Source organism: Olleya sediminilitoris (assembly GCF_016785945.1).
In the GTDB taxonomy this organism is placed as follows: Bacteria; Bacteroidota; Bacteroidia; order Flavobacteriales; family Flavobacteriaceae; genus Olleya; species Olleya sediminilitoris.
The window spans coordinates 288,358-346,028 of record NZ_JAEMEF010000002.1; the positions used below are offsets into that span (position 1 = coordinate 288,358).

Annotated in this window: 46 protein-coding genes and 1 riboswitch (1 of these 47 running past the window's edge); of the genes, 30 read left to right on the forward strand and 16 right to left on the reverse strand. The window is 31.9% G+C overall.

Annotation, left to right across the window (positions count from 1 at the left end):
• From JAO71_RS03630 to JAO71_RS03640, 3 genes are all read right to left on the reverse strand, one after another.
• A protein-coding gene (locus JAO71_RS03630; protein WP_054851098.1) for a T9SS type B sorting domain-containing protein crosses the window boundary here: on the reverse strand, positions 1 to 1,107 show its 5' portion. Its footprint begins 357 nt before the window's first position; the window shows 1,107 of its 1,464 coding nt (coding positions 1-1,107); the start codon lies at positions 1,105 to 1,107; its stop codon lies off the left edge, out of view.
• Between the two features lie 68 nt (positions 1,108 to 1,175).
• On the reverse strand, positions 1,176 to 2,471 hold the full coding sequence (locus tag JAO71_RS03635; protein ID WP_202998930.1) for a hypothetical protein: 1,296 nt from the start codon (positions 2,469 to 2,471) through the stop codon (positions 1,176 to 1,178).
• Between the two features lie 165 nt (positions 2,472 to 2,636).
• Positions 2,637 to 3,083 (reverse strand): hypothetical protein, encoded by a 447-nt coding sequence (locus tag JAO71_RS03640; RefSeq protein WP_028289981.1) that lies wholly within the window; start codon positions 3,081 to 3,083, stop codon positions 2,637 to 2,639.
• A gap of 687 nt (positions 3,084 to 3,770) precedes the next feature.
• Between JAO71_RS03640 and JAO71_RS03645 the strand changes: the two genes are divergently transcribed.
• Positions 3,771 to 4,817, forward strand: a complete 1,047-nt coding sequence (locus tag JAO71_RS03645) for an ArsO family NAD(P)H-dependent flavin-containing monooxygenase (protein ID WP_054851096.1) — start codon at positions 3,771 to 3,773, stop codon at positions 4,815 to 4,817.
• Between the two features lie 131 nt (positions 4,818 to 4,948).
• Here the strand turns inward: JAO71_RS03645 and JAO71_RS03650 are convergent, their stop codons facing one another.
• Entirely contained in the window at positions 4,949 to 5,812 is an 864-nt protein-coding gene (locus JAO71_RS03650; protein ID WP_054851095.1) for an outer membrane beta-barrel protein, read from the reverse strand.
• Positions 5,813 to 6,320: 508 nt separating this feature from the next.
• Here JAO71_RS03650 and JAO71_RS03655 point away from each other — a divergent pair.
• From JAO71_RS03655 to JAO71_RS03665, 3 genes are all read left to right on the forward strand, one after another.
• Entirely contained in the window at positions 6,321 to 6,995 is a 675-nt protein-coding gene (locus JAO71_RS03655) for an NUDIX hydrolase (protein WP_054851094.1), read from the forward strand.
• 99 nt (positions 6,996 to 7,094) lie between these two features.
• The gene (locus tag JAO71_RS03660; protein WP_202998932.1) at positions 7,095 to 8,549 is read left to right on the forward strand and encodes a nicotinate phosphoribosyltransferase; all 1,455 of its coding nucleotides are present in this window, start codon (positions 7,095 to 7,097) and stop codon (positions 8,547 to 8,549) included.
• A 2-nt stretch (positions 8,550 to 8,551) separates the two neighbouring features.
• Positions 8,552 to 9,322 carry a phosphoribosyltransferase family protein gene (locus tag JAO71_RS03665; RefSeq protein ID WP_202998934.1) on the forward strand — a complete coding sequence of 257 codons (771 nt, stop codon included), beginning with the start codon at positions 8,552 to 8,554 and terminating at the stop codon, positions 9,320 to 9,322.
• Positions 9,323 to 9,447: 125 nt separating this feature from the next.
• Here the strand turns inward: JAO71_RS03665 and JAO71_RS03670 are convergent, their stop codons facing one another.
• The 8 genes from JAO71_RS03670 to thiS form a co-directional block, all read right to left on the reverse strand.
• Complete coding sequence (locus JAO71_RS03670; RefSeq protein ID WP_202998940.1) at positions 9,448 to 11,463, reverse strand: collagen-binding domain-containing protein; 2,016 nt, start codon at positions 11,461 to 11,463, stop codon at positions 9,448 to 9,450.
• Positions 11,464 to 11,513: 50 nt separating this feature from the next.
• The gene (gene moeB, locus JAO71_RS03675; protein ID WP_202998942.1) at positions 11,514 to 12,572 is read right to left on the reverse strand and encodes a molybdopterin-synthase adenylyltransferase MoeB; all 1,059 of its coding nucleotides are present in this window, start codon (positions 12,570 to 12,572) and stop codon (positions 11,514 to 11,516) included.
• Positions 12,572 to 13,684 (reverse strand): 2-iminoacetate synthase ThiH, encoded by a 1,113-nt coding sequence (thiH, locus tag JAO71_RS03680; protein ID WP_116822837.1) that lies wholly within the window; start codon positions 13,682 to 13,684, stop codon positions 12,572 to 12,574. The genes moeB and thiH overlap by 1 nt, the downstream gene beginning before the upstream one ends.
• A 5-nt stretch (positions 13,685 to 13,689) precedes the next feature.
• Positions 13,690 to 14,454 (reverse strand): thiazole synthase, encoded by a 765-nt coding sequence (locus tag JAO71_RS03685; RefSeq protein WP_028608065.1) that lies wholly within the window; start codon positions 14,452 to 14,454, stop codon positions 13,690 to 13,692.
• 20 nt (positions 14,455 to 14,474) lie between these two features.
• Complete coding sequence (gene thiE, locus JAO71_RS03690; RefSeq protein WP_202998949.1) at positions 14,475 to 15,101, reverse strand: thiamine phosphate synthase; 627 nt, start codon at positions 15,099 to 15,101, stop codon at positions 14,475 to 14,477.
• Between the two features lie 2 nt (positions 15,102 to 15,103).
• A complete protein-coding gene (locus tag JAO71_RS03695) occupies positions 15,104 to 15,700 on the reverse strand; it encodes a thiamine phosphate synthase (protein ID WP_202998951.1) in 597 nt (198 codons plus the stop codon).
• 104 nt (positions 15,701 to 15,804) lie between these two features.
• Entirely contained in the window at positions 15,805 to 17,664 is a 1,860-nt protein-coding gene (gene thiC, locus JAO71_RS03700; RefSeq protein WP_202998953.1) for a phosphomethylpyrimidine synthase ThiC, read from the reverse strand.
• A gap of 58 nt (positions 17,665 to 17,722) precedes the next feature.
• A complete protein-coding gene (gene thiS, locus JAO71_RS03705) occupies positions 17,723 to 17,926 on the reverse strand; it encodes a sulfur carrier protein ThiS (protein ID WP_028289994.1) in 204 nt (67 codons plus the stop codon).
• A gap of 110 nt (positions 17,927 to 18,036) precedes the next feature.
• Positions 18,037 to 18,131, reverse strand: a riboswitch (TPP riboswitch).
• Positions 18,132 to 18,317: 186 nt separating this feature from the next.
• Here thiS and JAO71_RS03710 point away from each other — a divergent pair.
• Complete coding sequence (locus tag JAO71_RS03710) at positions 18,318 to 18,917, forward strand: DUF6642 family protein (RefSeq protein ID WP_202998955.1); 600 nt, start codon at positions 18,318 to 18,320, stop codon at positions 18,915 to 18,917.
• Here JAO71_RS03710 and JAO71_RS03715 read toward each other — a convergent pair.
• Complete coding sequence (locus tag JAO71_RS03715) at positions 18,914 to 19,294, reverse strand: Fur family transcriptional regulator (protein ID WP_028289996.1); 381 nt, start codon at positions 19,292 to 19,294, stop codon at positions 18,914 to 18,916. The two genes, JAO71_RS03710 and JAO71_RS03715, sit on opposite strands and share 4 nt — an antisense overlap.
• Positions 19,295 to 19,375: 81 nt before the next feature.
• Here JAO71_RS03715 and JAO71_RS03720 point away from each other — a divergent pair, with 81 nt between their 5' ends.
• Together JAO71_RS03720 and JAO71_RS03725 are read left to right on the forward strand one after the other, a co-directional pair.
• Positions 19,376 to 19,786: a MerC domain-containing protein gene (locus tag JAO71_RS03720; RefSeq protein WP_082396018.1), complete on the forward strand. Its 411-nt coding sequence runs from the start codon at positions 19,376 to 19,378 to the stop codon at positions 19,784 to 19,786.
• A gap of 258 nt (positions 19,787 to 20,044) precedes the next feature.
• A complete protein-coding gene (locus JAO71_RS03725) occupies positions 20,045 to 21,049 on the forward strand; it encodes an SH3 domain-containing protein (RefSeq protein ID WP_202998957.1) in 1,005 nt (334 codons plus the stop codon).
• Positions 21,050 to 21,137: 88 nt separating this feature from the next.
• Here the strand turns inward: JAO71_RS03725 and JAO71_RS03730 are convergent, their stop codons facing one another.
• Complete coding sequence (locus JAO71_RS03730; RefSeq protein WP_202998959.1) at positions 21,138 to 23,006, reverse strand: carboxypeptidase-like regulatory domain-containing protein; 1,869 nt, start codon at positions 23,004 to 23,006, stop codon at positions 21,138 to 21,140.
• A gap of 592 nt (positions 23,007 to 23,598) precedes the next feature.
• On the opposite strand from JAO71_RS03730, the gene JAO71_RS03735 reads away from it, so the two are divergent.
• The 9 genes from JAO71_RS03735 to JAO71_RS03775 all read left to right on the forward strand — a co-directional run bounded on the left by JAO71_RS03735 (position 23,599) and on the right by JAO71_RS03775 (position 38,333).
• A complete protein-coding gene (locus JAO71_RS03735; RefSeq protein WP_054851083.1) occupies positions 23,599 to 24,399 on the forward strand; it encodes a hypothetical protein in 801 nt (266 codons plus the stop codon).
• Positions 24,400 to 24,724: 325 nt separating this feature from the next.
• Positions 24,725 to 25,492 (forward strand): PAAR domain-containing protein, encoded by a 768-nt coding sequence (locus JAO71_RS15935; protein WP_202998961.1) that lies wholly within the window; start codon positions 24,725 to 24,727, stop codon positions 25,490 to 25,492.
• Positions 25,493 to 25,508: 16 nt separating this feature from the next.
• Positions 25,509 to 28,892 (forward strand): toxin VasX, encoded by a 3,384-nt coding sequence (locus JAO71_RS03745; protein WP_202998963.1) that lies wholly within the window; start codon positions 25,509 to 25,511, stop codon positions 28,890 to 28,892.
• On the forward strand, positions 28,886 to 29,659 hold the full coding sequence (locus JAO71_RS03750) for a hypothetical protein (protein ID WP_202998965.1): 774 nt from the start codon (positions 28,886 to 28,888) through the stop codon (positions 29,657 to 29,659). Before JAO71_RS03745 ends, JAO71_RS03750 begins: the two co-directional genes overlap by 7 nt.
• 192 nt (positions 29,660 to 29,851) lie before the next feature.
• Positions 29,852 to 30,604 carry a hypothetical protein gene (locus JAO71_RS03755; protein ID WP_202998967.1) on the forward strand — a complete coding sequence of 251 codons (753 nt, stop codon included), beginning with the start codon at positions 29,852 to 29,854 and terminating at the stop codon, positions 30,602 to 30,604.
• Between the two features lie 381 nt (positions 30,605 to 30,985).
• Complete coding sequence (locus tag JAO71_RS03760; RefSeq protein WP_202998969.1) at positions 30,986 to 32,674, forward strand: tyrosinase family protein; 1,689 nt, start codon at positions 30,986 to 30,988, stop codon at positions 32,672 to 32,674.
• Positions 32,675 to 32,864: 190 nt separating this feature from the next.
• Complete coding sequence (locus JAO71_RS03765; RefSeq protein WP_202998971.1) at positions 32,865 to 34,397, forward strand: hypothetical protein; 1,533 nt, start codon at positions 32,865 to 32,867, stop codon at positions 34,395 to 34,397.
• Positions 34,398 to 34,421: 24 nt separating this feature from the next.
• Positions 34,422 to 34,886, forward strand: a complete 465-nt coding sequence (locus JAO71_RS03770) for a hypothetical protein (protein WP_028290004.1) — start codon at positions 34,422 to 34,424, stop codon at positions 34,884 to 34,886.
• Positions 34,887 to 35,093: 207 nt separating this feature from the next.
• On the forward strand, positions 35,094 to 38,333 hold the full coding sequence (locus JAO71_RS03775) for an AsmA-like C-terminal region-containing protein (protein WP_202998973.1): 3,240 nt from the start codon (positions 35,094 to 35,096) through the stop codon (positions 38,331 to 38,333).
• 123 nt (positions 38,334 to 38,456) lie between these two features.
• Here JAO71_RS03775 and JAO71_RS03780 read toward each other — a convergent pair whose 3' ends face one another.
• Positions 38,457 to 39,725 carry a tetratricopeptide repeat protein gene (locus JAO71_RS03780; protein WP_116822818.1) on the reverse strand — a complete coding sequence of 423 codons (1,269 nt, stop codon included), beginning with the start codon at positions 39,723 to 39,725 and terminating at the stop codon, positions 38,457 to 38,459.
• A 524-nt stretch (positions 39,726 to 40,249) separates the two neighbouring features.
• Between JAO71_RS03780 and JAO71_RS03785 the strand changes: the two genes are divergently transcribed.
• The 10 genes from JAO71_RS03785 to JAO71_RS03830 are packed head-to-tail and all read left to right on the forward strand — an operon-like array spanning position 40,250 to position 49,452.
• On the forward strand, positions 40,250 to 41,296 hold the full coding sequence (locus tag JAO71_RS03785) for a hypothetical protein (protein WP_202998975.1): 1,047 nt from the start codon (positions 40,250 to 40,252) through the stop codon (positions 41,294 to 41,296).
• Positions 41,297 to 41,301: 5 nt separating this feature from the next.
• Entirely contained in the window at positions 41,302 to 41,853 is a 552-nt protein-coding gene (locus JAO71_RS03790; protein WP_116822816.1) for a tetratricopeptide repeat protein, read from the forward strand.
• Positions 41,854 to 41,864: 11 nt separating this feature from the next.
• Positions 41,865 to 43,439, forward strand: coding sequence for an OmpA family protein (locus JAO71_RS03795; RefSeq protein ID WP_202998977.1), 1,575 nt, complete (start codon positions 41,865 to 41,867; stop codon positions 43,437 to 43,439).
• 2 nt (positions 43,440 to 43,441) lie between these two features.
• Positions 43,442 to 43,891, forward strand: coding sequence for a hypothetical protein (locus tag JAO71_RS03800; protein WP_028290010.1), 450 nt, complete (start codon positions 43,442 to 43,444; stop codon positions 43,889 to 43,891).
• Positions 43,892 to 43,935: 44 nt separating this feature from the next.
• Positions 43,936 to 44,709, forward strand: a complete 774-nt coding sequence (locus JAO71_RS03805) for a hypothetical protein (RefSeq protein ID WP_116822814.1) — start codon at positions 43,936 to 43,938, stop codon at positions 44,707 to 44,709.
• Between the two features lie 26 nt (positions 44,710 to 44,735).
• On the forward strand, positions 44,736 to 45,242 hold the full coding sequence (locus JAO71_RS03810) for a hypothetical protein (RefSeq protein ID WP_202998979.1): 507 nt from the start codon (positions 44,736 to 44,738) through the stop codon (positions 45,240 to 45,242).
• Positions 45,243 to 45,263: 21 nt separating this feature from the next.
• Positions 45,264 to 46,397, forward strand: a complete 1,134-nt coding sequence (locus JAO71_RS03815) for a hypothetical protein (protein WP_202998981.1) — start codon at positions 45,264 to 45,266, stop codon at positions 46,395 to 46,397.
• Between the two features lie 2 nt (positions 46,398 to 46,399).
• On the forward strand, positions 46,400 to 47,134 hold the full coding sequence (locus JAO71_RS03820; protein ID WP_028290013.1) for a hypothetical protein: 735 nt from the start codon (positions 46,400 to 46,402) through the stop codon (positions 47,132 to 47,134).
• A 4-nt stretch (positions 47,135 to 47,138) separates the two neighbouring features.
• On the forward strand, positions 47,139 to 48,746 hold the full coding sequence (locus JAO71_RS03825) for a PASTA domain-containing protein (RefSeq protein ID WP_202998989.1): 1,608 nt from the start codon (positions 47,139 to 47,141) through the stop codon (positions 48,744 to 48,746).
• Complete coding sequence (locus JAO71_RS03830; protein ID WP_202998991.1) at positions 48,739 to 49,452, forward strand: PASTA domain-containing protein; 714 nt, start codon at positions 48,739 to 48,741, stop codon at positions 49,450 to 49,452. The genes JAO71_RS03825 and JAO71_RS03830 overlap by 8 nt, the downstream gene beginning before the upstream one ends.
• A 556-nt stretch (positions 49,453 to 50,008) precedes the next feature.
• Here the strand turns inward: JAO71_RS03830 and JAO71_RS15910 are convergent.
• Complete coding sequence (locus JAO71_RS15910) at positions 50,009 to 50,134, reverse strand: hypothetical protein (protein WP_262895868.1); 126 nt, start codon at positions 50,132 to 50,134, stop codon at positions 50,009 to 50,011.
• 637 nt (positions 50,135 to 50,771) lie between these two features.
• On the opposite strand from JAO71_RS15910, the gene JAO71_RS03835 reads away from it, so the two are divergent.
• From JAO71_RS03835 to JAO71_RS03850, 4 genes are all read left to right on the forward strand, one after another.
• Positions 50,772 to 51,689 (forward strand): hypothetical protein, encoded by a 918-nt coding sequence (locus tag JAO71_RS03835; RefSeq protein ID WP_202998993.1) that lies wholly within the window; start codon positions 50,772 to 50,774, stop codon positions 51,687 to 51,689.
• Between the two features lie 671 nt (positions 51,690 to 52,360).
• Positions 52,361 to 54,391, forward strand: coding sequence for a cytidine/deoxycytidylate deaminase family protein (locus JAO71_RS15805; RefSeq protein WP_236011151.1), 2,031 nt, complete (start codon positions 52,361 to 52,363; stop codon positions 54,389 to 54,391).
• 262 nt (positions 54,392 to 54,653) lie between these two features.
• Positions 54,654 to 55,214, forward strand: coding sequence for a hypothetical protein (locus JAO71_RS03845; RefSeq protein WP_202998995.1), 561 nt, complete (start codon positions 54,654 to 54,656; stop codon positions 55,212 to 55,214).
• Entirely contained in the window at positions 55,215 to 57,455 is a 2,241-nt protein-coding gene (locus tag JAO71_RS03850) for a hypothetical protein (RefSeq protein WP_202998997.1), read from the forward strand.
• Positions 57,456 to 57,671 lie beyond the last annotated feature (216 nt).

Consider the following 57,671-nt stretch of genomic DNA (forward strand, 5'->3'; position numbering starts at 1 on the left):
ACCTAATTCTGTTGCATTAAAGTTATTTTGTGTAACACCAGATATTATTTGACCGTTTAGAAACCATTGATATTCTGGTGAAATTGCAGTGTCAGAAAGAATTACAGATAAAGATTCTCCTTCAGCTAATTCGTTAGTGTCATCTACATTAATAGCTCCAATAAATTCTTGGCTATCTAAAATTATTTCACCTGCACCGGAGCATCCACCTAAATCGACTTGTACAGCAAATGTTCCAGACTCAGTAGTTTCATAACTTTGCTCTGTTGCGTCTGGAATTATAATACCATTCTTGTACCATTGGTAACTATTTCCGTTAACTGTACTTAATACTGTTGCTCCTTGATCTGGACAAAAGTTTGTACCTAAGCTAGAACTTATTTCTATATTTGTTACGCCTGATGTTGATTCACTAATTGTTACACGGTTAGAAAATGAATCTGATGTACAACTACCATAATTAGTTTCTACAAAATATGTACCTTCTTCATCTACTGACAAACTAGATCCCTCACCAACAAACTCTGATGTTGTTGGACCAGTTTCTCTATACCACAAATAAGTTAATGATGGATAAATTAAAGGTGAAATATTATTACCTGTCCCTGGATTGTCGATGGTTAATAAATAACTACTACCAGAACAATAAGCTGCTGTAGATACTAAATTATTGATCGTAAAAGGAATGTCGTGTAATTTATAATACGCAGCAAAAGGATCTGAAGGGGTACTTGTTGCTACAGGAGCACTACTTTTTATACGAATTCTGTATCCTTCACCTGCAGTATTTTCTGGAAACTGAAAGTTTAAAGTAGCAGGAGATGTTATAACTTGTCCTACTTCTGTAATAAAAATATTAGTAGGATTACTAAAATCTCCATTAGAATCTGACAGTTCTATTGTAAATTGATTAGAAGCCTCAACACTTTCATCTGGTGCAAAAACAAAAGTGGCAGAAAAAGTATTAAAACCCTCATTTGCACAAGCTTGACTAAAACCTAGTTGTGGTTTACTAATGACTATTTGTGCGTTAGCTGTATTTAAAACAGTAATTACAAACAAACTTACTATTAAATATAGCTTTGAATTTTGGGAGATGGTTTGCATTTGGTTGGTCAGTAATCTTCTATACTATATAAATAATATTTATGTTAATAAATTAAATACCAGTATTATTAGTTATCTGTCTTAGAGGCAGCAATTTTATTTATGATTAATCTATAATCAGGTCTATCTGTACTTTGAGCATCAATAAAAGTTTCGCTATCTGGCCCTTTAGAGTAAACATTATTAAATGCACGACTACCATACCAGTTTTCTAAATCTTCATTTACAGTTGTGTTTTTAACGAAGATATTACCTTCACAATTATTAAAATAAGTACTAGTAAATTGAATCTTATCAAGACTCTCACTATTAACTCTAATTTTACTATCTAAATATACTGCTGGTTTAAATCCTGAAATAACACTTTTATCAATATTAAAATTAGCATCTCTACCTATAAATATTGCTTCATTTACTAATCCTACTTGAATATCATAACTTAAATCTTTACTAACATTAATTAACGTTAAGTTTTCTGCTGTTAGTGTAGTATTGATTTCTGCAAAAGCTTCATCATCATCATTATTTAATGCATATATGCATCTTGAAGCTTGAGCACCTGAAATGTATGGAGATTTTACAGCTAATGAGTTCATTAACCTACACTGAGCACCATTACTAACTTTAAAATCATTAGCGCTTGATTTGTATGACACAAACTTTTCTAATTCTACTTGGCCTCCTTTGACACTAAAAGAGTTACCTCTACATAAACTAACCATAATATTACTTAATATGGTTTCACTACCAACTCCAGCTAGAGTTAATCCATTAAAATAACCATATTCCTTTGTTCTTTTTCCAGCATATTCGATTCGAACATATTCCATTACTCCAGAATTACTTTCTGGATTATCACCTCCGTAAGCAATATTTTTTGAATTAGAAGAGCTTAAACCATAATTTAATCTTTCAGAAATACCTTCTTTAGTGGTTGGAGCATCACCTAGAATAAAAATACCACCCCAGTCTCCTGGTTTTTTTAAACTTTGACTTGAAGTAAAAACTATTGGATCTGTACTTTCACCAACTGCCATAATTTTAGAACCATTAGTTATAGTCAGAGTAGCTTTAGTTTTGAAATCACCAATAATTACTGTTCCAGGTTCTATTGAAAGTGTTGTACTATCTGTTACAAAGACATCACCCATTAATATATACGTGTTTCTTTTAAGCAACTTAGTGTCTTTTGTTATATCACCACTGATTATCTGATTAGGTTTTCTGTAATCAGTTTTGTTAGGCGTAAAATCGGTCCAAGGATTCAACCAATTATCAAATCCAGTAATACCTTTTTCTTGTTGTGCTAGTGCATTACTAAAGATAAACATTAGTAATATTGAGGTAAAAAGTAGTTTTTTCATAATGTTATTTCATTTAATGAATGACTAATTAATTTGTATTAAAATCAAATATAAACATAAAAATCATTTAAAATGCATTTTTTTACGTTAAAATGTAAATTCACATCTAAAACCGAACGAATTATACTTTGTTATTGAACGATTATTTGATGTTAAAGTTCTAATTTAGTCCACTTTAAAGTCGTCATAAGTAAATAACGATTTAATAGTTTGTTCATAAAACAGTATTGCCGTAATAATATTACTTGTGTCAGAATATGGTAAAATTAACCTTTGAAAATCTACTGTTCTGTCAAAATACTCAACAGAAGCTTCTTGATTTGCTTCAAGTGTTTTTTTGTTTTCTTTAGTTTCTGGTATACCAACTGATGCCATTGTTACATTAGGTTTTGTTGCAAAAGCAATATTAGGTAAAATATTAACTAATACTTCGATACGTTGAATGTATAAGGTTAACAATTGACCTTTCTGTAATTTGTTAAGTTCTTCTAAAGTATGATATTTGTTAATACTTACTTTCCCCGAAATTAATCTCGGTGAAGATTTTTGAGCATAGCCAATAGAGACTATTATAAAAAATATAACGGTTAATAAAGTAGTTTTTGTTTTCATTTGTAAGGTATTTAATGTGTAATGATGAAACAAATCTATATAAATAATTAAAATAAACAACAGAATTCAGTTTTTTTTTGTTAAATCAGATTCTGTGTAGCGTAAAATAATCAGTCAAACGACTTATTTCGGGGTTAAAATGCATATATTTACGATGAATCACAACCGGTTCAATTCATCTTTTTAAAGCTTTAAATAATGTGTATTACATACATAAGTTATTTTGTTTCAATTAACTAATGCAAAGATAATACCATAATTTGTTAAAAAAAATCTAATACACAAATGTTTTCTAATGTTGCTATATAGTCGATGACTTTGCATATAATTCGGATTAACAGTAAAACAAGGTGTTTTTTTACAATATTCACAATTAAGCACTTGATGTTTAGGTAATTATAAGCTATTTGAAAATATCAAAAATTATGATATTTTTAACATTTATTCATTAAAATAAAAAAAATAAAAAAAAATATTTTTTTTGATAAAATAAACAAACAATCTTTTTTGTATTAAAAATATGACGATAAAAATGATTTAATTACCCTAATAATAGGATGAAATTAATTCATATTCAACAATTACAATAGTTCAATTTTTTTGATTTTTATATGATTAATTAAATTTCTTAGTAATTTTATTAAAAACTTTTCCTTGATTTTTAATTCTTGATATTATTTACATAAAATGAAAATATACGAAACACTTATCATAGGAGGTGGACAAGCAGGCTTCTCTGTAGCGTATTTTTTGAGGAGATACAAAATTGATTATTTAATATTGGACGATCAAGATAAAGCTGGAGGTTCGTGGTTACAAACATGGGATAGTTTAAAATTATTTTCTCCTACACAATTCAGTTCTTTATCTGGTTGGGCAATGCCAAAAGGAAATAAAGAATATCCAAGCAAAATGGATTTTATTAGATATATGGAGCAATATCAAGCCCGTTATAAATTTAATATAGAACGTCAAACTAAAGTATTAGAAGTGTATAAAATGGACTTTGGTTTTAAAGTTAAAACTAAAACTGGTTATTATTACTGCAAAACATTAGTTAGCGCAACAGGCACAGCTCAAAATCCGTTTATACCTAAATACACTAATAAAGAACAATTTTCCGGTACCATGTTGCATTCTTCTAATTATAAAAATGCTGATACTTTTAAAAACAAATCTGTTTTAATTGTAGGAGGAGGGAACTCTGGATCTCAAATTTTAGCAGAGGTGTCAAAAGTTGCAAATACACAATGGGTAACAATGACTGAACCAAGTTTTTTACCAGATGATATTGATGGACGTTATTTATTTAATGATGCAACAGATAAGTTTTATGGTAAATTAGGTAAAACTAAAGCGGGATCAAAAACATCTTTAAGTGACATAGTAATGGTCCAAAGTGTAAAAGAGGCGAGAAATAGAGGTATATTACATGCTAAAAGACCTTTTAAAGCTTTTTATAAACATGGAGTTATTTGGGAAGATGATACAAAAACTAAGTTTGATGTAGTGATTTGGTGTACAGGATTTAAAGCTAACCTAAAACATTTACAAAAGTTAGACATTATAGAAAACAATAAAATTGAAACAAGCTATACACAATGTAAAAAACTACCTAACTTATGGTTAGTTGGCTATGGTAGTTGGACTGGTTTTGCATCTGCAACTATTTATGGTGTTGGCAAAACTGCTAGACATACCGTAAACAATATCGTTTCGTTATTAAGAACTTAAATTAAGTAAAAACATTTATCAATTCTATGACTAGAAAAGATACATTTTAATAACGTTTTTTATAAAAATTCAACCAAAAAAAGCCCATTAAAACTTATGTTTAATGGGCTTTCAACTATTACATGTAATAATTAATTATTTTTAGAAGATCCTTTAAATCTGTAAGTAATACCAAAATTAACACCAAAAGAAGAATAAGGTACTTTTTGAGATAACTGTTTAGAGCTATCTGTATTGTTGTTTGGTAAGTTGTCTACGTATGTTGTTTTTTTATTTACACCTTCTGGTAAGTTATCTATAGTATATAAACCTGCTTGAGCAACGGTACCATCTGGTAAGAATAAATCTGTATTAAATTCAGATAATTCAGAATCTTTACGCTTTAAGCTAATTCCATAATATTCCGCTTCTACAAATAAATTTAAATTATTATTTATATTAAACTTGTAACCTAAAGCACCAACAAATCCTAAAGGGAAGTGACCATGAAAGTCTTCTTTATAGTTAGTTTCAGTATAAGATCCTTGAGGTAATCCAAACGCATTAGCTTCTGCTTCAGATAAAACTTGTTGTCTGTAAACAACAGCTTCTGTTTTACCTCCAATTTTTACTAATGCTCCAAAACGACCGTAAAGGTTATCAGTAAACTTATATACTAAAGCTAAAGAACCTCCAAAAGCACGAGATCTTGCTACAGCGTCTATTTCAGTACCAGGTATGCTTACCATAGACACATCCTGATCATCACCATTAAGGTATCCAACACTTAAATCTGCACCAAATGATTCGTTAAAATAATATGTACCTCTTAGTTGTACATTTACACCTTCACCATAACTACCATAAGAGTTTTCTGTTTGAGAAATATTAATGCTTTCTCCTAATTTCATTTCTGCACTTCCAGCAGCATAACCTGTACTTACAGATAACTCTAACTGAGCCAATGAGATTGTACTAATTAATAATGCTGCAAACACTAAGTATACTTGTTTCATAATTTGAGTTTTATTTTTGTTAAATTAAAAATGACCAAAATTTTAGCTTTCTAACTAAAATTTAAATCGGCTGCAAATATACTTTTTTTGTTGACTTTTCTTAATATTACCCTAAAACTATTATGTTAAAATGCCAATGATAGTAAGACTTTCCGAGAACCATCTGATTGTCAGCATGTATATACTAGACTAAAATTAATATATTGACTGATGTTTTGTAAGAAATCACTTTAATGGATGTAATAATCCAATTTTTATTACTAAAAAATTATTTAAAAAATAATTTGAGAGCTATTTTTTAATAACATAACGTCAAAAAGTTAATTTTAATATCAAATCAATATTTAGGCTGTTTTTAAACATGTGTTTGATTTGTATTTTAAACTTCCTGATAATTGTGTATTTATTTTTTTTAGGATAGAATCATGAATATTGAAAATATGAAATTCACATATAATTCAATATTAATAATGTAATATGTTATATTAGCGTATTTAACACGCATAACATGCAACAATCTATACAACTTTCTGTTGATGCTGTTGTTTTTGGATATGAATCTGGAACAGTATCTGTACTTTTAATTAAAAGAAAATATGAACCTTTTAAAGGTCAATGGGCTATTCCTGGAGGTTTTGTTTTAAATAAGGAATCTTTAGAGGAAGCTGTCCAAAGAGAACTTAAAGAAGAAACAGGCTTAGAGATTAATTACCTAGAACAGTTATATACTTTTGGTAATCCTGATAGAGATCCTAGAAATAGAGTAGTATCTGTTGCATATTTTGGATTAATTAAACCTAGTGCATTTAAAATATTTGCTTCAACAGATGCTGAAGCAGTACAATGGTTTGATATTAATGAATTACCAAATTTATCTTTTGATCATGATAGTATCTTAAAATTGGCTATCAATAGGTTACAAAATAAAATGACGTATGAGCCTATTGGTTTTGAATTATTAGATAATAAATTCCCTTTCTCTGATATCGAAAAACTTTATAGTTCACTTCTTGGTAGAGCTATAGATAGAAGAAACTTTAGAAAAAAACTATTAAGTTTTAATATTTTAGACGAGTTAAACGAGAAAACATCAAAAGGATCTGGTAGACCTGCTAAATTATTTAAATTCAATAAAAAAAGGTACTTCAAACTAAAAGAAGAAGGTATCATTTTTGATATATAAATCAATTAAAAACTATTTGCGTAAAAAAAACACAAATAAATTTGTTTTCAACATTTAAGCGCTATATATTTGTGTTATAATTACGCAAATTAAATTATTATGAACGGATTACTATTAACTGACGGTTATAAAACAGGACACCACCAACAATATCCAAAAGAAACAGAAGAAGTGTATTCTAATTGGACACCAAGAAGTAATAAATATGCACCTAAAGGTTGCGACAAGGTATTATCTTTTGGTCAGCAATATGTGTTTAAATGGTTACATGATTATTTTGAAGATAATTTTTTTTCTAAACCAAAAGCTCAAGTTTGTAATGAGTTAAAAGAAGAATTGTCGTTGTATTTAGGTACAGATTATGATGTAACACATTATGAAGAATTACACGATTTACAATATTTACCTATAAAAGTAAAATCTTTACCTGAAGGTGTAGAAGTACCAATTAGAGTACCTATGGTAACTGTTGTGAATACTGATAAAAAATTCTATTGGATAACTAATTTTCTAGAAACCATATTATCTACAATGTTATGGCAACCAATGACATCTGCTTCAATAGCATTACGTTACAAAAGAATATTTAAAAATTGGATTCTTAAAACGGATAAAAATAATTTAGCCTTTATTGATTTTCAAGGACATGATTTTTCAATGCGAGGGATGGGAGGATTGCAAAGTGCTATATCTTCAGGTATGGGCCACGCTTCTGTTTTTTTAGGTTCAGATACATTGCCAATAATTAGTAGTTTACGTAACTATTATAAAGCAGAAGGTTTTGTTGTAGGCTCTGTAAATGCTACTGAACATTCAGTAATGTGTGCAGGTACAAAAGATGACGAAATAGGAACTTTTAAAACTTTAATGAATACTTATCCTACTGGAATTCTATCTGTAGTAAGTGATACTTGGGATTTATGGAAAGTTTTAACTGACTATTTACCAATATTAAAAGACGACGTTTTAGCTAGAGATGGAAAATTAGTTATAAGACCAGATAGTGGAGATCCTGTAGATATTATTTGTGGTGAAGCAAGTGAGTTAGGAGGTAAGTTACCAAAAGATAAAGGTGTAGTAGAATTACTTTGGGACATTTTTGGAGGAACGGTAAACGATCAAGGATTTAAAGTTTTAGATAGTCATATAGGTGCTATTTATGGAGACAGTATTACAACTGAAAGAGCAGAAAATATTTGTCAGCGTTTAAGCAATAAAGGTTTTGCAACTAGTAATGTGGTTTTAGGTATAGGATCATTCACCTATCAGTTTAATACAAGAGATACATTTGGATTTGCAATGAAAGCAACTTCTGTAGTGGTTAACGGAAAGCGAAGAGAGATTTTTAAAGATCCAATTACAGATGATGGTGTAAAAAAATCTGCTAAAGGATTGATAAAAGTAGACTTAGTTGATGGTGAATTTGTTTTGGTAGATCAGGTTACTCCTGAAGAAGAGAACAAAGGTGAGTTACAGGTAATTTATGAAAATGGACAGTTTTTAAATCCAATTACTTTACAAGAAATAAGAGATAGAGTGAATAAAACTTTATAGTTATGGAATACGAAATAAAAAAATTTAAAGACGGACAAGTAACTGCCAAAATTATTGAAAATGGTGATTTGGAAGTTAAAATACGTGGTAATAGTTATGAAGATTTATTTGCTACTGCTGCAATAAAAGAAGCTTGGGATGCAGAAAATACAACAAACAAAAAAGCCATAGCGACATTAACCATTTACTGTTTGATAGGTCAACGTTCTGACAGACGTTTTAATAAAGGTGAATCTTTTGATTTAAAAGTTGTTAGTAATTTTATAAATACAATGCAATTTGATAACGTTTCTATTTTACATCCTCATAGTCCAATATCATTGGCTTTAATAAACAATTCAGATAAAATTTCACATTTTAAATTTGTAGAAAAGGCTTATAATTTAATAGGAAAACCAGTATTAGTTAGTCCAGATGCTGGTGCCTATAAAACTACCCATGACATTGCAGAAAAACTGAATGCAGATTTGGTTCCTTCTAATAAAGTAAGGGTTGATGGAGCACCTCTAATTAGTATTCAAGGAGAGGTGAATAATAAAGAATGTTTAATTATTGATGATTTAGCAGATGGTGGCAGGACCTTTAAGTTTTTAGCGGAAGCTTTGAAAAAACAAGGTGCCTCTAAAGTGTTTTTATACGTTACACATGCTCAGTTTAATTATGGTTTTGATGAATTAAAAGAAACAATTGACCATATTTATTGTACCAATAGTTATAAAGATATAAATGATGACTTTGTTACTCAATTTAAAATTTCAGCATTTAATGCATAAAATACCTGTTGCCTGAGAATCGCGTATTTGAAAATTTTAATACAATTATCCAGAATATTAAAAATATAAAAAAGCCAATTTGAAATTAATCAAATTGGCTTTTCCTTTATTACTATTTTAAAACATTAATTAGAAATCACTTGTTTTACAATTTTACCATTATTGGTTGTTAAGCTAATAAATAGCATTTGATTTTCTGTTCCTGTTAAATCTACTTTAATTACATAATCTTGTGATGCTTTAGTTTTTAAATTATCTATTTGTTTTATTAAAGTTCCTCTAACGTCAAAAATTTCAATCTTAACAGAAGTATCATAAGGTGTAGAATATTTAAGATTTAAAATACCTTTAAATGGTACAGGATATATATCTAAATTAATAACTGCAATTCTTGTTGGTGTTCCATTACTACAAATATCTCCAATACCATCTTGATTACTATCTAATTGATCTGGATTGTAATAATAAACACAATTATCTACACAATCTGCAACTCCATCTTGGTCTGTGTCTTCAAAACCTTCGTCAATAAGTCCGTCATTATCATTGTCAATTCCGTCGCAAACTTCCTCAATAGTGTCTTCTTCACAAACATCTCCAATACCATTATTGTTTTCATCTTCTTGATTTGGATTAGCTATTAAAGGACAATTATCTACGCAATCTGCAACTCCATCTTGGTCTGTATCTTCAAAACCTTCGTCAATAAGTCCGTCATTATCATTGTCAATTCCGTCACATACTTCTTCAATAGTGTCTTCTTCACAAACATCTCCAATACCATTATTGTTTTCATCTTCTTGATTTGGATTAGCTATTAAAGGACAATTATCTACGCAATCTGCAACGCCATCTTGGTCTGTGTCTTCAAAACCTTCGTCAATAAGTCCATCATTATCATTGTCAATTCCGTCACATACTTCTTCATTAGTGTCTTCTTCACAAACATCTCCAATACCATTATTGTTTTCATCTTCTTGATTTGGATTAGCTATTAAAGGACAATTATCTACGCAATCTGCAACTCCATCTTGGTCTGTATCTTCAAATCCTTCGTCAATAATACCGTCATTATCATTGTCAATTCCGTCGCATACTTCTTCAGTTGGATCTGGGTCTTCTAAATCTATAATTGCATCAAAAGGGTAGGAGTGGATTTCTCCTGAGTTTTGTAATAATACCTCTGCAATTATTTGTCCGTCAATATTTGAGTTGCTTTGGTTGTAAAAATTTGCATTAGGAGCATAAATTGTACCATATATTTGTGCACCTCCTGTGTAATCTATTGTAGTACTAACATTTGGAAAGTTATATAATATAGAAGAAGCATACTCCAATGGGCTTCCAACAACATTTGGCCAGCTATTAATAGTTACCACTTCAGAGTCAATACTACTATCCGTAATATTTATAATAAAAGGAGTTGTTACAGAAGGTGTAATATCTATGAATTTAATTTCGCTTAATTGATTAAATTCATTAACCGTAAGATTTATAACATTGGTTTGATTGGCTGTTAAATTAACCCATAATTTACCGGAATTAAGTTCATTTTCATTCCATGTAACATTAGTTGCTTGGGCTTCTAAAATATCCGAAATAGAAGTGAATTGATTAAATGCACCTGTAAAATCTATTTGTGGGTTATCAGAAATAGACGCTGTCTCTTGGTTGGTTGATAATTCAATTTTTGGATTACTATTAAAAGTCCCATCTAAATACGTAATTCTTGTATTTATAGGTGTGTTATTATTATCAACATCAAAAATACTACTTGTAGATAAATCACCTATTTTAATATAATTATTATCTAAAATGTGTAATTGTCCAGACACATAATTAACTTGTTGATTAACAACCAAAGCTGTAGGTTGTGCATCATTATTAAAATAGTTTACACCTCCAAAAATATTAAAACTACCATCTATGGTAAAGCTTCCACCTACAGCCCATGAGCCTTCAGATTCTGTTCCCATAGCAATAGCATCTCCAGAAGTAAAGACAGTAAAGTTATTAGCTGCTTCAGTAGGATTGAGGGGTTCATTTTGTGCTATTAGTGTAGCACTAACACTTGAAAAGACTAAGCCCAATGTAAAAAAATTGTGCTTTAATCTACTAAATTGTAATTTTTTTGTTTTCATTTAATGGTTGATTTGGAATTATTTATAGTTTATTTTTTAAGTTAAATTTACTAAAATTTTAAAGCTTCTAATTGTAAAATAGTATCAGTCCAACCTTTATCCTTTAAAAGTTGAATTGCTATTTTGCTACGTACTCCCGATTTACAATACACAATTAAGTCTTTATTTGTATTAATTTCATTGAGTCTATTGGGTAATTCTCCTAATGGAATATGTTGTCCACCTATATGATGAATAGCCCTTTCATTAGCTTCTCTAACATCCAATAAATTATATTTTTCAGGATTTTGATTTAATTGTTTTATTGTGATACTTTGAAAATCTTCCTCAACTAAACCACAACTTAAATCATAATTTGAATCTAAAGTTTTAATAGCTATAGCTGCATTCTTTTTAAAATCTAACAGTAATTGTGTCATTGTAAGCGCATTAAAATTGAGTAACTTACCTGATAAAATGTTTCCAATATTGCAGATTATTTTTATAACTTCGTTAGCTTGAAAGCTACCAATTATACTAGGTAAAACACCTAAAACACCAATTTGAGAACAATTAGGAACAGTGTTTGGATTTGGTGCTGTTGGATACAAACACCTGTAAGTTGGTCCGTTTTGATAATTAAATACTGAAACTTGACCTTCAAATTTAAAAATAGAACCAAATACAACAGGTTTATTAGTTAAAACTGCTGCATCATTAACCAAGTAACGCGTAGGAAAATTATCACTACCGTCGACTATGATGTCGTACTTAGAAAATAAATTCATCACATTTTTTGATGTTAACTTTTCTATATACGTTTGAAAGGTTACAAATGGATTTAATTTTGATAATTTTTTTATAGATATTTCTGCTTTAAATTTGCCAATATCATCATGTGTGTATAATATCTGACGTTGCAAATTACTTTGATCAATAGTATCATGATCGATAATACCAATAGTACCAACACCTGCAGCTGTAAGATATTGTAAAATAGGACACCCTAAACCTCCAGCGCCAACAACCAAGACTTTGGCTTGTTTTAATTTTAATTGTCCTTTTATTCCAATTTCATCTAAAATAAGATGACGATCATATTGTTTTTGTTCTTGATTTGATAGTGTCATTATTCCCAATTATTTGACCAGTCTTTCCAAACGACTTCCAGTCCTTTATTTTTTAACATTTCAGCAATTGCTTCAGTAGATCTTTCATCAGATATTTCAAACTGTTCTAGGGATTGAGGATCTACAGCATAACCACCAGGATTTGTCTTTGATTCTGCACTAATAGAGGTAATTCCTAAATTGACAATATTATTTCTAAATATTTCGCTTTCTCGAGTAGAAATAGATAGTTCTACGTCTTCATCTAACAGCCTAAAAGCACAGATTAATTGTACTAAATCTGGATCTGTCATTTCTACTTTAGGTTCTAATCCACCAGAATGTGGTCTTAATCTTGGAAATGAAATAGAATATTTTGTTTTCCAATATGTTTTTTGCAGATATCTTAAATGTAAGGCTGTAAAAAAGCTATCAGCACGCCAATCCTCTAAACCAAATAAAGCACCTAATCCTATTTTGTGAATTCCTGCTTTGCCAAGTCTATCTGGTGTATCTAATCTAAAGTCAAAATTAGATTTTTTACCCTTAGGATGGTGTTTTTTATACTCGTCTCTATGATATGTTTCTTGATATACTAAAACAGCGTATAAACCATTATCAATTAGTTGTTCATATTCTTCTTGATGTAGTGGTTGAACCTCGATAGTGATATTAGCAAAATGTGATCGTATTAATTGTATGGCATTGCTTATATAGCTAACGCCAACAGTTTTATTAGCTTCACCAGTGACTAACAATATATGATCATACCCTTTAGATTTAATATACTCAACCTCTTTTAAAATTTCAGTATTAGTTAGGGTACGTCTCGCAATTTTATTAGTCATACTAAAACCACAGTAGGTACAAATATTTTGACACTCATTACTTAAATACATTGGGGAATACATTTGAATGGTATTACCAAAGCGTTTTTTAGTTAATTGCTGACTTAGCTGCGCCATTTGCTCTAAAAAGGGTTTAGCTGCAGGAGATATTAAGGCTTTAAAATCTTCTAGATCTCGCTTAGTTTTGTGTAACGCATGTAAAACATCGGTTTCGGTTTTATCAAAAATGCTTTTTAGAGTTGTATCCCAATCATAAGTATCAAATATGTCTTTAAAATGACTCATAACGATTAATTTAAAAAACTAGTTAATGGACTGCTAGCTTCAGCTTTTTTATTTATTACAGGAGCTAGTTTGGCTTCATAAGCTATTCTACCAGCTTGTACTGCTAGTTTAAAGGCTTCAGCCATTTGTACTGGATTAGGAGACACTGCAATTGCTGTATTTACTAAGACAGCATCTGCACCAAGTTCCATAGCAAAAGCTGCATGTGATGGAGCACCAATACCAGCATCTACTATTACAGGCACATTGCTTTGATCAATTATAATCTCTAAAAACTCTTGTGTTTTTAATCCTTTATTACTGCCAATTGGTGCGCCTAAGGGCATTACACACTGTACACCAACGTCTTCTAATCTTTTACACAATACAGGATCTGCATGTATGTAAGGCATTACAATAAAGCCTTGCTTAACTAACGTTTCAGCAGCTTTTAAAGTTTCGATAGGATCTGGTAATAAGTATTTTGGATCTGGATGAATTTCTAATTTAATCCAATTTGTTTCTAATGCTTCTCTGGATAATTGAGCTGCGAAAACTGCTTCGTTAGCATCACGGACACCAGAAGTGTTTGGTAATAAATTTATTTTAGAATGATTTAAATGTGTTAAGATATCATCGTTATTATCGGTAACATCCACTCGTTTTAAAGCAACAGTTACTAACTCGCTTTCTGAAGTTAATAACGCCTCTTTCATTAATTGAGACGAACTAAATTTACCTGTTCCTGTAAATAATCTTGAATTAAATATTTTATCTGCTATTTGTAACATTTTGTATATTTTTTTTGGTGTTAAAGTGCATTACTATAAGCACTGTTAATTAACTCATTAAGTTTAGGTATAGCATTAAAATCTTTGGTAATCTGACCAGATACAGCAATACCATATACACCTGTTTTAATTATCTCTGAAACATCTTTAAGTACAATACCACCAATTGCTACAATTGGTGTTTTAGTTTGTAATTGTTTGATTATAGTCTCATAACCTTGACGTCCTAAAATGGGGCTAAGTTTGGTTTTAGTTTTAGTAAACCTATAAGGTCCTAATCCAATATAGTCTACGTTTTTATTTATTAATGTTTGACAGTCTTCAAGTGTGTTGGCAGTACCACCAATAATTTGCCATGATGCTAAAGCTGCCTTAGCAATCAACGGACAAGTGTCTGACTTTCCTAAATGTACTCCATCTGCTTTAACTTGTGCAGCAATTTTATAATGGTCATTAATAATTAAACTCACATTATGTTTAGAGGTTATCTCTCTAGCTAGTTTTGCAGTCTCTAATACAACGTCTTCACTTACGTTTTTTAATCGTAATTGTACTAGTTCAATTCCGGAAACACAGGCTTTTTGAATATGCTCTAAATGTTGTGTTGGTGTGGCACCTTGAGATATATAATGAAGTTTTGATAACATATTTATTGTGATTGATTATAGGATTGTTTTAACGTTATAAAGCTGTTTACAGGATCTTTAGTATTCCATATTGCACCTAATATACCAATCCCTTTATACCCTAATTGTAGTGTCTTTGAGATGTTTTTAGAGTTAATGCCACCCATTCCAATAATATACTTATCTATATGATTAACATCAAACCCTTGACCTTGATAGCCTTGTTTAGAGATAGAATTAAAAATTGGACTTAATAAATGATAATCAAACTCAAACTCACAATCTGCTAACACCTCTGGATCATGAAAGGACGAACTAATTGTTTTACCAAACATATTTAGAGGTTTAAAATACTGACCAGGATTATCGATATGATCTATTCTTTTTTGTTCTTGAAAATGAATTCCTTTAAGGTTATACTCATTAATTAATTTATGATGATCATGTACTACAATTTTATTGTGATATTTAATATCTATTTGATTTAAATACTCAACATGTTGTTGGTAGCTTTTTAATGGCTTTCTTAGATGAAAACACTCTAATCCGTTGTGGAATAGTTTGTTTAATAGTCCTATTTCGTTTAAAACATCTTCTTCTGGAGCAATAAGTACGATCATATTTTTTGAGTTAAGGATTGTAATGGAAATCCTTTTGCTTTTTCTGCAAAAGATTGTATTGGAAAGCCTGCCCACGCCTTAAGCGTGGGAACTCCCTTAAACTATTAAAGATACACTTCTGATCCTTTATCTTTGAATTCTTTTGACTTTTCTTCCATCCCTTTTTGGATGACTTCATTATCTACAATATCATTTTCTTTAGCAAAATCTCTGACTTCTTGAGAGATTTTCATAGAACAGAATTTAGGACCACACATAGAGCAGAAGTGGGCTATTTTGGCACCAGCTGCAGGTAAGGTTTCGTCATGATACTCTCTAGCACGTTCAGGATCTAATCCTAAATTAAACTGATCTTCCCATCTAAATTCAAATCTAGCCATACTTAAAGCGTTATCACGATGTTGAGATCCTGGATGTCCTTTTGCTAAATCGGCAGCATGAGCAGCTAATTTATAGGTTACCACACCAACACGTACATCTTCTTTATTAGGTAAACCTAGATGCTCTTTAGGCGTTACGTAGCACAACATAGCACAACCGTACCAACCAATCATTGCTGCACCAATACCAGAAGTAATATGGTCGTAACCAGGTGCGATATCTGTTGTTAGAGGTCCTAAGGTATAAAAAGGAGCCTCGTCACAAACGTCAATTTGCTTTTCCATGTTTTCTTTAATCATGTGCATTGGTACGTGTCCAGGCCCTTCAATAAAGCATTGTACTTCGTGTTTTCTAGCTATCTTGGTTAGTTCTCCTAATGTTTCTAATTCTGCAAACTGAGCTTCGTCATTAGCATCTGCAACGGATCCTGGTCTTAATCCGTCACCCAAAGAAAAGGCAACATCATATTGTTTTAAAATCTCGCAAATGTCTTCAAAGTGAGTGTATAAAAAACTTTCTTTATGATGCGCTAAACACCATTTAGCCATTATAGAACCACCACGAGATACAATACCAGTAACTCGTTTTGCGGTCATTGGAACGTAGCGCAATAAAACACCAGCATGAATGGTAAAATAATCCACACCTTGTTCCGCTTGCTCAATTAAGGTGTCTTTAAAAATCTCCCATGTTAAATCTTCAGCCACACCATTTACTTTCTCTAGAGCTTGATAAATAGGCACTGTACCAACAGGGACAGGTGAGTTACGTATGATCCACTCTCGGGTTTCATGGATATTTTCTCCTGTGGATAAGTCCATGATATTATCTGCTCCCCAACGACAAGCCCAAACTGCTTTTTCTACTTCCTCTTCAATAGATGATGTTACCGCAGAATTACCAATATTAGCATTGATTTTAACTAGAAAGTTACGTCCTAAAATCATAGGTTCAGCTTCCGGATGATTGATATTAGATGGGATTACCGCACGACCTCTAGCGACTTCTGAACGTACAAACTCTGGTGTAATTTTATCAGGTATTGAAGCCCCAAAGTGTTCGCCTTTATGTTGTTTTCTAATTTGGGTCATTTCATCAATACGCTGGTTTTCACGTATGGCAATGTATTCCATTTCAGGAGTGATTATCCCTTGTTTGGCATAATGTAATTGCGTTACGTTTTGACCTTTTTTAGCACGTAAAGGCTTTTTTAATAGCTTAAAACGCATATGATCTAAGCTTTTATCGTTTAAACGCTCATTACAATAGGTAGACGAGTAGTTGTCTAACTGCTCTACATTATCACGATCCATGATCCATTGTTCACGAATACGCTCTATACCACTATGGATGTCTATTTGTTTGTCAGGATCTGTATAAGGCCCTGAGGTATCATAAACCGTTACAGGTTGGTTAGGTATTTTCTTTTTAGTCATGGAATCCACGGTATCACTTAACTCAATTTCGCGCATAGCGACTTTAATTTGAGGGTGAATTTTACCATTAACATAAATCTTTTTAGAATTAGGAAATGGCTGTCTTGTAATTCCGCCTTGTTTAGGTGCAGTATCTTTGTTTTTCATTGTTTAAGGGTTGATTATTTGTGGTGTTTAATAGTATTGAAGTCAGTCATAAATAGCATTATCCGCCTTGAGTTGCTTTAATAATTAGTATTGAATCTCCGTTATTAGGAGTAGTTGCAGACCAATCTGATTTAGTAATAATGTTTTGATTGACAGCAACAGCAATACCGTTAACCGAAATATCTAATTGCTTAATTATTTGGTCTAATGTAATTTGAGACTCAAATTGGTAGGATGTGTTATTTACTTTTATGTCTATCATATTAATTCCTGTTTTTGAAGCCTAACCAGCTTCAATATTGTGTATTAATGATGTAAACTAAAAAGGGGTAGTACTATGTGAGAATCACAAATAGAGGAAGTGTACAGTTTTAAAAACTGTTAACTTTTCCCTACGTTGGTATTAACCAAATCAGGTTCTAAGGATTTTTCTCAAACTAATTTAATAGCTACTCCTAAAGTTTACTGTAACAAATTTAATGAATTGAATTTGTAAATACTTCTAAATAGAATAAATTTTAAATGTTTTTTTAATTCTTTCTATACTAAACGCTTGTAAATTATAGCATTTGATGTTTCTAATTAAAACCCCTAATACATTATCAAAATTGCATTATTTTTGTATTTGAATTACTAAGCATAAATACTAAGATTTGTTAAAACACCAAGACCAATTACCACAAGTCCCATTATTAGACACCGATTATTTTATTTATTGTTTGGAAGCAGTAGACGATGTAGATGTAGAGGCAGTTACTGAAGTACAAAAACAACTAGACCAATTAACATTACAATATGGTGTTGCTAGTATTTATAATACCTGTGATAGCATAGAAGGATTAGAGTCTAGCTTAGGTACATTAGTTTTAGATGATCATAATTTTAAAAACTACGAAGTTATTTACTTGGTTATTGAAGGCGAAGCCAATAGTATTTGTTTGAATGATTACTATTATAATTTGCAAGAAATAGCTGAACTTTTTGAAGGACGCTTAGAAGGTAAGATTCTACATTTTTCTAATGTAAAAGTCCTTGATTTAGATGCTGAAGAAGCCCAATACTTTTTAGATATTACTGGTGCAAAAGGACTATCTGGTTATGGTTGTGCACAGCCTAATATTAGTAGCTATACACTAGATATGGCTTTTTTTAACCTGTTTAAAGACGATGATGATATGTTTGCAGTAGTGGAGGAGCTACATCAAAAACACTATAAAGCCTGTAAACTGCTTGATTTTAGATTATATTATTAAAGATAGCAAGTATCACAAGTCCCTTGAATTAGTAATTGTGACACTTTAATTTTACGATTAGGTATTTCTGGAAGCTTAACACTTTCTGACAAGCAGTCTACTTTTCCGCAATTTAGGCACTGAAAATGAGGATGCAAATCGTTATGTTCTGATGCCGAACATCCTTTACATTTAGCATACCATTTTAATCCGTCTTTACCTAAAAACGAATGTAATACACCATCCTCTTCCAATTTATCTAATACACGATAAATAGTGGTTTTATTAAATGACGTTTGAAATTGCTTAATTAAGTTTTTAGCAGAAATAGCTACAGCTCTTTTATTAAACTCATTTAATAAAACTTCTACCGTTTTTGTCTTTCTTATCACTCCCATAACACAAATATACTGCAACGTTGTTGCATTAACAAATAATAGTTTTACATTTGCAACTTAGTTGTATTAACAAGATTATAAATGATAGTATTAAAACAGAAATCAGATTTATTAGGAACCTATGCTAGCACCTTATGTTTAATACATTGCCTAGCAACGCCATTACTATTTATAGCGCAATCCTGTACAGTAACATGCTGCGAGGCTACACCAGTGTGGTGGAAAAGTATAGATTATCTGTTTTTAGTAATATCCTGTCTTGCTATCTATTGGTCTACAACAGCAACATCCTTAAAATGGATTAAAAATGCTTTGTGGTTAAGTTGGTGTGCTTTAGCCTTTGTTATTATAAATGAAAAAGTAGCACTGTTACCTTTACCAGAAGCCAGCATCTATATTCCTGCAATAGCGTTAATTGGATTGCATCTGTACAACCGTAACTACTGTAAATGTAACACAGCTACTTGTTGCACCAAGTCTATATCAAATTAAAAGTCCCTTTTGTTGAAGCTTTTGTACACTACATTTAAACCTTGTAAGTATAGTCTTTGTTAAGTATTCTGATTTAACATTGTATCGAGATATTATATCATTCGTTTAAAATCTTTACAATTATTGCATATAAAATTACTAATAGCTGTAATTTTTATTAATGTACTTATTTTTTTACAAAACACTATTAAAACGTTTTGAATCCATCCTATTTAAACTATATTTATCCCTACTAAAATCAATATTAAATCAATTACAATGAAAAAAACCGCATTAAAAAAGTATTACTTAATGGTCTTATTACTAGCCTTATTTGTTAGTTGTAAGGACAAAACATCATCTACCACGTCTACAGACACAGAGACTAGTAGTGATGCAACAAGTGGTAATGATTTAGACGTAAATACCTCGAGTTTTTCAGAAGATGATAACTCTTTAATATGCTTATGGCCAAAAGTTGGTTTACGCGATATCGCTGGTAGAAAAGGAGCTAAGTACCTTGAAACTATTTATTTTGGAGAAACTGTAAAGTTTTTAGGCGAAAAAGAAACAGCAAGTGATAATAAAGACTATTTAAAGATTGAATTATCTGACGGTCAAGTAGGATGGGTCTATGAGTATTTATTCTCTGAAAACGGTAAATTAGCCGTACTTAAAAATCCTTTAGCTATTTACAAGCGACCAGATGTTATGGAGTTTATGGGTAATAAGTTTACTAGAGGAAACATTGTTGTTGTTTTAAACGAAGACAAAGGAGAATGGAAAAAAGTAGTAGGCTTAAAAAAGGATACAGAAGGTTGGGTTAATAAAACGAGTGACTTTATATATGATGACTTAGATATTAAATTAGCCATCTTATATAACCGAGCAATTAACGAAGAAACTAGTGCTAAGCAACAACAAAAACTTAAGTTAATTGTTGACAATCCTGCGTTTCAGCAATCTGGTTTAATAGATATAGTACAAAATGCATTATACGATGATGAAGAAGGGTATGAAGAAGACTATGAAGATGATTTTTCTGAATTAGATGCGTCTATTAGTTCTGATCAATTATACATTACAACAGAGGTTTTAAACGTAAGAAGCTCTCCAGACTCTGAAGCTGACAACGTTGTGTTTCAGTTAGAAAAAGGAAACGTTTGTAATATTATAGAAAAGGGACTTTATGAAACGTTAAGAGGCAATAGTAGTAACTGGTATAAAATTGATTATAATGGTAACGAAGGTTGGGTCTTTGGTTACTTTACTTCAAAAAACTAAACTGTTACAACACTTATTTAATAATAAAAAAACCTTCGTTAGTAACGAAGGTTTTTTGGTTTCTAGCTCTTTTTACATCTGCTTTACATTATAATACATCGTAAAAGAAATAGATTTCTTTCTCTTCATGAGCTGCTACATCATTACCTGTATGTAGTCGTCTATTAACACTTAAAGTTAACTTATAAGTACACCTTCCAAGGTCATTAGGTGTGTTATTAATCTGTAATGCTACATTATGATTTGAATTGACATCATCGTCAGTATTACCTTCAAGCGAAAGAAAATGGTCGGTTAGTGTTTTTGTAAAAGTCCTTCCGTTGTTGATTAATTTCATTTTTACATTTAGAAGCAAAGGATGGTATACGGTATATAAAGCATTAATTATTCCGCTAATAGGTGCACAATCCCCAAGATCCATTAGTTTATCTATATTCATTTTAAGAAAAGTACTATTGTTATTTATGACCACACTGTTTAATGTTTTACCAGAACCAGGTAGTCTATTAAATTGCTCAGCTTCTTTATTAATAACTTCTCTAATTTCGAATTTTATAGCGAACTTTTTAATCTCTAATTTACTAGTTTCAGGAAACGCATTACCTACATCAACACTATCTATTGGTACATTATCTTGATTGGTTAATTTGGCTGTATTTACTTTTATTAAGGTATCTGAATCGATAAAAAAGTAATCGTTTATATCACCTAAAGCATTATCGGATACTGTTCTTGCAATAGCCGAGTTTATATCAAACCAACCCTCTGCATCAAAATCATCAAGATTACTTTCTACATCATAGGTATAAAAAGGCGCTACTTTTTGTTGTAGTACTGCCACTTTAGACTTGACAAATAATCCCTCTGTAACTCCAACAATTATATCAAACAGGTCATCGTCAGGTGCAGCTTCATTATTAGGTGTTGTCACCGAACTCAATTTAAATCTGTATTCAATTGGATTGTTATTGATTGTTGGAGCTGCCTGTCCAGTAAGTTCAATACTTTTAGTTAAACCATATTTATTGGTTCCAGCATAACCATTAACATCAAAATCGGTTGATCCAGAACCAAATACCGCATTAAACGCAGTACCAATACCAGTCCAAGCACTAGGAAATACTTCCGTTTGGTCAGGCGTTGTCACAATTACTTTAGTACAAAGTGACACACAAAGACAATATGAGACGTTGTTACGTCTGTTTTCTGAAGTTTCATCAATGTACTTTATATCTCCTAAAAAGGCTTTAAAATACACATCAGGTCCACTTTTAAGAGTAATAGGTAGACCAACTTCAGTTTCGACATTAATCCAAGGGGATAAAAAAGTCTTTTTAAAATCGTTTGATGTATAATCTATTCTAAAATAGCCATCTGTGTTAGTTGTTGTCGTACCCAACAGGTCATTGTTTAACAAATCGGCATCTAAAGCCTGTACTGTTGCATTGGCGATTGGATTACCTGAGGTACAATTACGTAAATAGCCACTAATAACCCAAGCATCAAAATAAAAGCCTCTAATATAACACCATAGTTTTTGAGAGATACCATAATTATAGCTAAAGCTACTGTTTTGATTAGTATCATAAGTCCATTCTGGTTGGATTGTGGTGATATGGCAATGAACCGGTTTGTCTTTAGGTTTTAAATCTGGTAGGTTAGGTAAGGTGTGGCATATAAAATCTAGGTCAAACGCAGTCTCTACGTATTTTTCATTTATTTCAAATTGATACGCTCCATTTTGATCTGTAGTAGTTTTTGCAATTAGTAGTTTTTCTCTTTGTTGGGCTTCCTGCTCTGTTACAATATGAAATGTGTCCTTTGCATTTGTATTGTTTAAAGCTTCTAATTGTGATTTGTGCAATGGTAGATACAATCTAACCTCTACGTTAGCTAGATTTTCGCTACTCTCTTGGCATAGCATACCGTACAGTGTTCCTTTAATAAGATGTTTCATGATGTGTTGTTTTATTTTGGTTTAACACTTATTAATGGTTTGTTTTTAAAATGGTTAACATTTTTAAGAGGCTTTGTTAATGGATCAAGACCTGTGTTAGTTTTACAACACTAGATTAACGACGGAGTATACGCTTGTACTTAAAGCGTCTTTATGTTAATCTATTTTTATATTGACCTGTTGTACATAAGCTAAGGCGTTAGGTATTATATGTAAGACAAAACAAGCATTTTACACTTTTTGGTTAACTCTGGTGCATTACCATGAACTATCTATGGCTTTACTATGGAGTATCTATGAAGTATCCATGAAGTATCTATGGAGTAAGGGTTAGACTTCCTTTAGGCTGAAATATACATTTTAACATACTTTAGCATTTGGGTGTGTACTAATTACTTTAATTGTTTCGTTATTAGATTATTACCACTTTCCACACAACATTTCCACAATAAACCAAACGCATATCAATAGGCCTATTGATGATTATCGATTCTTTTAGGAGAAAAGAATTGACATTGTTTAACTAGAGTTAATACGCTATAAAAAAGCTTAAAAACAAGTTATAGCGTTGGCTCATAATATTTTAGAAATTATGGCAAAACAGAAAGGTTTTATTAAGTTAAAAGGAAGTCTAGGAGGACTTACATTTTACAACAACAACGGAAAGGATTTAATTAGAACAACAGGAGGCGTGGATAAAAACAGGATAAAAAATGATCCTGCCTTTAAACGCACACGTGAAAACATGAGTGAGTTTGGAGCCTCTGCACGAATTGGTAAATCTTTAAGAATGGGATTTTCTAACATTATAAAAAGTATGAGCGATACCAGCATTGTTGGTCGCATTACAGGACTTATGAAAAAGATAAATTCTGTTGGCTCTGGATTAAGAGGTCAGCGTGCTTTTGAAATGTTACCCAATAAAGCGTTATTAGAGGGTTTTGAGTTTAACAAAACGTCGCCTTTAGATGCTATATTTTATGCACCAAATACAGCCCCAACATTGGATGCTAATAGAAGTGTTGCTAGTTGGGTGGTTCCTGATTTTAATGTCTCTAATTATATGAATGCACCCGAAGGTGCGACCCATTTTAAATTTGTAATGGTTAGTACTGTTTTAAGCGATTATAGCTTTAACACCCCTTTAGGGAAGTATGAGGCCACAGATGAATTAGAAAATGAAACTAATGGCATTGCCTATAGTAACGAAATACCTATATCAGGCATGGTAGGCGCAGATACAAGTCTAAGTGTAGATTTAGGCTTTGCAGCAGCCTTACCAGCAACAGTAGCAGTTATTAATGCTGTTGGTGTAATATTTTACCAACAAATCAACAGTTTGTTATATGAACTTGCCAGTTATAATGCTATGAAAATAGCTAGTATTGGTTAGCGTCAGTAACAACAGATTTAACAACATAAGGTTTGTGGAAACCTTTGTGTGAGAAAAGCAATCTTAAGGTATTAAGGTTGCTTTTTTTGTTTTAAAATACCTAATGATTTGTAATAATAAAATAGAATACACTAAACTCTTTTTTTTAAATTGTCTCACTATTTCAAGATTAGTTAATGCTAAATTTTAAACAAAAATATTTAGTGTTTGGTTTATCATAACTCAAATTGACCTTTTGTATAGAAACTTTTTTTTGACTCATAAAAAAGATTATATTTATACATTAGTACTTTAAATCATCATAAATTAATTAACAAAAAAAGCTATGCCGGGACCCGCAGCAACAATAGGGAGCATGCATACATGCCCAATGTGTAACACAGGAGGAAGCCCACACGTAGGAGGACCTGTAACTGGTCCAGGTGTGCCTACCGTACTAATTGGAGGTAAACCTGCAGCTGTAATGGGAGATATGTGTACCTGTTCTGGACCACCAGATATTATTGTAAAAGGCGAGGCTACTGTATTAATTGGTGGTAAACCTGCAGTAACCATAGGAAGTAATACTGCACATGGAGGATTAGTGACTGTAGGTGAAACCACAGTGTTAATTGGTACAGGAAGCTCAGGAGTAAGTACTGTAATGCCTATTAAAAAAATTCCTTTTCCAAAAATCTCTGCAACTTTAAAAGTCATGGCCTCTTTAAAAGGAAATAGCGATCAGTTAAATGAAGCGATTGCTAACCAAGAACAAATTCGTAATGAAGCAGAAAATAATGAAGGTGAACCTAGGGTTTATAATTTAAAATGGGTAAAAGAAGACAAAAGAGTTTACGAATCTAAAGTTTTAAAAGAGATTACTTTAAGAGCTTCAGTATTAAATATTCCCGATGGGGAAAGTGTAACATTTACTCTTAAAAAACCTGTTGAAACCATAGAAGAAAACGAAGATAATACTACAGATGAAAATACCAGCTCATCTAATACTGAAGAATACGAAGATTATGTCACTTTAACTGGCACTGTAAAAGACAAAATGGTAGAAGTAGTTTGGGAAATTGAAGATCCAAATCAAAATGAAGAAGCATCGTAAAATTAAAACATAATCAATGGGTAATAGAAAAGAAGACGTATTAAATACTTATACTTTTGAATGCAGTTATGGTGATATTATTACAGATGAAAAACCAATTGTAAAAGTAAGAGAACCTGGTATTTATTTACATTTTTTACGTTATGGTTTGTTTGACAGAAATGCAACAGAGGACTCACATGAAGTAAGTTTTAATGAAAAAACTAGTACAAATGAAACCGTTGCAGCAGAGTCTGTAAAAGTTGAACCGCAACAATTAATCAAACTAAAAGATAACAATCTAGAACGATTTTCTATAAAAATAGATAATACTAGAACAGCATCTAGAGATCACCAAACAACAATTGATAGACTAAACGAAAAAGAAATTACTTTAAATGAGATAACAACTTATGGTATCGTAGACTTACCACATTTAGAAAATTTTTATACACATCCGACGTCACTTAATGCAGGTTATATTTATTTATTAAACGAGGAAGATCCAGATGATTATTATGAATTGTTAATCCACCCTGATGGCTGGATGCAGCATATAGATTGGGAATACAGTAAAAATATAGGAGATGATGGAGAAGTTTTAGATATACGAATACCTGATAAAAACGATAAAATAAAAGCCAAAAGAATTACACCTGAACATATTGGAAAAAAGTTATGGGTAGCCTACTCTCCTGTACAATGGTCCAAAGATTATCATACTAAAATGAATTCTGATAAAGAATTACGTAAAAAACGTATGCGATTGATAGACTGTGTCCCACTTAAAAAGAAGGCTACTAAACCTGTAACCAATGATGACGATAGCCAGCATAAAATACAACCGATATCTTATAAAGAAACAGAAGCTGTTTATATCAATAATAAAGATCCAAGAGCAACGGTATTGCATCAAACGATGCAAGATATTGATGCTTTTGAACAAAATGATGACAAAGAAGGAGATAACGAAAATTATGAAGAATTATTTTTTGTAATACACGATCCGCTTGGTTGTGCCGAAGATATTAGTGAAGTTGTAGCTGAAAAAACAATACAGTTTAAAGCTTTAGTAGATTCTGTTCAGTCTGGAGAAAGTATTGAAGATGCCAAAGAAAGAATTTCTAGTGGAAATTTAGAAGTGCCAAGACCCAAAAAAAATAACGGAGAAATAGATGTAGAGTGTGAACAACTTTTTACCCTAGCTTTAACTTGTTATCAATTGGTTTATAACGACAACAAATCTATCCTAAAGTATGATGGTGGTGCACCAGGTTGGTTTAACCCAGGTGGTAGACATTCATTAGACCCGAGACCTATGTTTACTACTTACACAAGTCGTGAATACGGAATGCAAGTTGTTAAAAATACTGCTTTAATAGGTTACGAAGGGGTAGATTATGCTAAACTAAAAGGTATTTTAGGTATAGACCAACGTAACAATGCTAGAACCGAGTTGTTAAGTTACCGAGAAGACCTAGGTAAAATGGTAAGTTGTGATTATTTAAAAAAATACTTAGATAACTATTTAGACAATCATCCTGAACGTATTCTAGAAGGAAGAAATGTGTTATTAGAAACTATAGATCCATTAAGTTTCCATCCCTATAAATTTGATCAACATTTACAACTACATAAAGATATAGTAGCAGAAGATAAATGGGTAAATTGGGTATATAAAGTGACGGATGATATCTCACAAGAAGATACTAGTTCTGAAACTGTAACTAGTGAATCTAAACAGTATGCTGGTTTAGACCCTATAGTTGCACTACTAGGTACTGCATTAAATATTGACAAACTATTAACTACAAAAGAAAGCTTGAGTAAAAAAGCTGTAGGTGTCTATAAAAAAATATTGCAATATAAAGGCGGGCAAGCAGCTAATTATAAAGTTATAAATGGTGTACTATTAGAAAGCATTGAAGACAAACAGAAATTTATAGTAAGCAAACTTAATAAAGTTACCTTTTACAATACTAAAATGTTTGAAATTGTAGATGGAGATATTTGGATGACCTTAGAAAAACATGGAGTAATTTTAGACCCCGAATATGTAAAGTTAGGACGCTATAAAGGTAAGCGAGAAGATATTTTACGTATACTACAAGAAAGCCATGGTAAAGAAGGTTTTACCTATAGAACAGTTAAAAAAGCTAATGGCACTAGCGAAGTACAAATTAATGCTAGAGTTGCTAGAGATTTATCAGATGATGCGGTAGCTCAAAAAAATTATAATATTAGTAAAATAGTAAATGGACGTGCTTTTAATGGTGTTTTTGCACTATTAGAAATAAATAATTTCTCAATGGCGATTATTAAAGTTACTAAAGAGGAGAGTACACTAGAGGACGATCTTAAAGCATTTGGATCAGCCGTAGTATTAACAAGTTCATTTGTAAGTCTAAGAAAGGCACATTTGGTTCATATAGGTATTGATCCATCTGCTAAATTTTTGAAAAATGCTACTAGATTGAGTATTGTTGGCGGGGCTATTAGTGTAGGTTGGTGTTTTTATGATGCATTTAAACTTTTAGACAAACGTGATATGGATTCTGGTTTAGCTATGGTTGGTGCAGCAGTCGCTTTTGGTATTTCTACTATGGCTGGGGCTGGTATTATATTTGCCGCTACAGGTCCTGTAGGGTGGATCGCCGCACTAATTGGGGTTGGTTTTGTAATCGTATCATCTTTATTAACCGACACTCCTTTAGAAGAATATTTTAAGAACTTTTTGTTGTCCGATAGGGAAGCTTTTTACAGTTATAGTTCTCCGGTACATTATAGTAAAAGAATTTTAGCCAATCGTAGTATCTTAACCAATGATGATTTTCATGACACGCTTAAGAATCCATTAGACGCACAGGCGAAATTGTTTGACCATATTATGTGTAAACAAATTGGTTTTACACCCATTAATCCTGAAACTACTTCTTTTACAACCATGCCTGCACCTGGAACCTATGCAATTCCAACTGTGGTAAAAACAGAAAAAGCGTATCGTTTTCAAGCAAAAATGGTATTTAGTCGTTTTTTTAACAATAAAGATCAAGTAGAGGCACATGCCTTTTTTTATGCACAAGGTGTAGACGATGGAAATCCTGTCCCAATGGCTGTTAGTAACACAGAGAAGATTTACGACGAGCAAGGTGGTGCAGCTTTACAGGTAATTTTTACCATACCAGTAGCATCAAGAAATCTAATAAGGCAACAGTCTGAAATAGTTTTTGCCGTCCGTTTACATATAGATGAAGAGCATAGTGTTCATTTTCCATACCCTGTGGGTGGAGAAGAACGTTATTTAGGTGCTAAACTAAGAGTACAATCCTTAAGTGCAGGATTATATCAAACCAGTTTAAAACAAGATGAAGACGTGGTAGTAGGTACGTTAGCTAATTTAAAGACTGATAAACCATGGTAAAAGATTTTACAAGGAGTATAACACATTCGTTTAAACATTATAGTAGTTATAATAGAAAAGTAAATAATAAAAAAGGTAATCTTAGCGCTATTGTAGAGAAGAAGATTTATTCTAAAGATATTTTAAAATATGAAAAAGGTCTTTTATCAAAAGTATCTAAAAATAGGTATGTTGATGATAATTTTATATGGCAAAAGTATGATAAGTGGGGAACGACTTTTATAGCAGGTGGTGTATCACTAGGATTCTTGCTAATAATTTTAAGACACGCTTTTAAGGAAGGATTTAGCAACAGTTATGTTTTTTTTATTTTAATTTTTTCTATCATTATTTTATTTTTTGTTATTTATAGTTTTACACAGCCAAAAAAAGAGCAAATATTAAACCGTAGAGATGGATTGATTACGATGACAGGTTTTTTTTGGCAGAAAAATATTACAATGCGTTTTGATGATGTAATATTTGTTTTCTCGTCTGGTGGAGAAGACGTTGTAGGTGGATATCAATTGATGGTATTAAGACCCACTATAGGAGCCGATATATTTGAGCTTACTGGTAATTGTTATACAACAATGTCTTTTATTACTTGGTATATGGATAAAAATAGACCTTTACCACCAGGAGAAGCTTTTGATCGTTTTCGAGAACAAGACTTTGAACGCCGTAAAGCTGAAGGTTTTCCAAAGCCTTTATACCCGAGTAAAATAAAAACCCCAGAGGCAACCAAAGCTCAGCAAGCAGAACGTAAACGCATTGGTGGATGGTAAAGTATTTTGAGTTATAATTATGGGTTATTTACTTTTTATAAATATTGATGCTATATATAGCTTTAAATTTCTTTATCTTTTGGACACTAAACTAAGAGTACAATTCTAAAAGGTAGGATCATATAAAGCCTGTTTAAAACAAGGTGAAGACGTGGTGGTAGATACTTTAACCAATTTAAAAACAGATGAACCATGGTAAAAGATTTTACAAGGCCTATTACGCATTGGAGTTACAAAAATCCTGATAAACTAAAGAAATATTACCATCGCGTAGAGAAGAAAATATATGTAAAGCCAAGAAATTCAGTTGATTCTAAATATCACTGGTTTTTAAACTATTATATGGATAATAATTTTATTCATTATCCTACAAAAGGCACTTTTGGTCCAGTATTATATGCTTTAGTTTCATTTGCTTTTTTTTTAGTTTTTGTATGGCCTTCAGATGAAAAGTTAAAGGGGACAGATTATTTTTTTATGATTCTAACACTTATATTAACCTTATTTTTTTTAATTTATTTATTTACAAAACCTAAAAAAGAACAAATATTGAATCGTAGAGATGGTCTGATTACTATGACAGGTTTCTTTTGGCAAAAAAATATTACTATGACATTTGAAACTTGTGAATTTGCTTATAGTACAGGAGGTGAGGATGGTATGGGTGCTTTTTTATTAGAAATTATTAGACCAAATAATTGGCAAACTTTTGATCCTTTTGGTTATGGAGGTGCTGAGTGCTATGAAAGTATGAGTTTTACCACTTGGTATATGGATAAAAATAGACCTTTACCACCAGGAGAAGCTTTTGATCGTTTTCGAGAACAAGATTTTGAACGCAGAAAAGCAGAAGGCTTTCCTAAGCCTCTATACCCAAGTAAAATAAAAACACCAGAAGCAACCAAATCACAACAAGCAGAACGCAAGAGAATCGGAGGGTGGTAAAGTATTTTGGATTATAATTATGGGTTAATTACATGTTGCATCACGCTATCTTGATGCCACTCATACTATCCTAAGTTCAATTTTACACTTTCTTTTATATCACTTTCATTCTTATTCCATAAAGCAATTTTAATTGCTATGCTTACTAGTTTCTATTAATCTACTCTAGCCTTTTTAATAAAACACCTATTTCTACCTAAACTAAAAATAGGGTATTTATACGCTGTTTTATATTTTACTTATATTCTACATTTGACTTAACCAACTATAAATCAAGTAATAAAAAACTGACTTATTGTTGTTTACTTGGATTGTTTTTACTTATTAAAAACAATCTATTAAAGACCGTTAACCCCTTATTTGTACTAAACTAACACTATTATGACCAAAGCAGAATTGAACAGCCCTAATTTTACTTCTATTATAGCTGAACCCGTTTGGGACCAAGAGATTGAATACTTTTTTGATGAACAGGATTATAATTGTATGATGCATGCCGATGGAGAGCAGCAACAATCCAGAACTATAGACCTTAAAAGCTATACTGAGGTTAGTGCCTTGAGTGCTAAAATATATTATTATGTGTATTATAAATTTATGCCGATGGGTAAAACCAAATGGAATAACGATAAATTATTTTCTTTTAGGAATTGGCTTACTCATGGTTGTCCTAAGAATACAGAAGATTTAGAGACTTTTAAAACCAAGCAAGCTGCTATTTTAGAAGATACTAGTTTACGCCAAAGAAAAAACGTTAATACTTTAACAGCGCAGGAGCAAGAAACTTTAATTACAGCCTTTAAGGGTATTATGGATTTGCCTAAGGATGATCCTAATAGTTTTTATACTTTGGGAGGTCTGCATTGGTATCCTGGTGTGACTTATTGCGAGCATCATATCCATCCGTTTTTAGCTTGGCATAGAGCTTATATCCTTCAGTTTGAAAACGCTTTACGCACTATACCAGGTTGTGAGGCTGTGACGCTTCCGTATTGGGATATTTCTGACGATACTTATCCAGAGTTATTTTCTAAAGCTCCGTTTATTGCTTCAGATCCTAAAGTTTCTGGATCGACCTCTTCTTACCAACTTCCGCAAGACTTTTTAGAGGCTTACCCATTTGAAGTTACTAATGGGTCTTTAAAAGCCGATGGTAGTATTATCCGTAATTCTGCTGCCATTTACAATACCCTAAAATGGAAGTATTTTAGAGATGCTACACATGATCCGACCAATACTAACAAGATGTTTTTGGATAAAATCATACAATTACCAACATGGAATGCTTTTAATGGATTAGATAAAACAGGACAATTTGTGTCTGGATCTGAGACCTTAATGCATGCACATGATATGGTGCATGATATTAACGGAGCGACTACTGCTAACCAAGATGTTACTGGTTTTGAACCTGTGTTTTGGTTATTTCATGCCAATTGGGATCGCTTAATGTGGCGTTGGCAAAAACTACACCATACAACCAATGTTGCTGATTTTAAAAAGAATGTGCAAGCTTGTGGTGATAGTACCGATTGGATTGATGGTATTGGATTAAATAATATGGATCCGTTTACAACGTCTTTAGGGCTTACTGTAGACCAAACCATTGATTTAAATGCTATGGGTATTAATTATGTTGAGCCAGCTTTACCATTGACCGAACCTGAAGACTATATTGCAGAGGAGTTGTCTTTACAACGTGTCTCTAATAAAGGACAATCTAAATCCAATGCTTTTACGCTAAGTGAATTGTCCTATGTATCGCTTAGGGTTAAGGATGTGAATCGTTTGAAAATACCTGGTTCATTTACAGTGTCTTTGTATTTGGATGGCGCTTTGCAGCAAACCCGTTTCTTTTTACAAGCTACTAATCCTGGTAATTGTGAAAACTGTGTGAAACAAGCCTTAGTGAGTTTTGATTTTGTTTTTAAACATGAACAACTATTACAGGCAAAAGGTAAAGTAAAAGTTGAAATACAACTCTCTAATGGTCAAACGGATGGGCAACGACCTGTTATTCCGTTTCGTACTATAGGGCAGCCTACTATTAATATACGTCTGGTACATTAATCACCTGTTATTTAGAGCTTAATTATATGCCAAAGGATTAGCATACACATGACATGATTATATCCTTTTTAAACTGAAACCTAAATCCAACCTTATAATATTATTACCTATGAAATCAACCATTTACTTAAAATCGCTTTTTACGATTACGACCCTTCGCTTATTTTGTCTATTGCTTATTGGATTGATTATGTCCTCTTGTAATGAGGTACATTATGAAGGCATCCCTTCACCAGTTATTTTTACACCTAATATACCTGTAGATGTTGATCCTGTATTACAAAACGAGTTAAAAGCAGCAGGTGATATTTACCAGTTAAATCAAGCGTATAACCTTTATAGTTGGCAAGCTTTAATTGCTATTAATTGGCCAATGACCGATGATGGCATCCCAAAACCTAAGTTTACAGACGCAGGATCACCTGCATGGTTAGGATGGAAAGAAGCTTTTCAAGTATATAGGGAAGATGGACAACAACCGGCAGCTTGGGGTAGTCCAAGAATTCAAACCGGTTTAGGATTAACGTCTAGTTTGCTTAAAGACAGTGATTCTAGAGTGATATTAAGTACTAGAACTCCGACACAACCAGCACATCATAATCTAGCAGATGAAACGGATCAGGCATTTGCAGGTAAATTATTTGATCAGAATGGAGAAGTTGTTGTTTATGAAGTATTAATGAATGAAGTGGAGTTTGATTACATTGTAGCAAACAAACTGTATAATTTAAACGGTCAATTAGAATTTACTAAGACCCAAACTGAAGCTAATTTTCCAAAGGGAAACTATGATAATGGCACACTTGGTGCTACAGAAATAAAACTAGCATGGCGCGTTTTTAAGCCAACTGATTTGCATCAAAACCGTTATTTAACAGATGAGGGTTATATTATTGATGAAGTTACAGGGCAACCTAAGCAAGTGCGTCTTGGTTTGATTGGTTTTCATATTAGTCAGAAAACACCAACCGGTAAGCAATGGGTATGGTCTACTTTTGAGCATATAGACAACTTGGATGAAAATGTTATTGTAGGTGCCGATGGTAAGACTACCGTTATACATCCTACACTGACAGATCCTGATTGCGAAATTTGTCCTGTTAATGTTGATGCTACTAATGGCAACAGTACTTATATGTACCAAAGTTCTGAGCATAGTGACTATTGGACAATAACAGGTGATACAAATAACTATTATGCTGCATCAGATACCATGAAAACGCAATCTAAGCGCATGGTGGATATTCCTGTTAGGGTTAGAGAAATTAATAGAAAGATGCAAGATTATTTTAAGGCACAAGGTAGTGTATGGCAATATTACCAATTGATTGATACACAATACCCTGTGAACCAAAATGCAAAACCTGCTACAAGTACTGCAACAGCATACCATTTACCAGAAAGTGTGATTAATAAGTCGGGAGGAGTGCCAAATATAGCTTACCTGACTAATATTACTATGGAAACTTTTTTTCAGGATGGTAATCAAATTGCTGGACTTATGGAAAACTCGACGTCTGAAGGAACTGCTTTACCATTAAGCATCTTTGGTACCGAAAGTTGTATAGGTTGCCACTCTAGTGCTGGTATTGCTGTGTCCTATGACAGCACAACCTCAGCACCTAAATTTGGAGGGCAATTGTCTGGTGACTTTAGTTGGTTACTTAAAAGAGCCAACTGGGATACCTCGTTACCAAAACCAACTATTAAAGCAGAAGAATAGTATCACCTTTAAACCGTACTTTATATGGCACCTTTAAAAACAACAACCTGCGCTTGTGGCTCTGCAACTGATTTAAAAGAAACACCTGGTCAAGGCAGTAAAAAGATTAGTGTTTTAAATGGTATATCCGTTGTGTTTTTATTCTTTTTTCCTAAATGTCCACTATGTTGGGCAGGCTATGCGTCACTTTTTAGTTTTATAGGCTTAGAGCGTATTGATTATAATGCTAATTGGCGATTTGTTATTATTGGATTGCTATTGACTGGTAGTTTTTTAATATTGCGGAAGCATTATTTGAATAAATCATGGTTAAACCTTATGTTTTACGGTTTAGGGCTTTTTATTTTGCTTCTTACATCTATAGCTAATTTAAGTGCGTCCTTTTGGCTTTATATTATTCTTTTTTTAATACTGTTAAGTAATTTTTCTAAGCAGACTAACCATAAGCTAATTAAGTTTTTTAGACTTCCTTCTTTTTTTTGGGGCTAGAGGAGGAGGAGGTATATAGCTTCTATTTGTTTTTAAATAAATGATTGACAAACCATTATGATTAGGCGTCTTATATATATAAGCTTTGGTTGTGAGGATGAATCTTACTAGAATATTTAAAATATAAGTCGTTATTTAGTGCGTATATTTATTATATTACTGACTTTTTGTATATACATTAGTACTAAATAGTCCCAATATAATAGTATGAGGTTAAAATTTTTAAACAAACGAAAGTTCTGGTTGCGGTTTATTGCTTTAATAATCTTAGTACCGTTACTATTTTTTAGTGCAGTTGTATTATATATTTATTCAGAACAAGATGAAATTATTCAAAATGAAATAGCTGTTTTGAATACTCAGCACCAAGGTTTAATTACGATTGGTGACACCCACTTATCGCTTTTTAACAACTTTCCGGATATTTCTTTTAAGGTCGATGATGTAAAGATTTATGAAACTAAAGACACTAAAGTAACTCCAATTCTTGAGGTTGCAGACATCTATACAGGTTTTAATATATGGGATATTATAAACGGAAACTATACCATTAGGTCGCTAATTATAGAAGACGGTTTTTTTGATATTGTGGTACATAAGGATGGTACTATTAATCTTCAAAATGCTTTAGACTCATTAGAAGACACAGAAACATCAACCAATGATGACTTTGCCAATATCCAACTAGAACGTATTAAATTACAAAATCTTGACATACATAAAAAAGATGAAACTGAAAATACAGATTTAGAAACCTTTATATCTCAAGGAAAAGGAGGGTTTGAAATAAATAAGGACTTTATATCTGCACATATAGATACCGAGTTTGAAATGAATTTGATTGATAATGGCGATACCACATATGTGCGTCATAAGCATTTTGAGCTTCATACCGATCTGACACTTAACCAAAATACAGGATTGCTTACTGTTAAACCTTCAGGTTTAAAAATGGAACACGGTGATTTTAATATTGAAGGCACTATAGATACTAAAAATGATGTAGATCTTGATCTTTCTATAAAAGGAACCAAGCCCAATTTTGATATGCTAATTGCTTTTGCACCAGAAGATGTTATTCCTGTTTTAGAACGCTACCGTAATGCCGGAAACATCTATTTTAATGCTATGGTTAAAGGTCCTACACTAAACCAACAAATGCCCTTTTTTGATGTGCGTTTTGGAGCTAGTGAAGCTTTTCTTGAAAATACAGATAAGGGTAAACGTGTTGATGATATGGGCTTTAGTGGGCATTTTACTAATGGAAAAGACCGACATTTACGTACCATGAAATTCTCTTTAACAGATATGACTGCCAAACTAGATAAAGGGACGTTTTTAGGTAATCTTGTTGTTGAAAATTTTGAAGCGCCAGAAATTAACATGCAATTAAATGTAGATTTTAATCTAGAGTTTATGGCTAGTTTTCTTAATCTTACAGATATAGACAACACGTCTGGTAATGTGTCTTTAGAAATGAATTTTCATGATATTATTGATATAGACCATCCAGAACTTGCACTTAACACCCTTAATCAAGCTTATTTTACAGAGCTTAAAGTTAGCAATCTAAGTATCTCTTCTGCAGATCTTCCTGCACCATTACAACAACTTAATGCGCACCTTATCATGAAAGGTAAACAAGCCACGCTTGATCAGTTTGATATGATATTAGGTAACTCTGATGTATCCATCACAGGATATTTATCTGATTTTCCTGCTGTTGTACATCATACAGATACACCTGTAGATGCGCATTTAGACATTACCTCAAATCTCCTTGATATTGCAGAGCTTACACGATATTCTGTAATAGACAGTACAGGTGTAGATGAACAGATTAAAAATTTAAGTACTGGTTTTTCTTTTAAATCTTCGGCTAAAGCCTTTACAGAATCTAAATACTTGCCAAAAGGCGAATTTTTTATAGATAGCCTTCATGCCCAACTTAAACACTATCCGCATGAATTGCATGATTTTCATGTAGATTTTCTTATTGGCGAAAAAGACCTGAACATTGTAGATTTTACAGGTTATATTGATGATTCAGACTTTCATTTTAATGGACAAGTTTATAATTATGGTTTTTGGATGCAAGACCAACTTAATGGAGATGTAGATTTAGATATAACGTTAACCTCAGATTTATTACGATTAGAAGATGTTTTTACTTATCAAGGCGAGAATTATGTCCCAAAAGAGTATCGTCATGAAGAGTTTGAAAAACTAGTCTTACACCTTAACTCTAGTATGCATTACAAGGACTCTGCATTACATTCTATAGATTTAGATCTTGATAAACTAGATACCAAAATGCATTTGCATCCTTTACGATTCCAAAATTTTAATGGTCGTTTTCATTATGAAGATGAACATCTTGTGATTGAAAAATTTAATGGTAAAATAGGACGTACAGTTTTTGGAATAGACCTTAACTATTATCTAGGAAATGATGAAGCTATTAAGAAACGTGACAACTATCTTGCTTTGCAAGCAAATTATATAGATTTTGATCAGCTTTTCAATTTTAATACTTCAGCTCCAACAGCCACTACAATAACAACCACTAAAACAGATACTGAAACTGCAGATGTTAAAGTGCATGCAGACGCATTTAACTTGTATGAATTACCCTTTACAGATATGACCTTTGATGTTAATGTTGGTCATTTTATATATCATCGTATTGACTTACAACATATTGATGCACAATTTAGAACGACACAAAACCATTATATCCATGTGGATACTTTTTCTATGAATGCAGCTGGAGGTAACTTTAAAATGTCAGGCTATTTTAATGGAAGTGATCCAAAACATATTTACATGAAACCAGATTTAGTAACAGAGCATGTTGATATAGATAAACTACTGTTTAAGTTTGAAAACTTTGGGCAAGATCATTTAGTGTCTGAAAATTTAAAAGGTACGGTGTCTTCACATATAACAGGAAACATTAGGGTGTATCCTGATTTAGTACCAGATTTGGATCAATCAGAAATTCATATGGATGTCGAGGTCTTTAATGGTAAATTACAAAATTATGACCCTATATCTATGTTATCGGATTATATGGGTGATAAAAACCTTAGAAATATAAAATTTGATACCCTTAGGAATCATCTAGATATTACTAATGGACGTATAACCATACCTAACATGACTATTGAATCTACACTTGGACATTTTGAGTTTTCCGGTACACAGGATAGTGATCATAATATTGAATATTATGTAAGAATCCCATGGAAAACAGTAAAACAAGCCGCACGTTATAAATTATTTGCTAGAAAAAATGATAACGGTAATACAGAAGACATGGAGGAGGAAGATATTATAGAACTTGATCCTAACAAAAAAGTACGCTACCTTAATATTAAATTACATGGTAGCATGGATGATTTTAAGGTATCCATGAAGAAGGCGAAAAAAACTGAAACGGAATGACTTTAACTAATTAAATGTCGATAGAATGACAAACTATATTTGAAATCTTAATTGAGATACAAGTTATTAATACCTTCTCAGTATAATAATTATAATGAGAAGGTTTAAGCTTATTAATATATGTTATGCCTCAAATACACTTAGTAATTTGTTTTTAAGTTTTTCATCTGTTCCATTTTGTTCAAACAATATATCTAATGCTTTATTTGCTTGTGTTTTGTAATACGCTATATCTTCTTCGGGATTCTCTTTAATTAGTGTTGTAAAGGTATTACATGCTTTGTTTATCTCTCCATTTACTACGTAAGCTGTTGCTAAGTATTCCCAAGCATACAGTTGACTATATGAAGATAATTTGTTGTAGATAGACGTTAAATGCTCAGTGATTTTTAAAAACTCTGGATAATTTGGTTTATCATTTTTATAGACTAAACATAGATTTAGTGTTCCCGTCTGTGTAGGCAAGATTTGGTAACAACGTCTCCACCATTTCTCTGCATTGTCATAGTCCTTTAATCTGCCATACCATGAGCCTAAATGATTGCAAGCACTTTCATGTTCTTGAATTGCCTCTTTTATTTTTTTAGTTTTTCTTCCTTTAAAGGGTATAATAGCTTCTAAATAGGGCTCTAAACTAGCTATAGCAGCCTTACTGCTTGCTTCTTTACTTCCGCCTTCATCTTCCACTCTAAATAGTATTTTTCGTGCTTTAAACAGTTCTTTACTAATATCACTTTGGTTTGGGTAATTGACTAAAGGCGTCAAACCAATTGACTTAAAAAAGCTTATACCTGGTTCTGTAATTGCTTTATTCCAAAGGGATAGTAACAATTTTTTATTTTCGTCTGTCGTTACAAAATCTGCAATGACTTTTTCACGAATTGGAGACTCTGGTATAACTCCTTTATACATTGGTATTGTACATTCCTCGTTAAAATCACCAAAACATTTTAGATAAACAGAAGCGCCTTTCATAAAATAGGGTTTAAGGTCTGCGTCTGTTAACAGTTTTTGACCTACAGTTGCTAGAACAGTACAATGTTGAAACAGCTCGAAGTCCGAACTATATTGGTAGTTATTTTCCCATGCTTTATTGATAAGTGGAGGTCCCCAAAGGTCTTTAGCATTTTCTAAAACGTCACTAGGAGCGGATTCGTCTATTTTATTTTTTAGCACTTTTAACTGCGCTTTAGAATAGATACCTAGTATGTAATCAACAACTACAAAATCATCACCATCATCATCATCATAATCTAAGTATTGGTTTCTTAAAAGGGCTATTTTTTTTATAGACTCTTTTTCATAATCTACTATTTTACTTACAAACAACGTTTTATATTCCTTAAAAAGTATTTGGGTCATTTCTTCAAACCATTTCATGTCTTCTTTCATCTTAGGAATTTATTAATGTTTTGGTTAATCTTTATTTAGAGTGTAAATATAATTTAAAATGCACATCCATTTTATCCCTGAAAACCGTGTGATTTAGAACTGTTTTATTTATTGTTATTCAATTAACTAGTTAAAAGTCAAGTATAATTATAAATATACTTTCCAGTTTTTTATCTATTTAATTATCTGTTTAAAATCTTACTGTTATCCATTTATTACGACTGAATTATTATATACACCCTATTACATAGCCAGTAATTTGGACCTCTTTTATTACACCTGAATGATAGTAATAGGCACAGATATAGTGTGTGTCACTACCTATTATAAAATCACACATAAACCGCTAGAAAATAAAAAGGGTTAATTAACCTAATTAGAAAAGGTTAGACACCTAATGGTTTTTAACTAATTAAAAATGAACTTTATAATCTGTAAATCAAGATGGTTTTAGATGAAGATAAGTATCCCTTTTTGACATACTAAAACTTATAAAACAAATGATTAAAATATAACTCTATTCTATGAAAACAATCCTTATTCAATCTATTGGAACAGCTAAACCCGGAATTACTAAAATCTTAGCAGATGCATTTGAAGTCAATCATCAATTATTAACACAAATGATTTATAACGCACCTAGTGTGTTTTTACATAAAGTAGATGAAGCCACTGCTGATAAAGTAAACGGTATGCTTACTGAGTTAGGCTTAGAAGTATTGGTTCAGAACGCTGATGTTGCTATTCCTGGTCCTGCTGAAAAACTTGACTTAGCCCTTTATATAGATGATCCACTTAACATTCAGAATATAGCACAACAACTGTCTGAGTTTATGGGCATCAATAACAAAGAAGCATTTGAATTGTTAATTCAGGATCCCTCTGTAGTACTTGGAGGTGTTAGTAAAAATACCGCTATAGCACTAGAAAATAGAGTAGATGCAGAAGTTATAGTAAGTAACCCTTTAAAGGCTACTTATACTATATTAGTTAAAGACTACACACCAACTTTTATTAATGAGTTTAAGTTATTATGTCAAAATGCTGGATATACATTAGACCAGAATAAAATAACGGGACTTACCCATAAAGAGGCACAAAAGCTATGGACTAAAGTACAGGACCCTCAAAAAATAAAATTAGTTAATGAAGATTTTATACGCTATAGAATCATTCTGAATGCTTTTGATGCTAACAATGAAGCCTCTGTACAATTCTTAAAAGAACAGATAGGTATGCCTACAGAGTTAATTGGCAGACTAAACGATTATTTACCCCTTGAAATTGTTGAAAGCCTTTCTAAATGTAAGGTAGAATCCTATTTAGAATTAACAACAGCAGCTGCTTTAGACTGTGAGAGTCATGTAAATTCAGTAGATAGATACCAGTTACAAATTCAAAATATCACACAGAAAGAACAAGTAGAACAAACATTGGATCTATTTTTTAAGACTGTAGACATTAAAGATACCAAATGGCAAACTCCAGAAAAGCTAGACAGTGTGCTTAATCGTTTACTATCTAAACAATTAGAAGCCTTGGGTTGTGATGTAGAACCTATTTATAGTTAAGCCCTATGGACAATACTAATTTACATTACAATATTGCAGAACAAGGTAAAGTATTTGCCACACAAGGTAATCACAAAGAAGCCTTGAGGCATTATAAAGAAGCGTTGCGCATGTCTCAACAGATTCCTCAAGCGGATATATTCTTTCAACATTACAGTCAATGTGCAATGGAAAGCTTGGAACAGATGAAATCCTACCTAGAGGTGATTACATTTTGTGATAAATGCATTGCCTTTATGGAGTCCAAAGAGGACTTACAAGCGCATCCTGTTTTTATGAAGTATTTAGCGTCCTTATGGGAACGTAAAGGCATACAGTATTTATACCTCAACGATAAAGAAGATGCTATAACTGCATTTGAAAAAGCAATAGCCATCCAGAAGCCTAGTAAAATCCCTTTGGCTCAAGAACTACATAATTGGTGTAAAAGAGGCTATACTATTAGTCAGCAACAAATAGAAGGCCTTAATAAAAAGCATCACTATTATATTGTTAGAAAAGACACTATAAACTCTAAAATAGCAATAGAATTACCAGAAATGATCAATCCATTATAATTAAAAAACATATGTCAAACGTAACAAAAATTCAAGAAGGAGCAGCAGTACTACAACAAGTAGATGTTAGTGATATTTTCACTTCCTTAGCTATGGGTATAGCAGATGCCCAAAAGAAGTTAGATGATAATTCTATCGCTCAAATCACAAAACTAGCCAATACCACATTAGGCGATAAATCGCTATTAGAACTGGGTTTTGCACCAGCATTCTATAGTTTTACCTATGCAGATATTAGCGCTAACATTCATTTAAAAATGAAAATGAAAGACGAGTTTGCGCTATCTGTACAAGTGGACGCCACTTATAACTCTGGAAAACAAGGAAAAGACAATTATAAAAACGTTGAAAAAGAGAAAGCATTTAATTCTGAAAAGAGTAGTTTTAAATCATCACGAAAGTTTTTAATGAAAAGCAGTACCAAGAATGCTATTGTTATAAATGACAATCATTATAAACTAGATGAAAGTATAGGTATTGTTTCTAGAATAGATGAGTTTCATTCTAAAATTATCCAGTCACAAGATGTAGAACGCTTAAACTATTCGGTATTACAACAATTTGTTACTCGCTATACACCGTCTACAGATTTTACAATACTAAAGATTACAGACTATTTAGATGTTACTGTCATTAATGACGGAACAACTGTACTTACTTTAGATACTGATCTTTCTACTACATTTTCAACTTCTGGTGGAGTCTACGGTTTTTCAGGACAGCTAATTTATGGTTCTACAGTAAGTCCTAAGGATTTAGAATTCCATTTTGGATTTGATAAACGCATCCTCAATTTTAATTATGCAGAAGGTACAATAGACAATGCAGGAAAAGACGCAGAGTTTGAGGCATTGGCTTCTATTTTAAGAGAAGATGATACTGCAAGTATTGTTATTAAAGGCTATACCGATAGTAGTGGTGCAGATGCCTACAATATAAATTTATCTAAAGACAGGTGTGAAGCCATGCGTGATTATCTAGTAGCCCAAGGTGCTAGAGCCACACAAATACAGATTGAACCGAAAGGGGAAACTTTAGCTAGAGCCAATAGTGGTCCTGATGACACTAAAAATGAGGTGTTTAGAAAAGTAAGCATCGCCATTACTTCTGGAGCAGATTATATTTATTTTAGTTCTGAGTTAAATGGAGCTACTCCTGATACTGGAGCTAATTACTTTATCACAAATTCTAATAGTAGTCTTGAAATCTCATCATCAGCAGAAGATATAAGCGACTATTGGACAGAAGAAAGACATGGTATTGACTATTACCTAGATAAAGAGACTCAGATAGAGTTTTCTGCTTATTCTAAAACAAGTGAATCTATTAATATTTCAAAAGAAGAGGAAGAAGGCTCAGTAGACGAAGTGAAAATAGCACAAAGTGAAAGCACTAGTCAATTATTATCTGATAATAGTGGTAATTCTAAATCAGATCAAACTGTTGCTTTAGGATTGAATGTTGATTTACGCATGTCTAAGCAATTTGAAATGTCTGTAGAGGGTAATTCGTCAATGTCGGCACGTATGGTTGCGTTACCACCACCAGATGGATTTTTAAAGTACGTAGACTCTCTAACTGAATAATTATGGGAGCTATAGCCACTATAACAAATTCAATAACCAATGCGCCTTTACATCAAATGATAGAGCAAATGGGTATATCTGTTGCCAATGCACAAGCTGCCTTAGATGAGAACTCTATTAAAACGCTAAAGGCACTTGCAGAAAAAGGTGTTGAGATTAATGGAGAAACGACCAATTTATTATTACTAGGATTTGTACCCACTTTTTATGCCTTTACTGAAGCTAGTTTTGAAATGAAAATGGAATTTTCTATGGCAGAATCAGAAGCTTTTTCAGTAGGTGCCAGTGTGGAAGCTGATTTTGGTATAGTAGCCGCATCAGTAAGTGCGTCCTACAGTCGTAAGTTTGATCAGTCAGCCAGTGGCTCTTCTAGTATTGCAGCTAGAATGGTGTCGCTACCACCACCAGAAAACCTATTAGAAAAGTTAAAAACTATCAAACCAGAATTATAAACACAGTCATACAATACACATAAATAACAATTAAACATTAAAAGATGAATTTACGTAACAAACCAAGAATTGGACAGGAATTACTAGATGTGCCGATGGGCAGCATGATTCAGCAAATGGCTATGGCTATAGCCGAAGGACAAATGGCATTAGATGCCAACTCTATAGACGTAGCAGAAATGATGGGAGGACTTAAAACCATTACAGATGATGAGGGTAATGTGACCTTTGAAGACAGTCGTGTCTTTTTTGGCCAACAAAAGTTTACATCTACACAAGCTGTTACCTATTTAAATAGTGGAGAAGCCTCAGTCTATGAGCAAAACAAATTAGTAGAAGACTTAAAAGTAGGCGCTTCTTCTGGAGCATTAGCAACAGAAGCTGATGGTGTTTATACCCTTACAACAGCAGGAACAGGGTCATCAGTAGAGATTAATGTGCCTAGAAGACTATCTATGATGGAGTTAGGGTTTACACCAACCTTTTATCAATTTGTAGATTCTATTATAGAAGTAAAAATAGCTATTAAGTATACCCAAGAAGGTTCTTCAACGGTTGATATTAATCGATCAACCACTAATAAAAGTAGTCGCGGTGTTGGTGGAGGAGTCGCTAAGTTTTTTGGTAGTCCTAATGCAAGTAAAAGTACTGTTAGTACCTCTCAGGTTAATGCTAGCTACTCTCAAAAATACAGTTACTCTGCAGAAGGAAGTAGTCTATTGAGAACCAAACTAGTTCCTATTCCGCCACCAGCAGTGTTGGAAGAAAGAATTAGAAAGATGATGGACGAAGAATTTACAGAAACACCACCACAGTAAACAATACATAAATTAAATACGATCTTATGAACATAGGTAAAGAATTATTAAACGTGCCATTTCCGCAGATGATTAAAAATTTGGGAGTTGGTATTGCTGAGGCACAATATGCCTTAGACAGAGTATCTATTCGTATTGCGCAAATGATGAGTGGTCACAAGCTTAATGCGGATGGTGAAATGGAGAAAGATGACACCGCCTTAATCGTATTAAAAGATGGAGAGTCGGGTGTAAGCTTATTAGCTTTAGGTTTTACACCCACTTTTTATCAGTTTGTGGAATCTTATATTTCTATAAAGATGGACATGCGTTTTCAAGAAGACCGAGATTTAAGTCTTTCGGCAGAAGTTAAAGCACGCTATAGTACAGGTTTTACTAATGTGTCTGCAGCAGTTAACGCTAGCTATTCTCAAAAATACCAATTTGAAGCCAGCGGAAGCTCAGAGCTTAGAACCAAGCTAGTTACTGTGCCTGTTCCGGTTATATTTGAAAGTCGTTTACAAGCTTTATTAAAAGAAGACTCTGGAAGTTAACCCTAATCGTTACACTATTTTATGGCTAAAAATTGGAAAACATTATTGCCCAAAGCACCAGATCAAGCGACTGATCCAGCATTAGATTTAAAGGCGTCCCTTGAAGATTTAGTACACATTGATGATACGCTTAAAAGCTTAATTACCGAGCGTGAAGCTTTGGAGCAACAGATGAAAACGTTAAGTGGTGAATCTGATGTTACAGACACACCAGCTAATAGCCATTTTGAACAGCCCATTGACTCCTTTAAAACCAAACGAGAACAAGACCAAAAGCGGTTTGAAACCAAACGACAATTAGAAGACAAAATTGCTGCCAAAAAGCTAGAGTTTAAACATTGGGAAAAGCAAAGGAACGCTCTGAAATTAAAAGTTATTACCGCCAAAAAGCAAGTAGAACGCGCTAAGGCTTTTAAGAAAGCCATAAAGAGCGATGATTTTGAAGCCAGATGGGAGAAACAACGTGAGACTTTTAAAGCTAAAGTCCTAAAAAAACCCAAAGATTTATGGTCAGAGCAAAGAGATACACCCAAAGACAATTGGTCAGAACATCGAGACCAACCTAAAGCTAATTGGGAAGAAAACAGAGATAGACCCAAAGCACCCATTCTATCTAAACTAAAAGATTCGGTAGTTAGAAAAGCCACTAAAAAAAGCCAACCAAAACCGAAAGCAAAAACAATAAAAGACCGATGGGAACAATTAAGAGATCAACAGCGGGAAGCTAAAAAGCTAAAGGCTAAGTCTGAGAAAAAATGGGATGACTTTCAAAAACAATCTTTAGTAGATTCTTTTGACGTGATACCCAAGGAGGGGAGTAATGACTTTAAGTCCTTTGAAAACGATTTTAAAGCATTAGCACAACAAGAGAAAGATGCTTTTGAGCAGAAACAAGAACAATTAAAAGCGAAACTAAAAGCCAAAGCGAAGGCGACTAAATCTTCGTTAACTAATCAGAAGCAAAAAGAGGCTAAGCAGGAAGAGTCTAAAGCCCAACGCCAACAAGACAAACAAGCCGAAGCGAAACGAGAAGAGGACAGAAGACAAAGACAGATTAAATCAAGAGACGAGAAGAAACAAGCGCAAAAACGAGAACAACAACGTGAAGAACGAAAAGAAGCACGTCAAAAACGTAAAAAAGACAAATACGCATAATTATGAGTCAAGCAAATAATAGCTCTTTAGCATTACATGACATTTTACTATCCATAGCTGATAGTCTTAATGTGGCACAACACCAGTTGAGAAATATGTCACCTTATGACGAGTATGGACGACCAAATACCTTATACCAATTACCATACTTGGATTTCTCTTTAGAGGTGATTAGTGAAGTTGCTAGTGAAACCGAGTCTACAACCCCATCTAATGCACGTCTTGCTACACCAGAACTAGCAAAAACTACTGCATTTACAAAAAGCAATGTGATGACGCAACAAAGTCATCAAGCCTTAGTCTATAAACTACCGACTACGACACAAAACAAAACCAGTAACGACAGTGCTTCCAATAAAATTACCAGTACCATTTCGGGACGGTTTGTTGCTGTAATGCCCAATGAAGGCGTTCCGCAGGTCTTTATTGTGATGTCTGCTGAGCAAATTTCGGCTACAGCCTACACCTTAAAAGTCACGTTAACTTATGCCACCAATGAACCTGTTGTTGGACAAAAGGTAGAGATCAATTTTGACGAAGCGACTTCATTAGCATTAAATGATACTGCGACCAGTATTACACCACCTTCATTTTCGCCATCAAAAGAAGGATTTACAAATGGTGCTGGCGTTTATGAAACCAACATAACCATTGCCTCAGGCGATGTCAACAAAACGATAATTTTTGTAGCCAACAGCGGAACTATTTTTACCTCTGTAGCTATTAGCAACACATAATATTATGCCACTCAGTAAACTAAAACACATACGCATTGATTTTTCATTATATGATGAAAAGAATAAGCCTAAAGCCAAACTACCTATATTTATTCAGTATTATGAGGTTACTACCAATGCCTGGATTTCTATATATGTTGCCGATATTGTTAAAGGGGTTTTAAGTATAGAAGAAACGACTAAGTCTAGAGCCAAAGCCTTATTGTCTTTTTTTAAGATTTTAAAAAACAATCAAATCCCAGAGCTGCGTATTATTGCACAGAAAACCCTTTATACATTAGATCAATTTCAGGTTTTAACGTCCTTATATGCTTTTCATTTTGATGAAGAACAAAGTGTTTTGCATTTTGATTTTGGTACTGCTTATTTGTTACCAGAGGCTATATTAAAAGAACAACAAGGCTTTACAGACTTTATTGTGGTGACTTCGCCATACTCGTTTGCGTATGACAACCAACTACTTGATAAATCTTTACAACAATGTCTTACTAAAACCAAGACGTTAGAAGCTAGTTTAGCCAAAACTAAGACTCAGTTAACTGCAAAGCAAAAACAATATACTGAGGTTGCTAATACGTTAAAAACAGCAACTAAAACCCATACCGATTTAAGTCAAGCACATACTGATTTAGAAGCTAATTTTAAAAGTTTAGCGACTGATGCTAAGGATTGCCAAGAGGAAAAAGAAGCTTTGCAAGCCGCATTAAATGACGCGCAACAAGCACTAGAAGCCTTACATGAAAAAAATACTAAATTACAGACACAAAATGAATCCCTTACCACTTCTTTAAATGAAGCTAAACAAGATATAGAACGTTTAACGCCTTTTGAAGGACTGTACGAAGCGTCACAAAAGGAGTATGCTGCTTTAAACGGAAATTACACCGAGAGTATACAAGCGCTTGAGCATTGTGCAAAAGGGTATACCGCTTTACAAGAGGCCTATGCACAGCTACAAAAAGAACAACAAGATTGTTTAGAACAATTAGAGACCTGTAGTGCGGAAAAAGCACAATCTGACAAGGAACGCTTGGAAGCCAACGCAGCGTTAGATGCGCTAAACACCAAATACAATACAGCTGTAGAGCACTTAGGCAACAAAACAGAAGAGGTTGCACAGTTACAATTAAAAATAGACGAACTAAGTAAGGAAGTCGCTTTTGATTTACGACCAATGCCAGTTAGTGGTGTGTATACCAACATAGTTAATGAGATACAATTAGCAGACAACCTAAATAACAGTGACTATAAGCTGTCTAATATTCAGTTAAAAATTAAGTCGTTAGTTAATCGAGATCAAGATGGCGTCAATTTGCAGTTTTTAAACCATGAAACCGCTAAGGAGATTAATGGAAACTCTATTAGTGAAGTGGTCTTGGATATAGAAAGTGCCCCAAGAGCCGTTAGCGAACCTGGTAAGTTACCTAATTTGATTGGTTTTACAGAAACCGCTGTAAGACGTATTTTAAGCAATCAAGGTTTGCGATTGAATCCTGTTTACCAAAAGCAGAGTACTGTACCATCAGGAGAATCTTTTAAGCAGAGTCCAGCAGTAAACAGTACGATTCAGAATAATCAATTAATCACCGTAATATTTAGTAAAAATGAGTAATCCGATCCAACAATTTAGTGACATATTATCAGGTCCATTAGGCGAATTAATAGCCTCTATAGGTCGAGGCGTAGGCGAGGCACAGTCAGCTTTAGACGAGGGCTCTTTACAACAAACCTTAGCGCTTTATACGATAGATGAGCAAGCAGAAGCTAGTGCAGCAACCGATACGACTACGGATGCTGAGACAGCTGTAGGTAACGACAACCAACGTTTGTTGGAATTGATTAGAAGTATAGGTTATCAACCTACGTTTTATGTGATACCAGAAACAGAAGTAGAAGCGAAGGTCTCTTTAAACATGGATTTATCCAACAGTCAGAGTTTACCATTATCGACTTCTTATAAGACTGCCAAATACAGAGCCAATGTGACCCCTTTAAATGCTAATAATGTTAACCAATACAATCTAAATGCTAATGCAGCAGCTACTTTAAAGTTTAAAATTGTTCCGGTACCAGCACCAAGTGGTGTTGCAGAAAAGCGCATTATGCCAGATTTAGTTGGTAGACCTTATGATGACGCTACCAGAGGACTTATGGCGTCTGTAGGATTAAATCATACATTAGACGATGCCTCTAACACACTTTTAGAGGCTAATCCTAGTACTATTTTAACTATTACCGACCAAAATATTGTAGCCCATACTATTATTGAAGTTGACACTATTATTGAACTTAGCTTACAACTACCAGAACTTGATTGATGCGTTAACAGTAGGTGATTCATTTTATTTACTAGATACCACTTAGACCCTTACATTTTAGTTTTAACAGCCCGAAATTATATACAGCATTTCGGGCTTTATTTTGCGCTACATATACATTAGCGTTATATGGTATTTTCTGTTTATTTTATGTGATTAGTTGCTATTATAGGCGTGTTTTTTTAGGGATATTGTAGGAGGGAAGCGGAGAGAACATTTTCTGTTTTTTAATTATTGTGGTGCACTCTGGTGCATTACCATGAACTATCTATGGCTTTACTATGGAGTATCTATGGAGTATCCATGAAGTATCTATGGAGTATCCGTTGCTTAAAATTACTACTATTTGCTTTTTTTAACATTATTTAGCATTTAAGGCTATAATAATGTTTGTATATATTTCGTTATTAGGGTATTGCGACTTCACAACACTAGTTTTTAGTATGGTGTGTCGGTGAATGGTTGGTTTGTTTTTTGAATGTTTTTTCAGCGATGTTGGTTAAACATTTTTAGGGTAAAGCGACTAAAGTAGATTAGTGGAATTTCTGTGCAATTATTACTCAAATAAATTTAGCTGGCTGTTTACCTCTAATTTTATAGGTATACCATCATATTTACCAGATAAATAGTCCTTTTCAAATGATGCATCTTTTCTTGTTTTCTTATCATTTAAAGTTTCCATTCTTGTTTGAAAATAAAAGTCTTTTTCAAATATTACAATTTGATTACTTCTAAGAAGTTTTGAATTCGAATTAATAAAATGTGAAATTGCATATTTGGATAATATCAAAAATATGTAACAAATACTTAAAATTTTATTTTTTAAATTTAAGCTATAAAATTAATTAGTATGATTCACTAATTAAATGAGCGATGAGTAGTAAGTTTATGTCAAAATGCAATTTTAATGACAATCAGGTTAATTTTAACTATTTGTCAGTATATAAATTAACTAAAAGACATAAAAAATGCCATAATGTCTTAATAAGCACATTTGGCATAAATTTTGATATTAAAATAAATTATTGTTCATTACAACTAAAACAAATAAATCAAACTAATTTTTGAGGTTTACGCCCTTAATTAATTAGCATTTATGCGTTTTAAAAGTTTATTTATTTTAGATAGTTTCGACGTTATCTGGGTGCAAATGTAAAAATAAATTGTTAATAACAATGTTAAAAAAAATAAAAAAATAAAAAAAGTAATATCGTAGAGAATTAAAATTTATTAGAAGACTTAAATAGTTAAGGCATATAGCCTTATAGTAATATTATGTTAATACAAATTATTAACACACTAAAAATAAAAAATACGATATGAATATTTCAAATTATTATAATTTAGGATGTCAACAATCAAATTTAGATTTTGTTGACGTAAGGTTAAATACAGACAACCTTTTATTTGTAGATCCAAGATTAATTGAGAATTTACAAACGCCATTGGCAAAAAAAATGAATAAACATCTAGAAGTTTTTTGGGGTGATTTAATAAAAAATGTGAAATCAAAATCATTTGATCAAGCAGACTACCTGCTATCAGGTTTAAGTGAACCAAACGAAACAAGATTAGGTTTTGCGTTTAGTAAGCACTATGGAAATTCCGTTGGTTACAAATTGAGACAGAAAATTGCTCAAACAATCTACAACAATATAGCAGTTAAAACAGGTGTTTTAAGTCATTTTTCAGATATAGAATTGTTTTTTGAAGACATTAGTTCCGATAGAATTTCTGATATGACAACAAAAATTATCAAATCAGTTTTGATAGAATATACCCAAGAACAATGCAAACTTCATAAAATACCAATGAAGAAAGTTTATCAAAAGGATGTATTTGATTTAACTACATCAAAATGGGTAAATAAATCTGTAGAACTTCCTGAATATTTTGGTAAACCTATAATTTTTATACCTAAAAATATTGTTAGACTTCAAAATTCAGCAGGCAAAAATATTAATTGTTTTTATAGATATGCAATAAGACAGTTTATTAGTAATGATACTCAAATGCTAAAAGATGTTAGTGCCTCAGGTAAAGAAGGTAAAATTCTTATTAGAGATATAAAGTCTAAATATCCTCTTTCCAAAGAATCCCTTTCGAATTGGTCAATAAAATTCGGAAAGTTATTGGTAGATTATAAAACTAATCATTTAAAGGGTAGATTAAGAGTATTAGCCGATGATGAAATTGCCGAAATAGTATACGAGAATGGTTATGCACAAGTAGGTTAATTTACTGAATATATTATTTTAAAAGCAGGCATAAATATGCCTGCTTTTTTTATATGACTAAGTAATAGGCGAAATAAATAAACATAATTTATGACTATTTTGTTTTAATTATCCTTAGGGGAATTAAAAATATTATCTAACAATAAAGCAATATATCTGATATTATGTCTAAAAAGCTTAAAAAATTACCATACATAAATTATCATATTTTTGAACTATAAGGTTATGCTTTATGTAAGTTGAGCTTTGGTTAAAAGTAAAAGTTTTTATTACAGTTTCTTTAAAAAATTTATTTCAAAAAGTTTCTTTTATGATGTTAATGAAACACTTTTTATACGACGATTTAGGAAAAATTTTAGAATGGATTTATTTTTATTGATTTTTTTGTTATTAAAGAATACCGTATTTGTAAGTGAAATTATTTTTAAATCTTAAACTCGATAACGATAAAAGGGAACTTATATTACCACTTTCTCTCATTATTTTCTTTTAAAAAGACACTCTACTAAGTTAATCTAGAAACTCTTTTTACGAAGTGACGATAGAAAGAATTGAAAAGTGAGTGAGTTGTTATAAATTAATTAACATTCTTAATTTTACAGTTTTCATTAAATTTATTAGAACAAAAATTACTACATTTAAATTCTCCCTATCATAAACAATACACTTATATGAAATTAGATCATTTATATTCTCTACGTAGAGAATTTACTATCATTGGATTAACGGGAAGAACTGGTTCTGGATGTACAACTATTTCTGGACTTTTAGCAGGGAGTTATAATAATCTTAAAAAGAAAGGTTTAAGAGAATTTAACGAAAAAGAAAGAGAAACAACATTTTATAGAAAATATACGATTATTAATAATTATCTCTCTACTGAAAAAAACTGGATACCATTTGATGTTATATCATATAAGAATGTATTGATATTATATTTATTAAATAAATATGGTAATAACAATCCAATGTTTTTCAAAAGGCTGTTATTAAGCAATTTTAAAGAACATAAAAATGATACTAATTATAAAAATGCTGCTTTAAATGTAAATAAAGATATTCAAATTTTGTTAAGTACTAATGATGATTTAGTAACAAGAATACAATCTTTCTCAAATTTGGGTGAAGTTAAAAGTGAAAAGGATTTATTATTATTAAATGATATATTCTTTGGAAAAGAATTTAAAGCTTTATGTAATGAAATATTAAAAATTTTACAATCCGAAGGTTATTATAGACGTACAATTTTTTTACATCACTTATCATGTAATATAAGAAAGACTGGAGACCCCTTAAATGATCATAATAATGATGGAATTAATAATATTTATTCAATATCTACAGTTATAAATAGAATAATTAAATCAAGAAAATTTGTTCAAAGTAATAAAGATAAACCTACTAAAATAGTTATAGATTCATTAAGAAACTCTTTAGAAGTTATGTTCTTTAAAGAGCGTTATTCCGCCTTCTATATGCTTGCAACTAAAGATGTTTTAGATAATTCAAAATCAAGAATTGTTGAAAGATTACAATACTCAAAATTATCTGGAGAGAACAAACAAAAAGTTGCAGATAAATTGTTGGAATTAGATGAAACAGAATACAAAACAAATGACTTTTCTAAAGGAGACTTTTCATCTCCTGATGTAGAAAATTGCATTCAAAAAAGTGATTTTCACATATTAAATTTAAAAAAGGCACAAATAACAGATTTCTTAGATAGATATGACCCACCTTTTGGAAAATTAAATTTTGTTACTAGAGAAGAGCAATTATTGAAGTTAATTGCATTAATAAATCAACCAGGTATCATTACACCAAGTGCGTTAGAGCGGTCAATGCAAATTGCTAATACTGCGAAATTAAATTCAGGGTGTATATCTAGAAATGTTGGTGCAGCTATTACTGATAAAAGGTTTCACATAAAATCAATAGGTTGGAATGATGTAGCTAAAGGTCATACTCCATGTAATTTAAGAAATATTGAAGATTTAATTGGTGAAGAAATAAAAAACGAAAATCATTACAGTGATTTTGAAAAAGGTTTAAATGATAAGAAATCAATTTATAAATATAAAAACAAAAATCCGAGTAATTTTAAGGGAGCTTTAAAGGATTATTTTAGTGAGTCTTACAAAAAAAATAAAAAGGATTTAAATGGTAAAAATTGCTCATTTTGTTTTAAAACGATTCATAATCATTATGAAGGAGAAGCTAACCAAGTGCATACTAGATCACTTCATGCTGAAGAAAATGCAATGTTGCAAATAACAAAATTAGGTGGTCTGGGAGTAGAAGGAGGTATTTTATTTACAACAGCAAGCCCTTGTGAATTATGCTCCAAAAAAGCTTTTCAATTAGGAATTAGAACAATTTATTTTATTGATCCATATCCTGGAATTTCAAATGACCAGATTTTAAAAGGAGGTGATGAAAATTCTAGACCAGTAATGATACCCTTTTCTGGTGCAATTGGAAGTGTTTATCAGAAACTATATGATAACTTTTTATCTTATAAAGATGAAGTATCTATGACATTGGAATTAAAATCAAAAAATAAGATTGGAATACAATTTATTGGGATTTTGGAGTCTTTAAAAAATCAAAATAAAGATATAAGAAATTTATTAGAATTAAAAAATAAGTTTTCCGACCAAGATGTAATTGATCTTTTAATTAAAAGTATTAATTCTAATTAACTTGTCTCATATGTTTATTATTTTGTGCATTCTAAATAAAACTGCCGCTTTGTAAGCGTCCGGTTAATTGAAATACGAAGTCTTTCATAAAGTTTTAAAAACATTTATTTTAAAACGTTAATTCTGTAATGTTACTAGCCTACTATTTATGCTAAGACGTAGGAGGGCAGTGGAATGTGTGGTATGCTTTTAAATAACAACTGTATTTCTAAACATTACATTAGAAATGTATTATTTTAGAGGCAATTATACATTGCTATACATGAAATTTAAAAAATACTTTTTACAATTAGTACATTTTATAAGAGACTATTTATTTAGAAAAAAGACCCTTAATTACCTATTGTGGCTATTGATAGTTGCCATTTTAGCACAGTTACATGCTATTAATAACTATGATGCTATACAGGCTATTTTAAATGAATTAAAAAAAGATTATGATGGTATATGGTTAAAGTATTTAATACTGGTTATTGAGTTTTTTGTTAAAGATGCTAGTGTTTTTGTTTTAAGTACTTTAATTGTTTTATTTTTAATTGTCTGTTACTTAAAGTACAAAGAAATTAAAGCTGTTAATGGGTTAGGCAGTAGTGAGGATTTTAAAAATGAATTATTGCATAGACTAGTTGATACGATATCTAAAGCCCAGAAAATTGATAGTGAGGATTATATTATGGCTTTACAAGTTATTAATATTAAAGAGACTAAGGATAAATTAAAGACCTATCATAACTTTGAACGTAAGAGAGGTAATGTGCATTTATTAGAACAATTTGTAGTAGACAGTAATTTAATTAATGATTTAAAACAATACAGTAATTAGATGAGTTATTCTGAATTAAGTAATCCTTATGATTTTGCAAATCCTGTAACTGAAGAAAAGTTATTTGCTGGACGGTCTGACGAATTGAAAGAAATACGTTATTATTTAAACCATGGTGCTAAAACGAATAAGCCTATCAATCTTTCGTTAATTGGTGATCGCGCAGCAGGTAAGACGAGTTTGCTGAACATGATTGAAATTGAAGCGTCTAAATTGAATTTTCTTACGGTAAGAATTGATTTAGATGAAGGGGATAAGGAGTCACAGTTACAGTTTTTTTATAAGATTTTTGATTCTATTTTTAATTCTGCTATTAACGACAATTATTTTGGTGGTGTTGGAGGTGCTATTTTTGATGAGTATTTAAATCAAACTTCGGCTTATACGGTGTCTAATAATATAGAATTTAGACCTTTTTTGTTTCCTATACAGTTTGCTAAAGCTATGGATGCTGGAAGGACAGATGTGTTAACTTCTGAAAGTAATTTTAAAAGAGATTTAGAAACCATTAATAAGGAGGTTAATACGTCGATTATTCTTTTGTTTGACGAATGTAATGTGCTGTCTGAGAGTCGCGTTTTACTTGAGAAAATAAGAAATATTTTTATGAATAAAACTAACTATATGTTAGTTTTTACAGGTACTAAGGAGCTTTTTCCGGTTATAGATGAGATTTTTTCGCCAATAATAAGACAGTTTAAAAAAATTACTGTTGACGAGTATAAGGATATTGAGGATACTGAAATTTGTGTTAGTAAACCGCTTTTAGATATTGGTATAGAGCCTAGTGATATTTTTGAAAATTCGACTTTCCGTGAGTTGCATAACATATCTGAAGGGAAACCTTATGAAATCCAATTGATTTGTCATAATATGTTTAAGAAAATCCAAGAAGGGATTACGGATAGTATGACGTTAAACCACTCGGTATTAGAGGATGTTAGATTGGAATTAGAAACATCTCAAGATTTGGCAAAACGCCCTAAGCTTTATGAGATTAAGAGTTTTAATAAAGAGAGTTTACAGCACTTAAATTATTTGTCTAAATCTTTAAAACGATCCACCAGCACAGAGATTTTAAATTTAGAGTATTTAATTTATGGTAATACTAGAGTGACCAAAGCAGATTTTAAAACGTCTTATGATAAGTTTATTGACAAAGGTATTTTGTTTGTTAATCCTGAAGGGCGTTTAGATTTTTTTGGTGATGATTTTGATAAACTGTACACAAAATATTATGCTAGAGAAGCTGGTGTGCAATTTGAGTTTAATTATTATAATTTAGAATCTAATTACTACAGAGGTATTAGAGATTTGTTACACCCAACTAATAGCCATTTGAGTTTGAATAGGGATAATGCCCTTGTGCATCAAACTATTGACTATTTTCTTAATACAACTGCTACTATAAATGCTGATTTAAGTACGGTAATGACCATTTATACCATTTTGTTTCAGTTTAGAAAGGATGAGATTATTCATATTGAAATGCCTTTTAATTTAAATGGTACTAACTTTTTTATACATCTGTTTTTTGACGATAAGGATGAGGCTAAAAAGGTTGTTGATTTTCAGAATGAATTTGAAAAGAGAGTTAAAGACAATAGTACTAATATTACACTTAACAGCCTTATTATTAATAAACTAAAAATACCTAGTAGAGTAGAACTGGTTAAAAAAATACAAGCTTTACACTCTAATAGCATCACCAAAGACGTTATTAAATATCATGGTGTTAGATTTCCGATTGAGCATATTGAGTCTCTTTTAGAAGAGAATGATGAACGCGAAAACATTGTTTTGGCACATTGTAATGCTATTTGGGAATTAGACTTTAATAGTAAAAGACAGTTTTGCTCGATTGAAAATTATAATGTTGTTAATATGGGTTATATCTACATGATTAACCTGCTTTTGGAAGAGGCTAAATATTGTTCTGATTTTGTGACTAGTAGTTTAGAGTATAATAAATTTCATTTAAGTCTCAATACATTTAATCGTTCGGTTATAGAGATTATGACAGGTAACTTAAATGCTATTCAGACCAACATGGATCGGGTGATTACGTTAGCTAAAGACTATCAGGAGAGTACTAATACGGTTGATTCTACTAGTTGTTCTTGTTTATTAATTCCGTCTAGAACTGGTGATGGTGACATTACTTTTATAGAGGTGGAGAATCCTGAATTGATACAGACAGCTTTAGATGTTAAGGCCTATTTTAAGTCGTTTAAGATCTAGTTTTAACTATTGGGTTAGTTTCAAAAAGTTTATGAAGTCTTGTTTTAGGTATTTAGCTGTCGCTACATAGTGTTTTAAGACAAAAGATATAATCAAAACTTGAATAGTTCAAAATGTTTAATTTCTATTTTACATAATGTAAATAAGCACATGAAATATTACTTTAGAGTTTTGTAATATTCAATCGAAAACAATAAATTGCGTAGATAGTATGAT

Excerpts from the sequence above, each read along its gene's own strand:
- JAO71_RS03750 (WP_202998965.1), top strand. The coding sequence starts at position 28,886 with ATGGTAAAAGATTTTACAAGGAGTATAACACATTCGTTTAAACATTAT.
- JAO71_RS15910 (WP_262895868.1), bottom strand. The coding sequence starts at position 50,134 with ATGGAAACTTTAAATGATAAGAAAACAAGAAAAGATGCATCATTTGAA.
- JAO71_RS03835 (WP_202998993.1), top strand. The coding sequence starts at position 50,772 with ATGAATATTTCAAATTATTATAATTTAGGATGTCAACAATCAAATTTA.
- JAO71_RS03715 (WP_028289996.1), bottom strand. The coding sequence starts at position 19,294 with ATGGGAGTGATAAGAAAGACAAAAACGGTAGAAGTTTTATTAAATGAG.
- JAO71_RS03685 (WP_028608065.1), bottom strand. The coding sequence starts at position 14,454 with ATGTTACAAATAGCAGATAAAATATTTAATTCAAGATTATTTACAGGA.
- JAO71_RS03735 (WP_054851083.1), top strand. The coding sequence starts at position 23,599 with ATGGCAAAACAGAAAGGTTTTATTAAGTTAAAAGGAAGTCTAGGAGGA.
- JAO71_RS03745 (WP_202998963.1), top strand. The coding sequence starts at position 25,509 with ATGGGTAATAGAAAAGAAGACGTATTAAATACTTATACTTTTGAATGC.
- JAO71_RS03665 (WP_202998934.1), top strand. The coding sequence starts at position 8,552 with ATGGAATACGAAATAAAAAAATTTAAAGACGGACAAGTAACTGCCAAA.
- JAO71_RS03720 (WP_082396018.1), top strand. The coding sequence starts at position 19,376 with ATGATAGTATTAAAACAGAAATCAGATTTATTAGGAACCTATGCTAGC.
- JAO71_RS03645 (WP_054851096.1), top strand. The coding sequence starts at position 3,771 with ATGAAAATATACGAAACACTTATCATAGGAGGTGGACAAGCAGGCTTC.
- JAO71_RS03640 (WP_028289981.1), bottom strand. The coding sequence starts at position 3,083 with ATGAAAACAAAAACTACTTTATTAACCGTTATATTTTTTATAATAGTC.
- JAO71_RS03850 (WP_202998997.1), top strand. The coding sequence starts at position 55,215 with ATGAGTTATTCTGAATTAAGTAATCCTTATGATTTTGCAAATCCTGTA.
- JAO71_RS03770 (WP_028290004.1), top strand. The coding sequence starts at position 34,422 with ATGGCACCTTTAAAAACAACAACCTGCGCTTGTGGCTCTGCAACTGAT.
- moeB (WP_202998942.1), bottom strand. The coding sequence starts at position 12,572 with ATGACACTATCAAATCAAGAACAAAAACAATATGATCGTCATCTTATT.
- JAO71_RS03650 (WP_054851095.1), bottom strand. The coding sequence starts at position 5,812 with ATGAAACAAGTATACTTAGTGTTTGCAGCATTATTAATTAGTACAATC.
- thiH (WP_116822837.1), bottom strand. The coding sequence starts at position 13,684 with ATGAGTCATTTTAAAGACATATTTGATACTTATGATTGGGATACAACT.
- JAO71_RS03820 (WP_028290013.1), top strand. The coding sequence starts at position 46,400 with ATGAGTCAAGCAAATAATAGCTCTTTAGCATTACATGACATTTTACTA.
- JAO71_RS03765 (WP_202998971.1), top strand. The coding sequence starts at position 32,865 with ATGTCCTCTTGTAATGAGGTACATTATGAAGGCATCCCTTCACCAGTT.
- JAO71_RS03785 (WP_202998975.1), top strand. The coding sequence starts at position 40,250 with ATGAAAACAATCCTTATTCAATCTATTGGAACAGCTAAACCCGGAATT.
- JAO71_RS03695 (WP_202998951.1), bottom strand. The coding sequence starts at position 15,700 with ATGATCGTACTTATTGCTCCAGAAGAAGATGTTTTAAACGAAATAGGA.
- thiC (WP_202998953.1), bottom strand. The coding sequence starts at position 17,664 with ATGAAAAACAAAGATACTGCACCTAAACAAGGCGGAATTACAAGACAG.
- JAO71_RS03805 (WP_116822814.1), top strand. The coding sequence starts at position 43,936 with ATGAATTTACGTAACAAACCAAGAATTGGACAGGAATTACTAGATGTG.
- JAO71_RS15805 (WP_236011151.1), top strand. The coding sequence starts at position 52,361 with ATGAAATTAGATCATTTATATTCTCTACGTAGAGAATTTACTATCATT.
- JAO71_RS15935 (WP_202998961.1), top strand. The coding sequence starts at position 24,725 with ATGCCGGGACCCGCAGCAACAATAGGGAGCATGCATACATGCCCAATG.
- JAO71_RS03795 (WP_202998977.1), top strand. The coding sequence starts at position 41,865 with ATGTCAAACGTAACAAAAATTCAAGAAGGAGCAGCAGTACTACAACAA.
- JAO71_RS03810 (WP_202998979.1), top strand. The coding sequence starts at position 44,736 with ATGAACATAGGTAAAGAATTATTAAACGTGCCATTTCCGCAGATGATT.
- JAO71_RS03775 (WP_202998973.1), top strand. The coding sequence starts at position 35,094 with ATGAGGTTAAAATTTTTAAACAAACGAAAGTTCTGGTTGCGGTTTATT.
- JAO71_RS03660 (WP_202998932.1), top strand. The coding sequence starts at position 7,095 with ATGAACGGATTACTATTAACTGACGGTTATAAAACAGGACACCACCAA.
- JAO71_RS03845 (WP_202998995.1), top strand. The coding sequence starts at position 54,654 with ATGAAATTTAAAAAATACTTTTTACAATTAGTACATTTTATAAGAGAC.
- JAO71_RS03760 (WP_202998969.1), top strand. The coding sequence starts at position 30,986 with ATGACCAAAGCAGAATTGAACAGCCCTAATTTTACTTCTATTATAGCT.
- JAO71_RS03790 (WP_116822816.1), top strand. The coding sequence starts at position 41,302 with ATGGACAATACTAATTTACATTACAATATTGCAGAACAAGGTAAAGTA.
- JAO71_RS03725 (WP_202998957.1), top strand. The coding sequence starts at position 20,045 with ATGAAAAAAACCGCATTAAAAAAGTATTACTTAATGGTCTTATTACTA.
- thiS (WP_028289994.1), bottom strand. The coding sequence starts at position 17,926 with ATGATAGACATAAAAGTAAATAACACATCCTACCAATTTGAGTCTCAA.
- JAO71_RS03825 (WP_202998989.1), top strand. The coding sequence starts at position 47,139 with ATGCCACTCAGTAAACTAAAACACATACGCATTGATTTTTCATTATAT.
- JAO71_RS03730 (WP_202998959.1), bottom strand. The coding sequence starts at position 23,006 with ATGAAACATCTTATTAAAGGAACACTGTACGGTATGCTATGCCAAGAG.
- JAO71_RS03755 (WP_202998967.1), top strand. The coding sequence starts at position 29,852 with ATGGTAAAAGATTTTACAAGGCCTATTACGCATTGGAGTTACAAAAAT.
- JAO71_RS03655 (WP_054851094.1), top strand. The coding sequence starts at position 6,321 with ATGCAACAATCTATACAACTTTCTGTTGATGCTGTTGTTTTTGGATAT.
- JAO71_RS03815 (WP_202998981.1), top strand. The coding sequence starts at position 45,264 with ATGGCTAAAAATTGGAAAACATTATTGCCCAAAGCACCAGATCAAGCG.
- JAO71_RS03830 (WP_202998991.1), top strand. The coding sequence starts at position 48,739 with ATGAGTAATCCGATCCAACAATTTAGTGACATATTATCAGGTCCATTA.
- JAO71_RS03780 (WP_116822818.1), bottom strand. The coding sequence starts at position 39,725 with ATGAAAGAAGACATGAAATGGTTTGAAGAAATGACCCAAATACTTTTT.
- thiE (WP_202998949.1), bottom strand. The coding sequence starts at position 15,101 with ATGTTATCAAAACTTCATTATATATCTCAAGGTGCCACACCAACACAA.
- JAO71_RS03800 (WP_028290010.1), top strand. The coding sequence starts at position 43,442 with ATGGGAGCTATAGCCACTATAACAAATTCAATAACCAATGCGCCTTTA.
- JAO71_RS03635 (WP_202998930.1), bottom strand. The coding sequence starts at position 2,471 with ATGAAAAAACTACTTTTTACCTCAATATTACTAATGTTTATCTTTAGT.
- JAO71_RS03670 (WP_202998940.1), bottom strand. The coding sequence starts at position 11,463 with ATGAAAACAAAAAAATTACAATTTAGTAGATTAAAGCACAATTTTTTT.